Source organism: Ferruginibacter sp., assembly GCF_028288465.1.
In the GTDB taxonomy this organism is placed as follows: Bacteria; Bacteroidota; Bacteroidia; order Chitinophagales; family Chitinophagaceae; genus Ferruginibacter.
In genome coordinates, this window is the sequence record NZ_JAQBNR010000075.1 from 1 (window position 1) to 57,568 (window position 57,568).

Annotated in this window: 39 protein-coding genes and 1 pseudogene; 23 read left to right on the forward strand and 17 right to left on the reverse strand. The window is 41.9% G+C overall.

The genetic code is table 11. The features are described from left to right. From JWR61_RS27640 to JWR61_RS27670, 8 genes are all read left to right on the forward strand, one after another. Nucleotides 1-544, forward strand: a 544-nt coding sequence (locus tag JWR61_RS27640) for a CPBP family intramembrane glutamic endopeptidase (protein WP_301930872.1), incomplete at its 5' end; no start/stop codon positions are given. A gap of 22 nt (nt 545-566) precedes the next feature. Further along, the gene (locus JWR61_RS27645) at nt 567-953 is read left to right on the forward strand and encodes a hypothetical protein (protein ID WP_301930873.1); all 387 of its coding nucleotides are present in this window, start codon (nt 567-569) and stop codon (nt 951-953) included. Next, entirely contained in the window at nt 941-1,153 is a 213-nt protein-coding gene (locus JWR61_RS28360) for a hypothetical protein (protein ID WP_367881830.1), read from the forward strand. Before JWR61_RS27645 ends, JWR61_RS28360 begins: the two co-directional genes overlap by 13 nt. A 157-nt stretch (nt 1,154-1,310) precedes the next feature. After that, nucleotides 1,311-2,072, forward strand: a complete 762-nt coding sequence (locus JWR61_RS27650) for an IS66 family transposase (RefSeq protein WP_301930909.1) — start codon at nt 1,311-1,313, stop codon at nt 2,070-2,072. Between the two features lie 485 nt (nt 2,073-2,557). Beyond that, on the forward strand, nt 2,558-3,496 hold the full coding sequence (locus JWR61_RS27655; protein ID WP_301930874.1) for a T9SS type A sorting domain-containing protein: 939 nt from the start codon (nt 2,558-2,560) through the stop codon (nt 3,494-3,496). Between the two features lie 775 nt (nt 3,497-4,271). Continuing rightward, the gene (locus JWR61_RS27660) at nt 4,272-4,640 is read left to right on the forward strand and encodes a reverse transcriptase domain-containing protein (RefSeq protein WP_301930875.1); all 369 of its coding nucleotides are present in this window, start codon (nt 4,272-4,274) and stop codon (nt 4,638-4,640) included. Nucleotides 4,641-4,675: 35 nt separating this feature from the next. Then, nucleotides 4,676-4,855 (forward strand): hypothetical protein, encoded by a 180-nt coding sequence (locus JWR61_RS27665; RefSeq protein WP_301930876.1) that lies wholly within the window; start codon nt 4,676-4,678, stop codon nt 4,853-4,855. 172 nt (nt 4,856-5,027) lie between these two features. After that, a complete protein-coding gene (locus JWR61_RS27670) occupies nt 5,028-6,260 on the forward strand; it encodes an IS256 family transposase (protein ID WP_301930877.1) in 1,233 nt (410 codons plus the stop codon). 752 nt (nt 6,261-7,012) lie between these two features. Here the strand turns inward: JWR61_RS27670 and JWR61_RS27675 are convergent. The 14 genes from JWR61_RS27675 to JWR61_RS27740 form a co-directional block, all read right to left on the reverse strand. Further along, complete coding sequence (locus JWR61_RS27675) at nt 7,013-7,450, reverse strand: response regulator (RefSeq protein WP_301930878.1); 438 nt, start codon at nt 7,448-7,450, stop codon at nt 7,013-7,015. Between the two features lie 247 nt (nt 7,451-7,697). Then, a complete protein-coding gene (locus JWR61_RS27680; RefSeq protein WP_301930879.1) occupies nt 7,698-11,309 on the reverse strand; it encodes a PAS domain S-box protein in 3,612 nt (1,203 codons plus the stop codon). A gap of 42 nt (nt 11,310-11,351) precedes the next feature. Further along, entirely contained in the window at nt 11,352-11,552 is a 201-nt protein-coding gene (locus JWR61_RS27685; protein WP_301930880.1) for a hypothetical protein, read from the reverse strand. Between the two features lie 23 nt (nt 11,553-11,575). Next, nucleotides 11,576-12,826 carry a PAS domain-containing protein gene (locus JWR61_RS27690; protein ID WP_301930881.1) on the reverse strand — a complete coding sequence of 417 codons (1,251 nt, stop codon included), beginning with the start codon at nt 12,824-12,826 and terminating at the stop codon, nt 11,576-11,578. Then, entirely contained in the window at nt 12,826-13,263 is a 438-nt protein-coding gene (locus tag JWR61_RS27695) for a response regulator (protein WP_301930882.1), read from the reverse strand. The genes JWR61_RS27690 and JWR61_RS27695 overlap by 1 nt, the downstream gene beginning before the upstream one ends. A 4-nt stretch (nt 13,264-13,267) precedes the next feature. Next, nucleotides 13,268-14,857, reverse strand: coding sequence for a PAS domain S-box protein (locus JWR61_RS27700; protein ID WP_301930883.1), 1,590 nt, complete (start codon nt 14,855-14,857; stop codon nt 13,268-13,270). Nucleotides 14,858-17,363: 2,506 nt separating this feature from the next. Continuing rightward, nucleotides 17,364-19,604: a glycoside hydrolase family 20 zincin-like fold domain-containing protein gene (locus tag JWR61_RS27705; protein ID WP_301930884.1), complete on the reverse strand. Its 2,241-nt coding sequence runs from the start codon at nt 19,602-19,604 to the stop codon at nt 17,364-17,366. Between the two features lie 183 nt (nt 19,605-19,787). Beyond that, on the reverse strand, nt 19,788-22,082 hold the full coding sequence (locus JWR61_RS27710; RefSeq protein WP_301930885.1) for a beta-N-acetylhexosaminidase: 2,295 nt from the start codon (nt 22,080-22,082) through the stop codon (nt 19,788-19,790). A gap of 185 nt (nt 22,083-22,267) precedes the next feature. Beyond that, the gene (locus JWR61_RS27715; RefSeq protein WP_301930886.1) at nt 22,268-23,980 is read right to left on the reverse strand and encodes a GMC oxidoreductase; all 1,713 of its coding nucleotides are present in this window, start codon (nt 23,978-23,980) and stop codon (nt 22,268-22,270) included. 11 nt (nt 23,981-23,991) lie between these two features. After that, nucleotides 23,992-24,525 (reverse strand): gluconate 2-dehydrogenase subunit 3 family protein, encoded by a 534-nt coding sequence (locus JWR61_RS27720; RefSeq protein ID WP_301930887.1) that lies wholly within the window; start codon nt 24,523-24,525, stop codon nt 23,992-23,994. Nucleotides 24,526-24,532: 7 nt separating this feature from the next. Beyond that, complete coding sequence (locus tag JWR61_RS27725; protein WP_301930888.1) at nt 24,533-25,399, reverse strand: sugar phosphate isomerase/epimerase; 867 nt, start codon at nt 25,397-25,399, stop codon at nt 24,533-24,535. A 59-nt stretch (nt 25,400-25,458) separates the two neighbouring features. Continuing rightward, nucleotides 25,459-27,279, reverse strand: a complete 1,821-nt coding sequence (locus tag JWR61_RS27730) for a RagB/SusD family nutrient uptake outer membrane protein (RefSeq protein WP_301930889.1) — start codon at nt 27,277-27,279, stop codon at nt 25,459-25,461. Nucleotides 27,280-27,307: 28 nt separating this feature from the next. After that, the gene (locus tag JWR61_RS27735; RefSeq protein WP_301930890.1) at nt 27,308-30,466 is read right to left on the reverse strand and encodes a TonB-dependent receptor; all 3,159 of its coding nucleotides are present in this window, start codon (nt 30,464-30,466) and stop codon (nt 27,308-27,310) included. A 446-nt stretch (nt 30,467-30,912) separates the two neighbouring features. Then, the gene (locus JWR61_RS27740) at nt 30,913-32,199 is read right to left on the reverse strand and encodes an alpha/beta hydrolase family protein (protein WP_301930891.1); all 1,287 of its coding nucleotides are present in this window, start codon (nt 32,197-32,199) and stop codon (nt 30,913-30,915) included. 238 nt (nt 32,200-32,437) lie between these two features. On the opposite strand from JWR61_RS27740, the gene JWR61_RS27745 reads away from it, so the two are divergent. Continuing rightward, complete coding sequence (locus tag JWR61_RS27745; RefSeq protein WP_301930892.1) at nt 32,438-35,656, forward strand: DUF5107 domain-containing protein; 3,219 nt, start codon at nt 32,438-32,440, stop codon at nt 35,654-35,656. A 137-nt stretch (nt 35,657-35,793) separates the two neighbouring features. Here JWR61_RS27745 and agaR read toward each other — a convergent pair whose 3' ends face one another. Then, on the reverse strand, nt 35,794-36,573 hold the full coding sequence (gene agaR / locus JWR61_RS27750; RefSeq protein WP_301930893.1) for a transcriptional repressor AgaR: 780 nt from the start codon (nt 36,571-36,573) through the stop codon (nt 35,794-35,796). 312 nt (nt 36,574-36,885) lie between these two features. On the opposite strand from agaR, the gene JWR61_RS27755 reads away from it, so the two are divergent. From JWR61_RS27755 to JWR61_RS27815, 13 genes are all read left to right on the forward strand, one after another. Continuing rightward, a complete protein-coding gene (locus JWR61_RS27755; protein WP_301930894.1) occupies nt 36,886-40,152 on the forward strand; it encodes a TonB-dependent receptor in 3,267 nt (1,088 codons plus the stop codon). A gap of 35 nt (nt 40,153-40,187) precedes the next feature. Continuing rightward, nucleotides 40,188-41,672: a RagB/SusD family nutrient uptake outer membrane protein gene (locus tag JWR61_RS27760; RefSeq protein ID WP_301930895.1), complete on the forward strand. Its 1,485-nt coding sequence runs from the start codon at nt 40,188-40,190 to the stop codon at nt 41,670-41,672. Between the two features lie 131 nt (nt 41,673-41,803). Beyond that, the gene (locus tag JWR61_RS27765; RefSeq protein ID WP_301930896.1) at nt 41,804-43,027 is read left to right on the forward strand and encodes a hypothetical protein; all 1,224 of its coding nucleotides are present in this window, start codon (nt 41,804-41,806) and stop codon (nt 43,025-43,027) included. After that, the gene (locus JWR61_RS27770) at nt 43,024-44,235 is read left to right on the forward strand and encodes a hypothetical protein (RefSeq protein ID WP_301930897.1); all 1,212 of its coding nucleotides are present in this window, start codon (nt 43,024-43,026) and stop codon (nt 44,233-44,235) included. The genes JWR61_RS27765 and JWR61_RS27770 overlap by 4 nt, the downstream gene beginning before the upstream one ends. Nucleotides 44,236-44,430: 195 nt before the next feature. Next, nucleotides 44,431-46,317, forward strand: coding sequence for a glycoside hydrolase domain-containing protein (locus tag JWR61_RS27775; protein ID WP_301930898.1), 1,887 nt, complete (start codon nt 44,431-44,433; stop codon nt 46,315-46,317). Between the two features lie 2 nt (nt 46,318-46,319). After that, nucleotides 46,320-47,681, forward strand: coding sequence for a DUF4832 domain-containing protein (locus JWR61_RS27780; protein ID WP_301930899.1), 1,362 nt, complete (start codon nt 46,320-46,322; stop codon nt 47,679-47,681). Nucleotides 47,682-47,733: 52 nt separating this feature from the next. Then, nucleotides 47,734-49,728 carry a S9 family peptidase gene (locus tag JWR61_RS27785; RefSeq protein WP_301930900.1) on the forward strand — a complete coding sequence of 665 codons (1,995 nt, stop codon included), beginning with the start codon at nt 47,734-47,736 and terminating at the stop codon, nt 49,726-49,728. Between the two features lie 101 nt (nt 49,729-49,829). Then, nucleotides 49,830-50,768: a DMT family transporter gene (locus tag JWR61_RS27790; RefSeq protein ID WP_301930901.1), complete on the forward strand. Its 939-nt coding sequence runs from the start codon at nt 49,830-49,832 to the stop codon at nt 50,766-50,768. Between the two features lie 4 nt (nt 50,769-50,772). Then, on the forward strand, nt 50,773-51,960 hold the full coding sequence (locus tag JWR61_RS27795) for an SIS domain-containing protein (protein WP_301930902.1): 1,188 nt from the start codon (nt 50,773-50,775) through the stop codon (nt 51,958-51,960). Nucleotides 51,961-52,000: 40 nt separating this feature from the next. Next, nucleotides 52,001-52,942 (forward strand): carbohydrate kinase family protein, encoded by a 942-nt coding sequence (locus JWR61_RS27800; RefSeq protein ID WP_301930903.1) that lies wholly within the window; start codon nt 52,001-52,003, stop codon nt 52,940-52,942. A gap of 4 nt (nt 52,943-52,946) precedes the next feature. Then, nucleotides 52,947-53,771 (forward strand): class II fructose-bisphosphate aldolase, encoded by an 825-nt coding sequence (locus JWR61_RS27805; RefSeq protein WP_301930904.1) that lies wholly within the window; start codon nt 52,947-52,949, stop codon nt 53,769-53,771. Between the two features lie 32 nt (nt 53,772-53,803). Beyond that, nucleotides 53,804-54,313: an acetolactate synthase small subunit gene (gene ilvN / locus JWR61_RS27810; protein WP_301930905.1), complete on the forward strand. Its 510-nt coding sequence runs from the start codon at nt 53,804-53,806 to the stop codon at nt 54,311-54,313. A gap of 523 nt (nt 54,314-54,836) precedes the next feature. After that, a complete protein-coding gene (locus JWR61_RS27815; protein WP_301930906.1) occupies nt 54,837-56,021 on the forward strand; it encodes an ATP-binding protein in 1,185 nt (394 codons plus the stop codon). A gap of 1,003 nt (nt 56,022-57,024) precedes the next feature. Here JWR61_RS27815 and JWR61_RS27820 read toward each other — a convergent pair. Continuing rightward, nucleotides 57,025-57,231 (reverse strand): hypothetical protein, encoded by a 207-nt coding sequence (locus JWR61_RS27820; RefSeq protein WP_301930907.1) that lies wholly within the window; start codon nt 57,229-57,231, stop codon nt 57,025-57,027. A gap of 21 nt (nt 57,232-57,252) precedes the next feature. Then, nucleotides 57,253-57,309, reverse strand: a pseudogene (locus tag JWR61_RS28365) (hypothetical protein); the annotation flags it as partial. A gap of 22 nt (nt 57,310-57,331) precedes the next feature. On the opposite strand from JWR61_RS28365, the gene JWR61_RS27825 reads away from it, so the two are divergent. Then, the coding region (locus JWR61_RS27825; RefSeq protein WP_301930908.1) for a hypothetical protein at nt 57,332-57,568 on the forward strand (237 nt) is incomplete at its 3' end.

Here is a 57,568-nt window from a genome sequence, read left to right on the forward strand (position 1 = left end):
GGGATTTTCTATCGGGCTGCTCATGGCTGTTTTACAACCCTTACTATTGCTGTTAACTGGCCACATAAAGCTTGTGCCGATACCTGGTATTTCTTTTATGACAATCGGTACGTCGTTTACATTATACATCCTCATCGGTTTAAGGGAAGAAATAGCATTCCGGGGATTTCCTTTATTCAGCTTAAACAGAACCGCCGGGCCATGGCTGGCGATATTGGTTGTAGGAATTATTTTCATAGTTGAACATATTGCCGCCGGCATGAGTTGGTGGGCGGCGATTTTGGGAAGCGGTACTGGTTCCCTTGTCTTTGGATTTGCAGTCCTGAGATCAAAGGGGTTGGCATTATCAACAGGCCTGCACAGCGCCTGGAACTTTGGCCAGTGGACACTGGGTTTTAAAAATGAGACCGGCATATTCAAAACAGTTATCGGGCCCGGTTATGAAGGTAGCACTGAATTGATGGGCTGGGTTAGTTACCTGTCTGTGATGGGATTGGCAGCATTGATATTATATAGCTCGTGGAAAAAGAAGGGAACCCGGTAAGCGAACCATTTAAAAGATCATTATGAAGAAGGCTTTTCTTTATTCGCCGGTAATAAAAATCATGTTGTTATCTATCATTTTTGTGCTGACAACTTTTATTCTAGGAGGTTTTGTGCTGAACGGACTACTACGCATTCCGTCACAAATCGCCAATGTAATAGCTATCGTTGTTATATTGGTTACTACCCGGTCAGTGTATAGAAAAGAAGGTAAAGATCTTTCTGAGTTGGGGTTAAATATCACACTGCGAGATATTGGTTTTGGAATATCAGGAATTGTAATCGGCGGAATTTTTATTGTTCCGGTTATGTATACTATCACACTTGTCAGGGGCTATCCTATCGTATTCAATCCGTCCTTTAGTCTTTCTTATATTTTAAATGGTTATGGATTGTATTGCCCACAGTAATACTGGAAGAACTTGCTTTCAGGAGAATTTGCTATCAAAAAGCCGTTGAGTTATCAGGCGTTGCAAAAGCCAACCTAGTATTTGCAACGGTTTTTATAATGGGGCATAGGCTCAAAAAAAATACACAAACAATTTTCCAAAAAATGGCCTTTTTTTCGGCCACTATATGTTTAAAAAACCGTACAGATATCAAAGTGTGACACCATGTGCTAAAATTAGGGTGACACAATTCCGTTTTGGATGTTCGAAATATTTAATTTACTATTGTGCTATGCGCGACGCCTTAAAAAATCTAGTCAGCAACCAACTTATTTTAGAATATATAAGCGTCTTTTATTACACTGTACAACCTTATGAATTCTTAAATGCTTTGGGCAATATGATTACTACTTTTGGGTATACCACAGCAGTGTAGAAAAGCTGGTGTTCTTTGATTACCAACCCGGCCGCGGCAGAGAAGGCCCGCAGCAGGTACTGAAAGAATTTAAAGGTTATTTACAAACGGATGGCTACAGCGTATACGACTTCTTTAAAGAAAAAGAAGACATCACCGTATTGCATTGTATGGCCCATGCCCGGCGTATGTTTTACGAAGCCCAGGCTAACGATGCCCAACGTGCAGCCTATGCGCTGGAACAATTTGCAAGCCTGTATGCTATAGAACGTACTATTAAAGAACAACAGCTTACACCGGAACAATCACTGCAATTGCGGCAGCAACAGGCCGTACCTATATTGCAAAACTTTGGCCAGTGGATGAAGGAACAGTATGTACAAACACTGCCCAAAAGCACTATTGGCAAAGCATTGGGCTATAGCATAGAGCGCTGGAAGGAGCTGAGTATTTACGCTACCGACGCTAAGTTCAACATCGATAATAATCCGGTAGAAAACAGCATCCGCCCGGTAGCCATAGGCCGGAAAAATTATTTATTTGCAGGCTCGCACGAAGCAGCCCAGCGAAGCGCCATGCTGTACTCCTTACTTGGCACCTGCAAATTAAATGGTATCAATCCCTTTATATGGCTAAGAGAAACCTTGCGCCGTATCGCTACCCATCCTATCAATAAAATTGAAGAATTACTACCACAGAATTTTAAACTCAACAACAACCTGTAAAATTAAATACACTGGCTAAATGTGGCACGATATACTTGCCCGGAGGGATACGGCACAAAGGGAAAAAAGCGGCAGAGGATTGTTTCCCCACTTGGGTAATTAACCCTGACACCGGACATAATGTGCCCCTGCCGCTGATTAGTTTATCCACACAAAATTGTGGATTCTAAAAGAAAAAAAGAACAAAAAAAAGAAAACATAGTAATAGTAGTAGTCCATAATAAAGTAAAGAATACAAATCTAAAGGACACTGACCCAAGGAGTGGAAGGGTTACACCAAACACGGAAGGGACTTACTTTGCATTTTGACTACCCTTCTATAAGGCATATTCCAATTTCCGGAAACGTTTCTGTATTTAGGAAATTAGCGTAAAATAGATTGATGTAAATTCTTGATTAACAAGCACATAGTTTCTGGCATAGAATAAGATTGAACAGGATGTAATGCAAAAACTACTACCCTCAAAACCTCAAAAAGAAGAATCATGAAAAGTTTATCCATCATTGCAGTAATCATCCTTGCTTCCGTAACTGGTTACTCCCAATTCACTTGCGCCACTTCGTTTAAAGTAAACAATGGTAACGGAACCTGCGGGGCGGCAGGGGAGTTACGGCTTAATTTCCCCGGAGGATGTCCGGCCCTGTTACCGTTCATCGACTCTGTGTATGTAAATGGAGAAAAAGGTAAAGTAACTTTTTTTACGCCGGATGTTTCCAACTGCGGCGGCAAAAATGGTTATGTCAGCTATTGCGTCAGTTCTGGAAATATGCCACCTGCAAATGCCTGGAATATATTTTTTCACGATACTAATGGCCAATTCAACTGTACAGTTGTAAGCACATCAGGAGGTGTACTGGCGGTTAAATTCAATTCATTTAATGCTGCACTTGCCGGCAATGCCGTTACCTGTAACTGGACCACAGAATCAGAAATAAACACCAATCATTACGAGCTTGAGAGGTCATTTGACGGAAATAGCTTTGGCACTGCCGCCATCATTTTTACTGCGGAAAATACAACCGCCGCAAAAAACAACTACAGTTATAGAGATAACTCAACTCCGTTACAAAATAAAAGCATGGTCTTCTATCGTGTTAAGGAAGTAGACACTAATGGCGCAATCTCTTATAGCAAAATAATAAATATCAAGCTGGGAAATGGCTATAGCAACAGTGTAGAAACTTCACCGAATCCTTTTGCAGAAAGCATGTCTGTTAAATTTGATTCAAATAAAGCCGGAGTGGCTGAAATAAACATTCTTAGCTCAACGGGACAGCCGGTTGCCGTAAAAAATGGCATCGTTTTCAAAGGAAGCAATAGCCTGCAGGTTGGTAATTTAAGCGGTTTATCAAAAGGCATATATGTGGTGCAGGTATCAATAAACGGTGTAATTGCCGGCAACCAAAAGGTAATAAAAAACTGATCTTTATTCATACCTGATTCTTCGCCCGCTAACCAGTAAATTGATAACAGCCATGGCCATAGATAACAGAACGGATTTAATGTAAACAGGTGAAGAAGCTGCCATCCGTAAGTATGGCAGTTTTTATCTGCGACAAACCTCATCATTTTACATAAAATTTCTAAAACGCCTTTGTTGCTCCTGTTTGCCAGTAATCGAATTTATGGACAATAATCCCCATTTACTGCAAGGTGTGCCGTGAATTGAGTACTGTTAGATATGTCAGTACAAGAATGTTGTATAAAAGATGGTAGTAGGCGCCTACCACAGTCGCTGTGCAATTGGGGGCTGTAAACCGCCTCCCGGCGCTGGTTTAGTAATAAACTGGTGTTGAACAGAAAGAGGAAAAGGCTGCTAAAAATCAGTCAGGTACGAATAAGAGAGATGAATGCAAATGAACCACCGATGAAGTGATGAGATAGTATTACTTATTGTCAAAAGCTACTGTTCCTGCGTGGTAGTGAAAGGTTACAGCGGATACTTGCATACTGGCTGTAAGGCAATCGTCATATAGGTGGCATGACTCTTATTCAGGCTTTTGTACAGAACACGGGAAGTCCTTACCAGATGTGAAGAGAAAAGCATAAGTGGAAAATATCCATGAGGCTGAATACCAAAGCTGGTAAGGATGGCGGATGATGCTGTAGTAGCGAAGAAACCTTTGTAATGAAGGCGGAGCCAAGAGCATCAATCATATCGTTGAAAATATTTTAACAACTTTAAAAGAGGATGATAAATGTTTGAGACAAGAACAAGCACTGTACCGATAACGAAAGAAATGGTAAAGGCAGCTTACCGGAAAGTTAAAGCCAATCAGGGCGCAGCAGGAGTAGATAAAGAAAACCTGGAAATGTACCAGGAAGATTTGTTGAAGAACCTGTATGTACTTTGGAACCGCTTAAGTTCCGGAAGTTATTTTCCAAAAACATTGGCTTCGGTGTCGATACCCAAAAGCAACGGGAAGCAGCGAACGTTAGGCATTCCAACAGTAAGCGACCGCATAGCCCAACAGGTTATCAAGAGTTACTTAGAGCGCCGGCTGGAAGGACAGTTCCATAAGAACTCTTACGGTTATCGTCCATTGAAGAGCCTCATCAGGCAATAGCAGCCGTACAGGAAAAAATACGTCAATATGCATGGGTGGTTGATTTGGACATCAAAAGTTATTTTAAAGAAGTAGACCATGAGTTGCTGCTGAAAGCGGTAGACCGCCATGTAGAAGAGAAGTGGGTAAAGATGTACCTGCTGCGCTTGTTGGAAACACCCGTACAGTTTTCGATTCAGTTAGAAATTTATATGAAATTTTTATTAAATTTGTAGTGAGGTTTTTGATCTTATTTCAGGAGGGTGGATATTCGGTTACCCTTACAACCATTTGCAGCTGAAAGTATTAATGGTATTGGATTGTGGAACATTTACTTGTTCCCATGAGACTGTAATTTAAACTGTGTCAAAGTTCTTATATAATACGAACTTTAAAAACACAGTAATTATGAAACAAACAAAACAGTCTTTTGAATTTGATTATGAAAGCGTAAAGAATAAAGCTCTTGCGCAACTCAAATCCGGTAAGCCTCTGCTGGGCAAAGAAGGTGCCTTAGGGCCTTTATTTAAGTCATTCCTTGAAGCAGCCCTGGAAGCTGAATTAGAAAATCATTTACAGGAAAATAAGGAAGAAGACTCCAATCGCCGCAATGGCTATGGGAGCAAGCAATTACGAACAAGCGAAGGCACTATGGAGTTAACTACTCCCCGTGACCGCAGTGGCAGCTTTGAGCCGGAGATCGTAAAGAAACGCCAAACGATTTTAGCAGACAGCCTGGAAACCAAAATCCTGGGGCTGTATGATTTGGGTATGAGTCTTCGGGATATAGCAGCCCACATCAAAGAGATGTATGATACCGATATCAGCCATACCGTGCTATCTGAAATAACAGACCGTATTATTCCTGCCATTCGTTTATGGCAGGCTCATGAATTGGAAGATGTATATACGATAGTATGGCTGGATGCAATGTATTACAAGGTAAAAGATCAGAGCGGGCATGTGGTAACGAGATGCCTGTACAATGTTCTGGGCATCAACCCGGAAGGCCGCAAACACTTGCTGGGTATGTATATATCTGAAAGTGAAGGATCAAAATTCTGGTTGAGTGTGCTAACAGATCTGCAGCAAAGAGGCGTAAAGGATATCCTGATTGCCTGCATTGATAACCTGGGCGGCTTTGAAGAAGCTATAGGCAGCATTTACCCTAAAACGGAAGTACAGAGTTGTATCGTTCACCAGGTAAGGAACACTTTAAAATATGTGGCCAGCAAAGATAGCAAAGCGATCATGGTGGACATAAAGCAAATTTATAGAGCAAGCAATAAGGAATTAGCAGAAGACCATCTGGATGCGCTGGAAAAGAAATGGGGAGCCAGGTATCCGATTGTAATAAAATCCTGGCGCAATAACTGGCATAAGCTGAGCACCTTCTTTAAATATGCAGCCGATATCCGCAGGGTGATTTACACTACCAATACGATCGAAGGTTTTCACCGGCAGATCAGGAAAGTGACCAAAACAAAAGGTGCCTTCACCAATGATATGGCCCTGCTAAAACTGGTATACCTGGCCTCAGAACGCATTGCCGAAAAGTGGACCATGCCTTTGCAAAACTGGGCGCTCACCATGCAGCAACCAAGCATTATATTTGAGGGGAGGATACCGGGGATTTTTTAAAAAATTTCCTGCCTGTTCTCCCGGCCCGCGGGCCGGGAGAACAGGCAGGAAGAAACCTTGACACAGTTCACTTTACACTCCCGTTCCCATCCATTTCGCAAATAGCCTCAGTATTTCAATGTGTAAATAACCCTGATATATTTCACTGTGCATCATCCTTTATTCCCATTCGTAGACCGAAATTTAATTGCCCATACCAGTTTTAAAATCTTGAGCACATATTTATCATGGAGGCCGTGGTAATCCAGAATTTGTTGCGCAGCACAGTTGGATATCTTGATATTTTAAATGTCAAATCAAATACAAGGAGCCACAGTCGAATCGAATTACTAATGAAGATAACAACAAAAGCTGATGCAATTCCGTCGGCTGAATATAGGATGATAGCGATGTGAAGGTGAGAAAATATTCGTCTGCCAGCATAGCAGCAACCCCATGTAAGGAGCCTGTGCTTCACATAATTTGTAGTATTTTGCCCGACAGAATTCTGGGGCAGTTCCTAAACGCTTTTTTTACCTCATTTTCCAAACCATTCTGCACTTCAACCGAACCAATAGCTACAAACATACTTTTATTTAAAAGGGGGGAAATAAAACGTATTTTCTTTTTTTAATCCGGCCCTGTACAATATTAAGATGCTTTCCAGGTGTGACCCCCGGAAAGGTCTTTTATTTGACCGGATCATTAATCCGGTGGCTGGTGCTATGCATGATATAATGTTTTTAAGAATAGTTATTTGCTATAGCCTGAAATCATACCGAACTTTCATTTGGAAGCCGGACGATGCCGAACCAGAAAGTTTCAATTATTCTCATCATTATAAAGAAGTCTGTAAGTTCAGAGGGTTTAGTAATAAAACAATTAGCATGGTTATTATATGCAGTTATAATATCTGCGTCATTGGATGAAGTGCTTAGTATAATTACAGGGATTCTTTTGAGATGATCATTTATTTTGATAAATTTCAGTACTTCATGACCGTTCATTCTGGGTAAATTAATATCCAATAAAATTAAATCTGGCAAATCTTTATCCGCTGCAACTATACCCATCTGAAGAAAGTCTACTGCTTCTAACCCGTCCCTTGCTATGCTGAGTTTATTAACTATTTTCCTTTCTTCCAGGGCTTCTTTTAAAAGAAAGATATCCCCTTCATTATCCTCTACAAGTAAAATATGATTCGGTTTCATTGATTGCATTATATTTTTTGCCAGTGAAGAAAAATTTACCTGCTTTCCCGTGCTCGCCTCTCCACATATTTTACCACTGTGCTATTCCTTTCTTTTGTCAAACGCCATGCCTTTATAATAATATAATACAGGCCGAAAAATAAAGAGCTTAGGCGAAAGACAACACGCAGATAATGTTAAGGGCAAAAAGATTGTTGCGCCAATAAGTGGGTCCTTTTCCGCTCTTGACGAACTTGCGCAATGTAGCTTAAACCTTTTGGTATAGATTTTCCACTTTTTCAAGTCTCCCCGCTTTTAAGATGGTAAAATAAAAAGTACTGCCAATACCCGGCTCCGATTGCACCCAAATTTCTCCTCCCCGGCTTTCAATTATTTTTTTAACTATTGTCAGCCCCATGCCCGTTCCGCTATATTTATCTTTATTATGCAATCGCTGGAAAATGATGAATATTTTATCGAAAAATTGTGGGTGAATGCCAATACCATTATCGCTAATGGCAAATTGCCAGTGATCTTCGGATTCGGTTGCCGTAATATCAATACATACAGGTATATTCTCCTTTGAATACTTTAAGGCATTGCTTACCAGATTTTGAAATACCTGCAGAAGCGACGACTTTTGCGTGTAAAGCAGCGGCAGATTTTGAAAACGGATACTGGCATTTTTTTCATCCATTTGTTTTCGCAGCATCAACTCCACCACTTTTACCAGTGCATTTAAATCAACATTTTCTATATTGCCATTCAATCTACCCACTCTCGAAAACTCGAGCAGGTCCTGTATAATTGTTCGCATTCTCCTGGCACCATCCACCGCAAAACCAATGAACTTTTTGCCTTTTTCATCAATAATACAGCTATACTTATCCTCTAGCAAGGTAAGAAAATTGATCACCATCCTCAAAGGTTCCTGCAGGTCATGCGAAGCAACATAAGCGAATTGTTCCAATTCTAAATTAGACAGGGTAAGTTGAGCAGCCTGATCTTTCAACTTTTCTTCTGTTTTTTTTATTTTTTCTATATCGGTGCAGGTGCCATACCATTTTAGAATTTCACCGTTATCATCTATTTTCGGCACACCCCTTATCAACCACCAATGGTAGCTGCCATCATAGCATTTTAAACGACATTCAATATTATATTCAGCCAGGTTTTCGACTGCATTTTTCCATGCATCCCGGGCTAGAATTTTATCATCCGGATGGAACGGATTGGTCCAACCAGCACCATAACTGTCTTCCAGGGCAAGCCCTGTGTAATCTACCCATTGCTGATTGAAATAAATGTTTTCACCCTGCGCATTAGTAACCCAAACTATCTGCGGCATTGATTCAGCCATGGATCGAATCTCCTTCTCACTTTCTTCAATTTTTTTACGTGATAATACCTGTTCGCTAACATCAATTGCAAAGAAAAAAATGCCGTCAATTTGATTTTGATTATTCCGGTGGGCCTGGTACATTAAATTTAAATATGTATTAACCAGTATGCCGGTACCGTAGAGATCGAATCGGAACAACATTTCATTTCCTGAAAAGGTTTTCCCGGTTTTATACACGTCATCTAATATTTCAAAAATACCCTGGGCTTCCAGTTCTGGTAATGCTTCCCCAACAGTTTTACCAATAATATCCGTTTTCCCAATTAGTTGCAGGCAAGGGGGGTTGGCCGTTTCGAAAATATGATTGGGGCCTTTTAATATTCCCATGATGGTGGGCGACTGAGCATACAAACCGGCGAATCTTTGTTGCTCTGCTTTCAAAGTATTTTCCAGCTTTTTCCTGTCGGAAATATCCCTAACAATCATTGAAGTTCTTTCATTACCAAATGAATCGGTAAATACAGCTGAAGTCAGTTCAGCCTCGAATTTGCTGCCATCTTTTCGAACCAGTCTAAGTTCTCCTTTTACCCTGCCGGTACGCTGGCGTTCTTCTACCAGCTTATATACTCTTCTGTCCGAAATATCAACAATGCCAAATCTTCCGGCAGTACAAATTTCTTCCTCCGTCATTTTAAATATTTCGCAGGCAGCAGGGTTAGCTGCAAGAATATCTCCATCAGTAACTGTTAGCAGTATCCCGTCCATACTGCTCTCAAAAAAAGAACGGAATTTTGCTTCACTCTGGCTAATCAGTTGTTCAGCTTTTTTTCGTTCAGTAATATCATACACAGTGCCTACCAATTGAATACATTTTCCTGCCTCATTATAAATGGGTGAAATACTTACAATGCCTGTTTTTATTCCTGTAGCATATTCGGAAGTCTCTTCCCAATGAACGGTTTTCTTTGTGTCGATTGCTTCTTTATACTTTCCCAGTACTAAGTGAAGCGAAGACCTGGGAATAATATCTTTTACATGCTTATTCTGTAACTGCTTCAAGGTAATCCCCATTGCCTGCAGCCCTGTTTCATTCATTGAAATAAAACTAAACTCCTTTTCATCCTGCACACCTATAAGAAACAGTACGTCGTTGGTAGAATTATAAATTAATTTAAGCTCTTGCTGATTTACTTTAATTTTTTCTTCTGCTTTCTTATGTTTTTCTGCTCTTTCAAAATTTTGTAAAGCAAACGAAATATCATTGGTTGCTTCCTGCAGCAGCGCTATTTCTGATACATCAAAGAAATGGGGTGTATCTGAATTAAAAGAAAATACACCTGCTACCTTTCCTGCTTTTTTTATCGGGAAAACGATGTTTGACCTTATGCCTGAACTCAATAGTACCCCTGTTAAAAACTGCATATCAGGGTCAACTAATACATCATTGCTCGCCGCATATACACCCGTCTGTAAGACCTTGCCTACAGGCGTGTTTCGATAAATACTATCCTGAACATCGATACCGGAAGGTTTCTTTGCTACCTGGATTACGTCACCCTCTCCAGCAACATTCATTACCTCAAGTTTCCCACTTTCATTTAACAGCCCTATCCAGGCCAACTTAAAGTTTCCTATTTCAATGGCTATAGAACAGGCTTTTTTTATAAGTTCATCTGCGGTATTGGTATAAACGATGCTTTGATTAATGGCACTGATAAACGCATAAAGCCTGTTGAACTTAATTATTTCTAATTCTGCTTTTTTGCGTTCGGTAATATCCTGCATAGTTCCGTACAGGCCCACAGCTTTTCCAGGTTCATCAAACTCAAATTTGCTTTCAGAATAAATATGCTTTACGGTACCATCTTTAAGTACGATACGGTGATGATAAGCAGTATCCTGCAAAGAATTCCTGGATTGCTGTATTGTTTGTAAAACTTCATCAATATCATCGGGGTGAACCAATGAAGACCATGTTTCAAACGATAACCTGTTTTGTTCAATAGGAAACCCGAAGATTCTTGCACCCTCTACAGATAACCTCAGTTCATTATCATCAAAATTCAATTCCCAGCTACCAAGTTTGGCAAGCTGTTGCGCCCTGGCAAGCTTGCTTTCGCTAAGTGCCAGTTCCTTTTTTGTTCTGTCTTTTTCTTTTTGCTTACTTACGTCTTTTAGTGCACGCAGCAGTTTTGTATTTAACGTGAATATTTTGTCTTTCAGTACAAAATCAGTTACGCCGTTTTTGATCAGTTCAATAGAATTCTCTTCGCCTATAGTTCCGGACACCAGGATAAAAGGAGTTTCCGGGGCTACCGCTTCCCTGATTTTAAAAGCTACGGGTCCGTCAAATGATGGAAACGTATAATCACACAATATTACATCAGGGATAAAATTTTCAAGTGCCTTCCGGTAGTTGGATTCACTCTGCACAATTTCGCTTACAAAATTGATACCGCCCCTTTTCAATTCGCTATCAATCATCTCCAGGTCATGTTTATCATGCTCTGCTATTAATATCTTTATTTTTGTAGGCATAAGTATTGTTTATTGATGGTAATGTTCCGCATCTTCTGTCGTTCATCCGGCTAGAGGTAAGTAGTCCACTATCTGGTGGTCATTTAAACACAAAGCAACTTTCAATTTGTATCCCCTGCCGGGTTTGGAGATGATGGTAACTGTTCCGTTAAACAGGCCGGCCGTGCTCTTGATGTTTTTAATTCCCACCCCGTTTAAGTCCTTTAGGATATCACTTCCTGTGCCGTTATCTGAAATAAGCAAGATTACTTTATTACCAACATGGCTTAACCTGATACATGCAGTGGTGGCAGCAGCATGTTGAAAATGTTATTTACCTGTTCCTGCACTATGCGGAAAATAGCCAGTTGCAGCTTTTCATCCAGGTATGCTTCATTAATTCCGTTGGGAGTAAATTGAATTTTTGTTGGAGACGCCATACCCACATCACCCAATAATTTATTTATACTGTGAAACAAGCCAAACTGCGTTCCCGGGCTTGCAAGGGTGCTTGAAATTTTCCTGATCCCCGTAATAACATTTACTATATAATCGGATGATTTTTTTAGACACATTTCCCTCTGAACTTCATCGGTTTTTGCCAGGTCGATATAAAGTTTGGCAACACTAAGAATCTGGTTTAAATTTTCATGCAGTTCATTTCCAATAGCGGCCCGTTCCTTTTCCTGTGCAGTGAGCAGGGCAGCAGTAATTTCACTTTGCTTTGTTTGTCTTTCCTGCAATAATTTATTTTCCAGCAAGACTTTTTGGGTCACATCGTGAACTATGCCATACATACCTGTGGATTGGCCTTTTGAATCCAGCTCATGTTTGCCTTCTGAATAAATATGCCTGATGGATCCGTTGGCATGTGCGATACGATAGTGAATGGAAAGATCACAAAGTAGATCCCGGGATTCTTGTATTTTCTTATTTACAAACACAGCATCTTCTGGATGAACAAATGCTGATCTGCTTTCCTGCGATTGCACATTTTGACCAGGCGGTAGCCCGAATATTCTGCATAGTTCCTCTGAGCAACGAATCATATTGCTGGCAAAATCCAGTTCCCAGTTTCCCACGTGTGCTAATTCCTGTGCCCTGGCAAGCCGTGCTTCACTTAGAACGAGTTGTTGGGTTGCGGCTTTTTTTTGATGCAGGTCTTCTGCTTCTTTTAATGCCCGCAGAACTTTAGGATTAAGGGTGAACAATTTGTCTTTCAGTACATAATCGGTAACTCCCATCTTAATGAGTTCAATAGATTTTTCTTCACCGATAGTTCCGGAAACAAAAATAAAAGGAGTGCCCGGAGCCTGCTTTTCACGTATTTTAAATGCTGTTGGGCCATCAAATGAAGGGAAGGTATAATCCGCCAGGATGATGTCGGGAATAAAACTCTTAAGAGCCTTTCGGTAGTTGGATTCATTTTGAACTATTTGGCTTACAAAATCGATATCGCCTTTTTTCAATTCGGTATCGACCATTTCCAGGTCACTTTTATCATGCTCTGCAATCAATATCTTTATTACAGTTTTCATTATTTAGGTTGTTGATTCACGATCATCCAGTATAATCCTAATGCAGTAATAGCTTTTTGAAATTCTTCAAACTCCACCGGCTTTACCACGTAGCTGTTTACGCCCAGCTCATAACAGGTTTTAATATCAGGGTCTTCTTTTGAAGAAGTGAGCATTACCACCGGAATATTTTTAGTGCGGTCATCGTTCCTTATTTTATGCAGTACTTCAATACCATTTACCCTTGGCATTTTCACGTCCAGCAGGATAATTTTTGGCCTGTTCTCTATATTCCTGCCAACATATTCTCCCTCTGCGAAAATGAAATCCAATGCGGCTGCGCCATCTTTAACATGCTTGAGTTTGTTGGCTAAGCCATTGCTTTTTAATGCGTCAATGGTCATTTCTGCATCACTGGCATTATCTTCTACCAATAGTATATCCACTTCGGTTATCATAGGGTTAAGGTTTATTAAGTGAAAAATAAAATGTTGCTCCTTCGTTTACTTTTGCTTCGGCCCAGGTATGCCCACCGTGTTTCGATATGAGGCGATGCACCAGCGCCAGGCCAACGCCGGTTCCATCAAACTCTTCGTCTGAATGCAGGCGTTGAAATACGCCAAATAATTTATTGGCGTACCGCATATCAAAGCCGGCACCATTGTCTTTTATGAAGTAGGTCACGGCTTCTCCATTCTCTTCCGAACCAATTTCAATGATTGCAGTATCTTTTAAACTGGTGTACTTGATCGCATTGGACACCAGGTTTAACCATACCTGCTTAATGGCCATGTTATCAGCCAGCGCAGGCGGGAGGTTGCCAATCCGGAACTCTATATTCCGATCGGGAACCTCTGCTTTCAATTCACAGCAAATCTCCTGGACCAGGGAGTGCATCCGGATATTTATTTTAACCATTTCCCTCCGGCCAACCCTTGAAAAAGTGAGGAGGTCATCAATAAGCATCCCCATTTTTTTTGCGTTTTGAACAATATTGTTCATCAGGCGATTGGCTTCAGGGTCCAACTGAGTTTCAAAATTGGTTTTTAGCTTGTTTGTATATCCATTAATAGCACGCAGGGGAGCACGCAGATCATGAGATACGGAGTAGGAAAATGATTCCAGTTCTTTATTTACTTCAATAATTTGCCCTTCTGCTATTTTAAGATCGTTGATGGCAATGATTAATTCTGCTGCACGTTTTTCCTTTTCGTTATTTTGAAAAATTAATTCTTTATTGGCAATGGCTAATTCCGCAGCCCTGTTTTCCTTCTCTTCATTCTGAAAGGCAAGTTCTTTGTTGGCAATTATCAGCTCTTCTGCTCGTTTTTCTTTTTCGCCATTTTGAAAAGCCAGCTCTTTGTTGGCAACGAGTAATTCTGCTGCACGCTTTTCCTTTTCTTCGTTCTGAAAAATGAGTTCTTTATTAGCGATGATCAACTCTGCCGCCCGTTTTTCTTTTTCTTGGTTTTGAAAACGTAGCTCTATATTGGCAGTGATCAGCTCCGCAGCTCTTTTTTCTTTCTCGTCGTTTTGAAAGGCGAGTTCTTTGTTAATATTTAAAAAGTCCGTTTCTGATTTTTTCCGGGAAGTAATATCTCTTGCAATCTTGGAAACGCCTATAATCGTCCCCTTTTTATCTTTCAATGGAGATACAGTGAGTGAAACATTTAGTGGTTCGCCATTCTGCCTGATCCGCACTGTTTCAAAATGATCAATAACCTCGTTATTGCATATTCTTTCAAGAATGCTTTTTTCCTCATTGAAAAAATCCGGAGGTATTAACATAGTAATTGGCTTGCCCAAAACCTGCTTTGCCGTGTATCCAAACATTCTTTCACTTCCCTTGTTCCAGCTTAATATTATTCCGTCCAATGATTTACTGATAATGGCATCATCAGATGATTCGACTATAGCAGCAAGAAGAGACATATTTGCCGCATCTTTTTCGGGTTCAGCATTTAAACTATCGGGAAGTATGCTCAATATGGCAGCGGCTTCTTCCTGCTTCTGAAAAGCAAGTTCGTTTTTAACAGGGTTGAAAGGGTTCATAATTTTGAATATAATAAGCGTGTTTCACAAATAAATGTGTTACAAATTGCTTTGTTAAATGGCCAGGAACTGAATTAAAGGAGTACAGGCAATTTTCAGTATAATATCTGAAATAGCCAGACAATTAATTCCCCTAAAAAATGTTTATTTGCTTGTACAAAGAAAAATTTACCAAAGTAGAAATGATAATTCTTACGAATAATTATCGATCAGCCCGGGTAATGCAGAAGGCCCGATATTAAATAAAGATTAGGTATTGCCTAAGAGCAATTAAAGGTAGTGGTATTATACAACTCTGCCGGGTTTATTTGCAATTTTATCGGGCTGTAGTAAATCATCTAGATGCAGTGTAGTCAACGGTCTACAAGCTTATTTATTTCACCCAACCCTTGTTCCTGTTCTGTCCAATGCTATCGAATTAATAATGTAATTATTATTGAATCTATCTATGTTTATATTTGCTACATGCAAATATATCCCATCATGGCTTTGAATATAAGCAAACAAAAAAAGACACATATTTGAATGCGTCGAAAGCGCTGACATAACAAGCAGTTTAGGTATATGCACGTAGGTCGCAGCATTAATTTGATTCAGCAACTTTGGGCCAACGGGACGGAATAGAGTTGCTTCCGTGGTTGACATCTTCCATTACAAAAAAACCTTTCTTCCCGTGGTCCGGTGTACTTACCAATCCCGTCTTCCTTTAGAATACGCCACCAAAACGCAGCGAAGGAAGGCTACCAAAATTTCCACCACTGTTTTTTGTCAGCCTCATAATTGTTGGTCGTTATTTTTTTGTGTAAGTCTTCAAAGTTTTCTGCAAGTTTTAAGAAATTGTCACCCAACCACTTGAAGAGAAATTTCCTGATAGGTTGACGTCGGTGCAAATTCCATTTCTAATTTGCCAACGTAGCAAAGTCGCAAAATTTAATTTTTTCAATTGCTTGGTTTAAGTCAACTAAAAATTTCTCTGCATTGGCATAGCCTGCCCAAATTATGTCGGTTTCAAGTGGGAAGTGACGAAATAATATTTGAGTTATGTTCACGAATTTTTGTCTTAGCAGGGTCTAACCAAAAATTCATTTCTCCAATTCATTATTACTTTAAATCCCTACAAATGCCTGTGGTGTCTTACAAAAGGCAACCATACATAGGGACCGGAGCTTGAAGATAAAAAGGAAAAATATTCCGCTGCGTGTTGCAATGATTGTATCGGCCTGGGTAACAATGCCGAACTGCAACAAATACAATCATACAACCCACAGCGTTCTAAAATTATGTAGTATCGTTTATAAACATATCGAACCACTCACACCGCTTTACCTACGAACTACATTTTAGCTGCATACCCTTTTGACGCTTAGTTTTTTTTTTCTATTTAATATAGTCTTAAAATTCCAGTTCTCCAACCTGTGGTGCAATTGTGTCCTCTTGCATTACAGCCGTGAAAAATGCAAACTTGTCGTACATATTTCTTTTGAACACCTTTAGTATGGGTAACAAAAATTTGAAAAGCCATAATTGGGATATTCTTTGTCCTTTTTGTCGAACAAACTTCATTTTGGATTATTTCGTTTATTGTCGCCTTGTGTAAACTTGTCTTACCGCCAATTTTTTTTGTAACATTTTCATCTTTTATAGAGTCAACACATTCGTTAGCTAATGAACCTCATTATGTTTTGCTACAACATTATGCGGACCAAAAATATACTCGGCTTTGAAAGGATGCTGCAGACAATCAAAAATTGGAAACCAGATTATACCAAAATAATCTGTCTTTTAAAAAACACCTTTATAAAACCGATTTACAGACAAAATGAGCCTTCGTTTCTTTGAAAAATTATTCCCTGGAATTTTTGAAGGTTGCTTAAATCAACTGCTATTGGCCGGTAGTGAAAACTTAGCGGGCTATTTTTTGACGGCTTGTAGTTTTTTCACAGTCTGACGTGCACGGCTTGCTGTGGGCTGGTATTTGAAAAAGTCCCGCCCGGCTGCTGAACTTGTTTACCTGGAATTGCTTTCGACGATTTAAATTGCATTAACAGAAACGCATAAATTAGCAGGGGAAATGTTTTAAGAAATGGCGCGTTAATTGGACATGGCGGCAGCAAAACGAAGTAGATTTGATAGGGGGAAGCCTTTACTAAAAAACGTCACCTTTTGTACTTTAAAGAATATAGCAACATCAAGTTTACACTTAAATCCAATTTTTATTTTTGTGTGGATTTGCAGTATAGACATGTTGCTTATTTGGCGCCTTATTGATAGATCTAACTTTGCTGCTATTCTTTAAGAATATTTTCTGGGCAGGATGATCCGTCGACACCTGCTGAACAAATCCAAATTCGCCGGCACGGCTAATCCTGATTTGTTTTTTAATCATTTCAATATCATCTCTTTCATTAATAAGCAACCCTCAAAAAGTCGATTGTGGTTTTAGGGGCATAAAAATTAGTAAGCTTAGGCCACAAAACACCGGGATATTTGCTTTCATCTTGCCAGATCATAATTCAAGACCTTCCCAATTGAAAGTTTCGTTTCTGGCAGGCAAATTATTTTTGGTGGCAAATTGATTTCTTGCTTCAAGCACTTGTTTTGCCCACTTGCCCAGTGGCATTTTCAATTCACGGTAAATAAGATAGCTCATATCCACGGTCCTGGCAGGTTCGTGATCTTTCACGTCATCCACCAGGTCTAAAAACTTCCGGCCATTCGCTTCCTGCACCCGTGGAAACCATTCCTGGTACCAGATTGCCGTTACCGATTGTAATACTTCATTTCTCTCCGCACGAATATTTTTCACTTCACTTAAACCCTGATCGATCAGCGAAATAGCCATCGCTGGATTGGCAGTGGTAGCATCAGCAGCAAGTTTCATGAAATGATTGATCTTTTGCAGGTTAAGCAGCATAGTTAAATTCTGGCGGCACAACCGGGCAACGCTCCGAAGTACCTGTAAATTGTAATGCTGATAATCTGCCTCAACCAGGTTGTCATTTAACCGGTTCAACAATTCATCGTTCTCTTTAAGAAACTTTTCAGCGGCTGCAAGCAGAACCTGGTTTTCAGTATTCCAGTTTTTATTCAAAGACAAATCCGAGCCAGAAGGCACCGGTAAAGCGGGTAGAAACTGGTCTTTAGCCAATTTAGGTGTATCATACACACCTGAAGAATAACCGAAAATGGGTGTGCGGTTTTTGGCTGGCTCCCATTCCCAGCTTTTGTCCCAAAATTCTGCCTGGGTGCTTAACAATTTATATACCTTGTCTATATTAACCGTATTGCTGCCATAAAAAGAATTATAGAAGCGGGTTGTAAGATTTTCTGCCGTAACATCATTGCTATTCCATCCGGTAGCGGCGCCGGCAGCGTAGCCCAGCCAAAAGGTTTCAGGATTTAAACCGGCATCTGCCCAGCCGGCTACAACCATTCCCATAAAGTTAGATTTACCGCCACCCTTGGCTGCAATGACATCTTTCAAAACTTCACTTACACGGCCCTTCGGCAATGTTCCCTCCGGTTCCGCATCATCTACGGCAGAGGAACTTTTTGCAGAAAATACTTCCTTCGGCAACCTGTGATAATTAGGGAAAAGCGGCTCCTCGCCCTGCATCGATGTATAAATAAGCTGCCTCATTCCATGCTCTTTGAATTTAGACGCTGTTTGCGGATCATACACACCATTTATTATGTGGGATGGAATGAAGCTGATATCTTCAGGCCTGAGCGGATATTCTCCCCATATGATTGCTTTCCTACCTTTTTCATGCAGTTTGTTTCCGATCCTTGTAATATACTCCGCAAACAATCTTCCATTGCCTCCCAACTCATCCGCCCGCTTTTTTTCACGCTCCGACATGCCAACATAATAAGCTTCATCCGTAGAGAATAAAAAATACCTGCTGCCCTTATTCGCTTCTATCAGGTCGTTCATCATCCCCAGTATTAATTTATCTGCTTCGGGATCAAGCACATTCAACTGGTAATTTGAATTTGGAAAAGCCCGCAGGCTTTTATACGCCGGATGTTTCAGGATAAAAGCTATGTGCGCAGGCGCATCCAGGAAAGGTACCAGTTCAACATAGTGTTGATGGGCGTAATCCGTAAGCTCCTGCAATTCCGCGGGTGTATAAGCGTAGGGTTCTACCAGCGCACTTGCGGATGGAAACTGAAAGTGGCCTTCCAGCTTCAGGGAAAAGGCATTGATCTTATAATAGCTGGCTTGCCGGATAATACGCTTCATGGCATCCAGTCGCTCCAGGTGATGCGCATCGTCCCAATAAATCATTCTCATATCCAGGTCGGGCCAGTCTGTAATTTCACCTGCGGCAAAATAGGTTTTACCATTTTCTTTACGCAGCAATTGTATAAAACTTTGAACGCCATAAAACAATCCCTGCGCTGCATTGGCGGTTATGGTTATGTGTTCTTTATCCAGTTTTAAGTAATAAGCCTGCTGCAAAAGGGCGTTACGGTTGGTATCGGTAGTCTTTCCTATTTTAACGGATCCAGCTTTCACAATTAAACGGACAACAGGTAACTTGCTGCTACGGTTTGCAACTGATTTCAACTTGATGGTGAGACCAAAACGTTCTTTTAACTCCGCCGTTAAACTTTGTACAGCAGGATCTGCTTTCAATATATTCGTTCCCGTAACTATCAGCCAATTATTTTCCAGCAAATATTCCTGATCTGAAAGGGAAACACTTTGAGGCACAGGAAGCAGCCCTGATCCGGGCTTCACTTGTACGGAGTTTTGTGAATGACTATCCAATGAAATAAGAAGCAGGCAACAAAAACATACAAGTAAATAACAATGAAGTTTTATAAATCCCGGCACACAACTTTTATGTAACTGTATTTTAAAAAACTGCGCTTTGTAATTAAGAATCATTTTAATTAATTTTTTGATGATAGACAGAAATTTTTACTCCCCCGTATTTTCTCCGGTATAAATGCCTTTGTCCAAAATATGCCTGATAGGCGTGATGTCCAGCTTATTTTTTGAAGCATATTTCAGGGTTATTTCTTTAAGATTAGCAATCCAACTATCTATTCCAATAGTTTCCTCCTGATCAAAATAACGACGCTCCAGCGTAAGATAGCCAGGTACTCTTGTTTCAGCAAAAACCGCCTTCATGTCAGTTACTGTTTCTTCACGTTCATAAATATTATTTTTGCCAATCCCATTAGCAAACAACAAAGCTTCCACCGCGCCGTTCGCATCCCCTGTAGCAGCTTTGTTTTCAGCTACCTGTAATTTTTTTTCAAGTTGATCTATACTTAGGAATAATCTTGCATGGTGCCTTAGGTAGCGGGTCAGTGTTAACAATACCCGTAGGTTGTATTCGTTGTGTTCTGCCTTTTGCTGATTTTCTTTCAACCTGTAAATCACGGAAGTGGCCAACTGCTCCATTAGTTCCGCCTTCGTAACCAACCCGGCATATTTGCCATTGGCGTAAACGGGCCTTACGTTCAACCCTTCGGTAAATGGAATGGCAGGGGAGGGCAGCCTGTAAGAGTTTATCGGATGGGGGAAGGGATATTTTCCATCGGAATTGCCGTAGCTTTCACGGGTTGATCCCGTGCCCGGCACCTGGGTAACGACCTTATCCCAGGATTGGTTCCAAAAATCAGACAATGTATTCATATCCCGGTATATATCCACCATTCGACGAACCTGCGGACCATAAAAATCTTCCATGAAGCTGGCTACAAAACGTTCAATGTTTTTTGGTGAAGCATTATTCCAGCTAAGTGCCGATACTGCGGTCCACCCGAGCCAGTAAAGTTCACTATGCGGACCAAGGTCGTCCCATCCTGCACCGAAGGAGCCAATGGGATTACCACGTTTTGCCTTTATGGTAAACCACCTGTAAAGGTTCTCCATGCTTTGCCCCCTGCCTCCACCGGTAAAATTTACCGGTGCCAGGCTTGCCGTTTGGGCGGTATAAATCAGTTGACGTATTCCCCTTTCATTTTCCTCTGTGATATAGCTTTCTTCAGTTATAGGCTCAATCCTGCCAACGAAATAGGATGATCCTAAAACGCCCTCAATGATATCTGCTGGCAACAATTTTATGTGTTCCGGTGCCAGTGGCCATTCCCCCCAAAAAATCATCCGGCGCTTTTGCTTTGCCAGGTAATCGTGCGCTTTCTTTACGAAATCCACAAAGGCCAGGCTCCTGTTTTCTGGGTTATAAGGCGCACATTTTTTACAGACGCCTGCATAATACACTTCATCAGTAGAAGCATGAAAGTAATCCACACCCTTTGTAGCATTAATAATGTCCTGGTATAAAGAGAAGATCAATTTGTAAGTTTCCGGGTCGCACATACAGGCCTGGTAATCGCTTCCATCTGCCCTCAGGTGCGCATACTGCGATCGGTTCAGCACCCATTGCATATGCGCCGGAGCCTGGATGTTGGGCACTATCTGAATGTGCCTTTCCAGCCCGTAATTAACAAGATCCTGAAGCTGGGAGGGGGTAAATCCATCTATGGCTGCTATATCGGGATCAGTTGGAAATTTAAATTTATCCCAGATCTCAAACGAGATAATATTGATCTTGATGCGGGCCAGCCGGTCAATATATTCTTTAAGAGAGGCGATACGATCCAGGTGGTTTTTGGTGTCCCAGTGAATCATTCTTAACTGAAGATTTGGCCAGTCGCGAATTTGTCCCAGCGGTAGCATCAACTGCTCCGGGCCAGCCTTTTTTAATAATTGCAGGAGGCTTTGAACACCATAAAAAAGTCCTGCCTTGCTGTTTCCTGTTACCTGTACTTCCTGCGGGGAAATCTTTAGCAGGTAGCCCTGTTTGTTTAGTTCCGGATCGGTAGTTCCTTTTACGATGCCCGGTTCTATGTTCAATAGAATTTGTTTAGAACCGTTTCCATTAAATTTCAGATGGTGAAACTTTCCCGCATATTGAATCAGCGCTGTCACCGAAATATCATCTCCCACCTTTGAAACGATTTTCCAAGATGCGTCCAGCAGTACATTGTCCGCAGTTAAATCGGCCTGCTGGGGTGTTGGAATAATTGAATAACCCAGTTTATGAAGAAGGGAATCCGGATCTTTGGCCGCGTTGGCGTTTGCCGTTACAATTATAAAAATAAGGAAACAGCCCAATATTTTATTAAGCTTGTTTGTACAATACAACTGAATGTTTCTGTTGTTTATAAGCAAAATATCTTCTGAACTTTTGATTTTTCTCATGATTTTATATTGAAAGGAGCGTTAAGCATTTCAGGTAAGATGGATGACAATTTAAGTTGCAGGTAAATGATTATACCATTTTTTATCATGGAGATAAATGACTTCAATAGCCGCCTTTGAAGCTCAAGTGAAAAATAAATGATTCCGGTAACCGATAGTTGAACTAAACTGCATGGGTGATATTTTTATAAATCACCTTTCTTCAAAGCTGTTACCGCATGATCAACTGCCCTAGCTGTTAACGCCATAAAAGTAAGGGAAGGGTTTTGTGTAGACGTCGACGTCATACAGGCACCGTCCGTTACATACACATTCTTACAGGTATGCAGCTGGTTCCATTTGTTTAACAGGGAGGTTCTTGGATCGTTCCCCATTCTTATGCCACCCATTTCATGGATGTCTACTCCCGGATTTTGAGTTGAATTGTGCGTTTGAATATCTGTAAAGCCGGCAGTTGTAAACATCTCCGTAAACTGTTCAAAATAGTCTTTTTTCATCTTCTCATCATTACCATCATACACCACCGATATTTTTAATAAAGGAATGCCCCAATCATCTTTTTGTGAAGTATCGAGACTTACAAAATTGGTCTCTTTGGGAATAGTTTCACCCATCATATGAGATCCTACACGCCAAGGGCCAATACCGGGATGCTGAAGATGTTCCTTGAACTTGACACCCAAACTTGCTGGTTCGCTGGCCGAACTCCGGTAGGCGGAAAAGCCGGCTGCATAGCCACGCAAAAAGTTAGTTTCCTGCCTGAATAAATTTCTGAACCGGGGCATATAACCGCCGCCCGCAGGGTTTCTCCCAATGGTAGTGAATTCCTTTAAGCCATCGTATTGTGCACTTATACGGGCACTGTAATTATGAAAAGCCACAAACTTTCCCATTAAACCATTTTCGTTCCCAAGGCCATTCGGGAAACGACGCGAAGTGGAGTTAAGCAATAATAAATTACTGTTTAAAGCACCGGCATTTACAAAAATTACCTTTGCGTAATATTCAATTGATTCTTTTGTGTTGGTATCTATTACCAATACGCCGGTTGCCTTATTTTTTTGTTCATCATAGATCACAGAATGAACTACGGAAAATGGCCGCAATGTTAAATGCCCGGTTTTCTCCGCCCATGGAATTGTAGATGAATTACTGGAAAAATAACCTCCTAACGGGCATCCCCTGGTACAGAGTTCACGACTTAAGCATTGGCTCCTGCCCTGCTCCAGGTGCACCGGGTTGGGCTTTGATAAGTGCGCAATCCGCTCACTGATCACATGGCGGTGTTCATATTTATCCTGCATCTTTTTTTTGAAGTATTCTTCTACGGCGTTCAATGGAAAAGCTGGTAGAAATTCGCCATCAGGCAATTGAGCCAATCCATCCCGGTTGCCTGCAATTCCTGCAAACTTTTCTACATGACTGTACCAGGGCGACATGTCCTTGTACCGTATCGGCCAGTCAACTGCAAAACCATCTCTTGCAGGGCCCTCATAATCAAAATCGCTCCAGCGTTGCGTGGCCCTTGCCCACATCAACGACTTACCGCCCACCTGGTAACCACGTATCCAGTCGAAAGGCTTTTCCTGTACATAAGGGTGCTCCTTGTCTTTTACAAAAAAATGTGCCGTATCTTCTCCGTAAGCGTAGCAACGGTTTATAATAGGGTTCGCCTTTTTTTCAGTAAGGGGCATCTCGCCCAAATGTTCAAATTCGTAGGGGTACATGCTGGCCGTGGGATAATCTTTAATGTGCTTTACATCCCTGCCCCGCTCCAGCACCAGCGTTTTAAGGCCTTTTTCTGTAAACTCCTTGGCGGCCCATCCACCGCTTATTCCGGAACCGATTACGATGGCATCGTAAGTGCGTTCTTTAACCGTGCTATTCATGTCACCCATTTCAATAAAATTTACAGGTTCATTACAGGATAAAATCCGTTGTATTGGCGTGATGGAATAAATTCATATTTTATCACGTTTGTCATCACGTATTTAGAGTTTAAATATCCTTCAATAGTTCTTTGTCTCATGATTGCATAAAAATCAAACACCTCTTTATCATATTCTTTTTTACTTTCAATATCCAGCAGTACTTGTTCTTTTTGAGCCGCGTCAGCATCCAGGAAAGATTTATTAAACTTTTTCTTTGCCGCGTTTTCGAGCTGGCTGAGCCCCGTAAAAAAATTTTGCTGCACTTCTTTTTCATACATATCGTCCAGCATTTTTAATGCAAATAAATGAGCCCCTACTTCCTTTGCACCGGGTATTGTTGTTGCCGGAATAATCGTGGAAGCTATTTCAGCCAACAGCATTTCCTGATCTGCATTAACCGTAATGTTCTTAAAGTTCAGGCTTGCTTTGCAAGGTGTGCTTTTACAGGATTGCAAAAAAATAAACCCACCTGTAATAATGGCTAAATTCCGTATGGCTGATCGTCTCTCCATCTGATTTTTATTTTATTGCATTTCTGAAATATTTTATACTTGCCAGCACATCGGGTGTATTATTTTCCCAGTGGCGCTCATACTCGGCAGAGATCATTCCTTTAAAACTTTGCCTTTTCAATTCATCAATTACACCAGCCGTATTTGCAACTCCCGTGCCCCAATGTACGTCGCGGTTTTCCTCACCCGTATCCTTTCCTGCTATTGCCTCAAGATCTTTCATGTGCACGTGCAACACATGGCCCTGCAACTTTTTGAGGCAGGCTACCGGATCAAGATCGGAACGTACCCAGTGGCCGATATCAGCGCAGGCACCTATGCGGCTGCTTCTTCCCTGTATAGCGGCAAGCAGGGAATCCGGGTTCCAGTAATGCCTGGGGTACGGATGGTTGTGAATGGCAAGATTGATTTCATATTCATCGCAAAGCCCTGATAAAAAAGCCAAATCCTTTTCGTCGGGCTCTGAAGTAAAGGTTTGTATTCCCATTGATTTACCGAAATTAAACAGTTTGCGCCATTCAGCGTTGCTGTTAGGTGTGATTACGCCATATGCAATAAGCTTTATGCCCTTTTCTTTTAGCTTTTTTAGAATCTTCTTTTGTGTAGCATCATCCATGTGATAATCCATCGTTCCTGCACTACCTTTCTCAATCACCTGGTCAGGGTAACATTCTACATATTTCAAATTACAGCTATCAATTTTATCCAGCGATTCTAAAAATGTAAACCGGTTGAATGTATAAGTTCCGGCCCCTAACTTCCATCCCAATTTTGTTTCAGGATAATCTTTTGAAGTAAGGTTGTCTTTTCTGACACTGTTACATCCGGTGAACGCAAGAAGGCTCAATGTTAGAACCAAGCATAGTTTTTTCATTAATGATTGTATTTTATAAACTTATTCCGGGGAGCTGCTTAAAAGGAAAGCAAGCAATCTTAGTAGCCCGGGTTTTGCTCCAACTGTGGCGCTTTTCTCAATTCACTTGTTTCAATAGGGATCCAATACATTTTAGGCAAAGCCTTTCTTTGTTCTACCTGAATTTGTTTCCATACTGTTGATGAATTGCCATTGATAACAGTTTCAGTTATATCCACACCTTTTGCATCCGTCAAAGCTTTATCCAGTATTTTCCATCTTCTTATATCGTACCACCGGTTATTTTCAAAAACCAGTTCTATTTGCCTTTCGTACCGGAGTGCTTTAGTGATGTCACCGGTAAAATCCGGCATGGCGGCACGGCTTCTTATCATGTTGATGTAACTGCTGGCTTCCACTGTCTGACCTAATTCTAAAGCCGCTTCCGCATAATTTAATAAAACTTCTGCATACCTGAATTCTATCCATACATTCTCATTGGACTGGGTTTGTGCATCAATTGTATTATCCAGCATCTTCTTCATTACATACCCCGTAAAACTGCCGTTAAACGGAGAGACTGAACTTTGCCGGGTATCCAATCCAAAAGTTGTAGATGTACTTCCTCCGGTAGTAGTAATGATTGTACGCCTTGAATACACTCCGATGGGGTCTATACTCTGAAGACCCGAAGGGCGGGGCATCCAAACGGCACTGTCGTATAAAATGGATCCATAAAATCTTGGGTCCCTGTTGTAATAAGGATTTTTGTTGTGGAATTGCGCAGATACATTTTGATAATTACCATTCACATCCAGCGTAAAGTGCTGCGAAAAATCCGAACCATCTTCCATTTCGTATGCATCAACCAGGTTTTGCGTAGGTGCATTGCCTGCCCACAAATTCCATCCGTTTCCGCCATTCCATTGATTCACCTGATTTTTATCGCCGCTTGACCTTGAATACATTTTACCCCAGATTATTTCATTATCCGCCAGGGTTTTTGCTTTAAAAAAATCATAATAATTTTTTGCCACCGCTGCCTTATCCGGCGCTCCAAAATTGGCAAGCTGGTAAGTACCCAAATCAATCACTGCTTTGGCGGCATCTCTTGCAGCAGTCCAAAGTGCTATCCTGTCAGGGCTCTCATAGCCCACGTACTTGCTTGCAGCGGTACCGTCTGCAGTAAGGCTGCTTGCTGCAAACAGCAGCACCCTGCTTTTTAGTGCCAGTGCTGCACCTGTGGTCGCTTTTCCTAACTGCATCTCAGCCTTGCTTTTAAGCAATGCGAATGCTGCGTCGCAATCATCTGAAATAAATTTGACAGATTCTGCGAAAGTTGACCTGTTGATAGCACTGAAATCTTCACCCAACTTAAGCGCATCTTTAAGGAGTGGAACCCCACCGTAAGTGAGTACCAGCCTGGAATAACAAAATGCCCGGAGAAACAAAGCCTCGCCTTTCATTATAGACGCTTTTGCCTGTATAGAAGCCTTTTGCGATGCAGGGTAGGTATTGGCAACGCCATCTATTTTTGATAAAAAGATATTGACCTTTTGAATGTTGGAGAAGTAGGTATCCCAGTAGGGAAGGTTGGTTTCGCCGCCATTCCATGGCGCATTATTATCAGGAGAAATATTGCCCTGCGTATACACTTCCGCGCCGTGGTCAAAGGTGGAATGTGCTTCGTCTGTTACCGAAGAAAGCATGGTTTGTGTATAGCCCATAGCTGCACCGTGGTATGCATCCAACAAATAAGCATCGGCTAAATTAATGTCAGACCACAGCACTGCGTCAGAATATTGGTTCTGCGGAGCCTGGTCAAGTATAGAAGTTTTTTTACAAGCTGAAAACAGCACCAGTATCGCTATTATGCTTAAGCTTATTTTATATTTTATCATTATTTTAAATTTAGAAGCCAGTAATGTTTTAAAAAGAAATTCTTGCACCCACAGAAACAACTTTCATGATTAAATAATTATCTCTTGTACCACTGAATTCAGGATCCCAAATGCGGTTTTTGGATGCATATAGCAGGAATAAATTTTGCCCTGAAACATACACCTGGGCATCTTTGATAAAGTTTACTTTAAAATTTTTCATTGGCACCGTATAACTCAGTTGCAGATTTTTAAGCCTTGCATAAGTCTGGTTCTGGTATTCTAAATCAGTAGGGAAATTTCCTCTCCAATAAGTGCTGGAGCCATCATACGCTCTTGGCTTGCTGGCATTAATATTATCAGGCGTCCATCTGCCATCTGCATCGTATTGGTAATAATCGCCGGCAGCTCCCTGCTGCGATCCGAGCCTTCTTACCCATGAAGTACCCGCTCCATTGATAAGAGCGCTTAACTCAAAATTTTTGTAACGAAAGTTTAAAGAAAGGCCAAATGTAATTTGCGGATCCGTTGTTTTATCAAACAAAATCTGGTCATCGGAATCAATGATACCATCACCATTTTCGTCTTTAATAATAACGTCTCCGGGGATTGCTCCGGAAACATGCGGTGTCTTATTTATCTGATCCACATCCCTGAAAATACCTGCCGACTTATATAACAGTGTGGCGCCTATAGGATGGCCGGTAAGTGTTTGCCAGGCTACATTGTTAGCTGGTTCATCAAAGTAAACAACTTTATTTTTTGCATAGGCAAAGTTGCCATTTACTGAATAAGAAAAATCTTTACCTGTTTTGCCTGTATACCCCAATTGCAATTCCAAACCCCTGTTGTCAACTACGCCAAAATTTTCATCTGGTAATGAGATGCCGGTGAAGCCGGGGACGGATGCATTCCTTTTTATAAGAATATTGCTTCTTCTCTGGTAGAAAAAATCTGCGTTAAAGGAAACACTGTTGTTAAAGAGCCTGGATTCAAAACCTGCATTGTACATATTAGCAACCTCCCATGTTATGTATGAGTTTGGCGCATTTGATTGGTACAGGCTGGAATAATAAGTATTACCGGATCCATATACACCGCCGGTACCGAACGCATAGGAGGCTAAATATTGGAAAGGTGGCACAAGATCGTTGCCTAATTTACCCCAGGACGCTTTAAGCTTTAAAAAATTTACCGCCTTTACATTGTCTTTCCAAAAGTTTTCATTGGAAACGATCCAGCCCGCAAGTGCGCTTGGGAAATTGCCCCACCTGCCGTTCTCTTTTGAAAACCTTAAAGAACCATCCCTGCGCATTGCAAATTGCAACAGGTATGTGCCTTTATAATTATAACTTATTCTTCCAAAATAGTTAATGCGGGAATCCAGTGTAATATATTCTGAATTGTCCTTCTGGTCGTTGCCACCGGCAAATAAATACGGAAGCTGCGAACTGATAAAATTTCTCCGGTAAGCGCTTATACCGGTGCCATTGGATTCTGAGGTTTCGTAGGCGACAAACGCATTAAAATTATGGATGGAATTAAAAGACTTATCATAATTCAACTTCAGATTGAATGTTTTGGCCGTTGTGTTATTGTAAAAATTTGTTAACTGCGGGTCGTACCCGTCTGAAGCGGGAACCAGAAAAGCCGATCCATCTTCGGCCCCGGTGTTACCGGCCGCCAGGTAAGCACCTTTATCAAGCTCGTAGCCTGTAACGGGGTGGTCAAAATATTTTCTTTTGCCGAAGAAAACATCGTAGGCATAATAACTGGTGACCGTGGCACCTTCAATACCTGGAATTTTTAAAGTAGCATTAATTTTATTGTTGGCCCGATAGCGTTTATCATCATCAAACCCGCCGTCTAAAGTAGTTCTCAGCACCGGCTGATATGAGGCTCCAAATGCACCGGTACCGGCAGCTCCATTCGGGTATACTGCAAATGTGGTAGGCTTGTTTTGATTGATAACATTGAACACTGTTTGCGCATCAAGCGATGGACCAAGCCGGTTTTCCTGTGAGCCATCCACATCTATCCCTACGTTTAAATATTTATTGACCTGCACATCTACATTGGCTCTCAGGTTATACCGGTTAAACTTTTTTGCATCGGCAGTTTTATACAAGCCATCGGCATATTGTGTGCCAAAGGATACAAAATAATTTACCGTTTTACTGCCGCCATTTACAGAAAAATTATGATGCTGGGTTAAGCTGGAGCTTCTTAACGAGGCATCGAACCAACTGGTATTGGGATGTGTCCACGGAAATTTTCCGTACTTGAATTTTTCTACATCTTCCTGAGTAAACGTCATGTTGGATGGTGCGACTCCTTTATAGGTTTCCATCTCCCGCAACATTTGGGCGTAGGTTGCTGCATCGGCCATTTTAGGCACTTCCGTAGGAGAGAGCCATCCTGTATAAAACGAATAATTGAAATTGGGCGGAGCATCGGTTTTGCCACGTTTGGTGGTAACGAGTATAACTCCATTGGCAGCTCTTGCACCATAGATTGCTGCTGATGCATCCTTTAAAACGCTTATACTTTCAATATCTTCCGGGTTGATAGAATTCAGGTCCCGCCCTGCACTTCCATCTATTGTTTGTGTTCCGTAATCATTTGATAGCTGGTTGGTATTTACATCACGTCCCGGTATTCCGTCTATCACAACCAAGGGACCGGAATTGCCAAGCGTGCTTATGCCCCTGATCAGGATAGATGCCGCATCGCTGCCTGGCTCGCCCGACCTTTGCTGAACAACGGCACCCGGTAGCCGGCCCGCCAGGGCATTGGACACACTTGAAACGGGGGAGGAGGTAATTTCTTTACTTGACACGGTAGCAATCGAGCCGATTACATTCACCTTTTTCTCCTTGCCATATCCTACTACAACTACTTCATTTAAAGCCGTGTTACCCGCACTGATAGCGCTGTTGATAACAGAACGGTTATTTACAGGTATTTCTACAGCTACATATCCCACAGAAGAAATTACAAGAGTGCCTTTCGCAGGAGCGGTGAGAGTGAACCTTCCGTCAGGGCCGGTTGATATCCCGGCTGACCCACCTTTTACACTTATGGAAACACCTGGCAAGGGCTGGCTGGTTTGCTGATCTGTGATTTGACCCTTTATAGCAATGCTTTGGGCATTAGCGCCAAAATGAAAAATGAAAGAAGAAAAAATTAGTAGTGCGATACTTTTCATAAACTTCTGTTTTGGTATTATTTATTGTTCCGGTTAATTATACGATAGATAACAGCTACGTAATAATAGTTAAATATAGAAAAACTATTTCATTTCGAAAATAGAATTCTTTGAAACCTTTCTTTTTTTGAACATTATTTTATTGATATATCGATAAAATTGAAGTATAGATTTCATTACCTTGTGAATTGTTGAACCTTATTGGTAAAGATTCTCAAAAAGGCCGTCATCCTATTGTTGATATAGTGCATAGCGGGTTGTTGAAAGGTAGAATAAGTACAATAAGCAAACCTAATATAATATGAAACCTGGCGTTTTCTTTAAGATCAGCAATCCGGAACTTATGGCTGGCGCACAGGCAACGCAGGAGAAATTAAGATGTTGTTTATGCAGCAGATAGTGCTAAGCCCTCTAAGGGTACAAGGGTGCATTATCATTGAAATGGTTCAAGCCTTCAGCCAGCGGTCAAACCAAGTGAAAGCTTCTGTTTGCATAGGTCCGTCAAACTTGTGCAGGCCGGGATAATAGGAGCACTTGAAACGGTCTGCTGCACCTGCTTTGGTAAATACTTCCCTTAAGATGTTTTCAGCTTTTTGCATTTCAGACAGGGTGTACAACTGGTCTTCGCTGTCATTTAAAACAAGGGTTGCCAGCGGCACACGCAAACCCATGATTTCCGGAAAATCCAACTCGTTGGGGAGCATGGGTACATAAATCATCCAGGTGTGTGTGAAGGACTTATTCAACACAAAGTCGCTCCACGTGGTGGTAAAGCCAACATTTACAGCGCATTTTATCCTTGCGTCCAACCCTGCCATGAAGGCCGTTCTTAAGCCGCCGCCCGAAAGCCCCCCGCAACCGATCCTGGTTGCATCCACATCAGGGCGGGCGCAAAGTATGTCCAAGGCTTTTTTATCTTCCGCAAAAAAAACGCCCGGCCATGTGGTACCCGCGCTGAATAAGGATTTGGCCATTATAGCTTCGTGGTCACTCGCCCAGTTGTTGTAAGTGGCAATGCTTTCGTTATCAGTAGCACTTCCATCGCTTACACCATTCCTGATACGGGCGGGCACATCCTGCAGCATCACCCGTCTGCTGCCAAAAGCGAATGCATCCGGAACCATTACTACATAACCACGTTTGGCGATTTCGTTGGCCCATGCAAGACCCGTATAATAATGCTCCTGGTGATATTTCATCAATGGGTGCTGGTCGTCCGATATTTTGGTGATCTTATGGCAACCAAAATATTTGTTGCCCCCATGGTCGTGAAAAGCTAGAATGGCGGGTAGTTTACCGGCTGCATTTACTGGCTTAAGTACGATGGCTTCTGTTGCCCTGCCGTAGGGGAGTTGCCAGGTAATTTCTTCTATTTGCAATCCATCGTAAGTGTGTTGTTTGTGTATGGTCACCTCAGGCAACCCACCGATTTCTGGAATAGCAAGGCGCTCAATCAGCCGTTGCTTTGCAGCTTTGCGCCAGGACTCAACTTTGGTAAATTCCAGCCTTCGGAATGAAAAAGCCGGGAGCTTATTTTTATTAAGTGAATTAGCCCAGTGCCCGTAAAGGCCGATGACGCTCAGATCTGTTTCGTCTTCCGTTTCCTTATCAAGGTTGTCAGGTACATTTTTATGTTGACTATTAGCGAATGCCCTTAAAGGCAATAAATTGCTCCCTGCTAGGGCAAGACTGCCAAGACCGGCTGATTTTAGAAAATCTCTGCGTTTGGTCATGATGCGTTTTTAAATGCTTAAATAGGCTTTTATTGGTTGGCTAATTGCAATTAACAACTTTTATTTTATTTCTTTTTGCTTTATTAAAATTTCGAATTGTTTTTTTTAATGTATAAATTCTTTCGTAACATTGTAATTACCAGATCATATCGGATAAATGTCTGTTTACGCACCTGTTGCAAAAAGATTACTTTGATTCGGCTGACTAAAAATATTGCATTATTAAATAATAAACTGGATGTATAAATACGTGCTTTGTTTATTGCTGCTGCTTCAAGGGCGTTTTTTTTTATCACCGGTAAACGCTCAAACAGCGTCCGTCATAGAAAGAAAGGAATCCTTTACCACATATCCTTTTTCTGATCCCAACCCCATTCCGGTACTGGGCATTAATAAAAAAGTGGCGCCATTTTACCCATACTTTTTGTTTGATGGATATACCGATAAAGGCGCCAGCAAAGATTGGAAGGTGGTTACACTGGAAAATCCTTTCATTACGGTGACCGTATTGCCGGAAGTAGGTGGCAAAGTATTGGGTGCGGTGGAAAAAGCTACCAGCAACGAGTTTGTTTATTATAATCATGTAATGAAATTTCGGGCCATCGGTATTCGCGGGCCGTGGACGAGTGGGGGAATTGAACACAATTTTGGCCTTGACCTTGGCCATGCGCCATGGGCCGCCGCCGCGGTTGATTATGTACTAAGGAATAACGATGATGGAAGTGTAAGCTGTATCGTTGGCGGCCTCGATCTTGCTTCACGATCAGAGTGGCGGGTGGACATACAGTTGCCAAAAGACAAAGCTTATTTTGAAACCAATGCGTTTTGGTATAATCCCACACCTTTGCACCACTCGTATTTATCGTGGGAGAACGCTGCCTTCAAAGCTGCGGACGACCTGCAGCTTTATTTTCCTGGGAATAACCACATCGGTCACGATGGGCTTGCTTCGGCATGGCCTGTTGATGATAAAGGGCGCAATCTCTCGATCTATAAAAACAATAATTTCGGCGATAGCAAGTCCTATCATGTTATGGGTAACTACCGCAATTGGTTTGGCGGCTATTGGCACGATAAAAACTTTGGCTTTGGGCATTGGGCGCCATATACCGATGCTCCCGGAAAAAAATTATGGATATGGTCTTTGTCACGTGAAGGTGCGATATGGGAAAACCTGCTGACCGATAAGGATGGCCAGTATATTGAAGCACAATCCGGCGTAACGCTCAACCAGGCTGCCGAACGCAGCGGCTACCATAGCCCCTTCACCCAGCTTTCATTGCGGCCAATGTACGCTGAAACTAAAAAAGAATATTGGTTCCCGGTAAAAAATACCGGGGGCATGGCTGATGCATCTCCATTCGGCACACTCAATGTAGCAGCGGCTGGCGATAGTTTAAAATTTGCCATCAGTCCCAATGTGTTTATTGCTGACAGTTTAGCGGTAACCTATCATAATAAATCTGTTTACAGAGGTTACGTGCGGTTGCAGCCAATGCAGGTATACCAGCAAAGAATTGTATTGCCAGGCTTACACTTAAAAGATGTCAGGATAAGTTTTGGAAAAGATAAATTGCTTTTTGCGGATAAGGAATCAGACATCAGCAGGCCGGTGGTGGCATCTTCAACAGACCAGGTGTACAGTTCTGCCCAGCGGTTTTTCAGAATGGGCGAAGAGCAAAATTCTATGCGGAATTATACGCAGGCGCTGGATCATTATAGAAAGTGCTTAGCTTTAGAACCAACGTATAATGAAGCCCTTTGTCGTGTAGCGGAATATTATTTTAGGAGTGCTCAATATGAGCAGGGTATTGGCTATGCCCGCAAAGTACTGGAATATAATAGTTACGATGCGGGGGCTAATTTTATTTATGGCAACTTACTGCTAAGGCAGGGAAAGTTAATTGAAGCGGAAGAAGCTTTTAGTATGGCTGCCCGTACTTTGGAGTACCGGTCTGCCACTTATGCACATATTGCCGGCATCAAATTACAGCAAGGCAACTTTGAAGAAGTGGCAGAATATTCAAAGCGATCCATACAATTCAACAGTAATAACCTGCTGGCTTACCAACGCCTTGCTACTGCTTATAGAAAACTCAACGCTATCAGCAGTGCCGATAGTGTGCTGAACCTTTTATTGAACATTGACCCTTTGTGTCATTATGCCCATTTTGAACAATACCTTCTACATCCAAACAAGACTTCTCTTAATAATTTTACCGGAGCCATCAGAAATGAGCTCCCTCACGAGACGTACCTGGAACTTGCCATTACTTACGCCAACCAGGGATTGGATGAAGAAGCGATAAATGTATTAGAACAAGCGCCTTCTTACCCAACTGTTTATTATTGGCTTGCCTGGCTCAAAAGACACAATGCTCCCGGTGAAAGTCTTGCGTATTTGAAAAAGGCTGAGGCTTTATCGGCTGCCTTTGTATTTCCATTCAGGATAGAAACGATACCAGTGCTTACCTGGGCGCAACAGCAGTTGCCTTCATGGAAAGCAACCTATTACCTGGGGCTTGTTTACTGGAACAATTTACAGCCGGATAAAGCAAAGCAATTGTTGGAGCAATGTGGCGGCACGCCTGACTTCGCGGCTTTCTATATAGCAAGGGGCACACTGTTCCGGGGCGACCCTGCTAAAAATAATTACGCAGGAAAGGACTTTGAAAAGGCCTTACAATTGGAGCCAGCCGAATGGCGCACCTGGCATTATCGCACCGATTATTTGTTGGATAATGGCTTGTTTGAGCAGGGATACACTTCTTCTGCGCAGGCATACAAAAAGTTTAAAAGCAATGCCATCATCTCTATGGATTATGCAACGTCGCTATTAAATACAAAACGTTTGAGTGAGTGCGTAAATGTGCTCAACAAAACATTGGTACTGCCACAGGAAGGCGCACAGGAAGGCCATCAAATATACGAAATGGCCAATCTTTCCCTTGCCTTGAATATGGTGGAGCAAAAGAAATACCAGCAGGCGATCAGGTATGTGGACGATGCAAGGAAATGGCCTGAAAACCTGGGTTCCGGTAGCCCTTATAATCCTGATACCCGCCTGCACGATTTTATTGCAGCCTTTTGCCAAAAGAAATTGGGGAATACAAAAGAAGCAGAAAGCTATATTCAAAAAATTACCGCCTTCTCGCTGGATAGTGAAACCTGGATGAGGGGAAGAAATTCAGCTGATAACTACATTTCCATATTGGTACTTAACCAGCAGGGAAAGCAGCCCGAACTAGGACGGTTGATAGCAGGTTGGAAAGCAGAACAGGATTCTGTACATAACTGGAGCATTTCACAAGGTTCTGCGGGAACTGCATTTAAATGGGTACTTGCCAACTACGATAACGACAGGGGAGGTACGGAGAAGCTGGAGAAAGAATTGTCGTCTTCCGCCATGGTTAACCGGTTTAAATTATTAGTGAAAGCTTTAGAAGTTTGTAAATGATTTTAGTGATGCGACAAATATGCATTTATAAATATCCAGCAAACAGCACAAACCTGCGATGCAGGGTGGGAAAAGGAATCTAAACACATCCTAAAAAATTCCGGACGTTTTGGATGCTACTTTGCATTCAGTAATAACTACGCAATAATCACTTTTATGCCTGCGCCTTCAAGGCGTTTTTTATCTTCTTCCGGGATACCGGCATCCGTAACGACAATATCTACCGCCGTGATGGGTGCTATAAAAGCAAAACTTCTTTTATGGAACTTGCTGGAATCTGTAACTACAATCACTTGTTTGGCGATTGAGATCATAATACGGTTTAAATGTGCCTCTTCAACATTGGGGGTAGATAACCCGAAAGTGGTATTAAAGCCATCGACCGCAAGAAACAATTTGTCACAAAAATAATTCTTAAAACTTTCCTCGGCTGTGGTGCCAACAAGCGACAGAGAGTTCTTTCGTAAAAAACCTCCGGGAACTATAACATTTACACGATCCTGCTCAACCAGTTTATTGGCAATGTTAAGTGCATTGGTTATAACGGTCAAAGATTCAATATTTGAAAGATTATTATTGATCTCCATAGTAGTTGTACCAGAGTCCAGAATGATAGTGTCGCCGCTTTCTATCAACGCCGCTGCAGCTTTGCCAATTTTAATTTTTTCCTGGTAATGGAGCTTATTTTTTTCAGAGAGGCTTATTTCCGCACCAACGTGTTCTGCCCTCATAGCCCCGCCCCGTGCACGGACAAGCTTATTTTTTTGGTCTAGCCAATTGAGGTCATTACGAATTGTTACTTCACTTACCCCTAAGTCTTTGCTGAGGGAAGTTACATCCAACCGCCCTTCAGCCTCTAATTTTTCCATTATCAGCGTGCGGCGTTCAACAGTTTTAATCCTTTTTATAACCTCCATTTTAATTTTATTTAAGTAATAAATTCTATAAAAGTAATTAAATGAAAACGATTTTGTCAAGTTATGACTGATAAACTTTCATTACATAAAAAATACATGCTTTAGTATTACCAAATTGTAAAAAAAGAACTGTTTGAAATTTTACTAACTATTAAGATGTCATTATTTAATTAAAACTTTTATAATCTTTCGAAATGAGAAAATAAACTTCGAAAACTTACGAATATATTTTTTTTATTTTGCGGTTTAATATATCTTTGAAACGAGCCTTTTTCGAAACGACTGCATTCAAAACCAACCAAAACTATAAATATGAGTAAAAAACTAATCTTCCCAGGATTCATAAGATGCGAAACGGATGGTAAGGGCCACGGAAATCAATTATTCTTTTTCATTTTGTTTACATTTCTTTTGGCTACCCAGCTGGCTACAGCCCAGACCGGAGCTAGCGGAACAACCCGGGTTAAGGGAGTAATTACAGAAAAGGAATCGGGGCAAGAGCTGGAGGGTGTAAATATAAAGGTTAAGGGAGGACAGGCAGGTACTGCTACCGACAACAAAGGGACCTTTTCTGTAGACGTTCCGTCGAACGGCCGTCTGGTATTTTCTTATGTTGGTTTTCTTGACCAGGAAGTAGCAGTAAAAAACCAGGCAACTATTAATGTGGTAATGGAAAAAGGTATTTCTTCCCTTAATGAAGTAGTAGTTGTGGGGTATGGCACACAATCGAAGAAAGATGTTATCGGGTCAATAGCTTCCGTTGGGTCAAGGCAAATACAGGATAAAGCTGTAGTATCTTTCGGCGAAGCGATCGCTGGCCAGGTGGCCGGTGTGCAGGTGCAACAGGCCTCTTCCGCACCAGGCGCTGGGTTAAGTATCAAAATAAGGGGTGTTGGCTCTATCAGTGCCGATAATACACCTTTATATGTTATAGATGGTGTGCCGCTCGATAATACAACCAACGGCTACGCTGCACAGGGTGCCAGTGGCGCCAACGTTCCAACAAATCCCCTTGCATCTATCAATCCCGGCGACATACAATCAATCGACATTTTAAAGGATGCATCAGCCACGGCGATTTATGGCTCGAGGGGTTCCAATGGTGTGGTGATTATTACTACCAAGCAGGGAGTAAAAGGCAAGACTCAGGTTAACCTGGCTGCCAGCACCGGGTGGCAAAATGTAGACCATAAGATTCCCACGCTTACTACAGAGGAATGGGTTCAGAGGCAAACGGACATCAGGAATTATAACTATACTTACCTCAACGGGGTGCCAATTCCCGGAAGAAGCGCTACCGATCCCAATTCTGTACGCGGTACCAATGCTAATTTAAAAATCCCCAACGAATACAGGGATCCTTCTTCGCTTCCAAACACTAACTGGCAGGATGTAGTTTACCAGACTGCACCAATGAACAACTACCAGGTGTCTGCCTCCGGTGGATCTGATAACACCCGTTTCTATATCTCCGGTAATTATATCAACCAGGAAGCTATTACAAAAGGGCAGGGATTTAAAAAATATTCGCTTCGGGGAAATATAGATGCTAATATTACGGACCGCATCAAGGTAGGGTTCAGGATCGCTCCTTCTTACAGCATCAACAAAATACCAACCGCGGGCGGGCTTTCCTACTATGGTGGTGTTACAGCTGCGGTGGTTACATCGGCGCCTATCTTTTCTGTTTATAAGGCAGATGGCTCCTACAACAATACGCAGACGGTGACCTATGATGATGGCACGCCCCCGCAATCACTTTTCTTTTCGAATGGCCTGGGTCTTAGCAAAGACTATGAAAATACCATGAGGATGTTTAACACCGTGGGTACCTTGTTCGCAACGGTTGATCTAACAAAACACCTTACGGCAAGGTCGAGTATCAATGCAGATATCACCAACATCAATACGGATGCGTTTGTTCCGTCTACCATTTCGGTGAACGGCTACAATTTATATGGCAGTACGTATACTGGCAACAATTTAAGCTGGAGCAACGAAAACACCGTTACTTATAACAACACATTCCTGGGAAAGCATCACCTGAATGTACTGGCTGGGTTTTCTGAGCAAATGGCGGTGTTCACTTCTTCAGGCATTTCTGCGGAGCAATATCCTAACAACCTTGTACATACAGTAAATGCAGGTATCACCACCGCTACCAGGGCCAGCAAATCGCAATGGAGCATGGCCTCTGTGATCAGCAGGATAAAATATGATTTTAATGAAAAATATTTTGTAACGGCCACCTTCAGAAGAGATGGATCATCACGGTTCGGTGCAAATACTAAATGGGGAAACTTCCCTTCGGCAGCAATAGGCTGGCGTGTTTCGCAGGAATCATTTATGAAGGGCGTTAAAGCCATCAGCGATCTTAAGCTAAGGGCCAGTTACGGTATTGTGGGTAACGACCAGATTGGTAATTATGGCGCTATCGGCCAGGTTGGGCCAAGGTATGCGGTGCTTGGTTCGGGCGATGGAAGAAGGGTTAACGGCTTGTCGCAGGATAACCTTGGTAACCCGCTTCTTACATGGGAACAATCAAAGTCAGTTGATATAGGGTTCGATGCAGGATTCTTTAATAACAGGCTGACGGTTACAGCAGATTATTATAATAAGGTATCGTCTGGTATGTTGTTTGGCGTGCCCGTTCCATCTTTTACCGGGTTTGGATCAACGCTGAGGAACCTTGGCAAACTTAGAAATAAAGGGATTGAACTGAATATTGAAACAAGAAATATTGATAGTAAGAGCCTTGTATGGACCACCAATTTCAATATCTCTTCCAACAAAAATAAAGTAGAAGCACTCAATGAAAATAACGACGATATCTATAGTGTCAACTACGGCGTAGTAAATTCCATCACCCATAGAACGAGGGTGGGTGAAGCAATGGCGAGTTACTATGGCTTTATCTACGATGGTGTTTACCGCAATAGCAAGGAACTGGCAGACGGGCCAAAACTGGCCTCGGGAATTACAGCCGTAGGAAACCCAAGGTTAAAAGATATTTCGGGCCCTGGTGGAAAACCTGATGGATTGATCGACGATTTCGACAAGACAACTCTCGGAAATAACCTGCCTGATTTCACCTTTGGCATTACCAACTCGGTTACGTACAAAAACTTTGATTTTACTATTTTGATACAAGGTGTACATGGTGTAGAAGCGCTGAACCTGTTAAAAACTTCTGGCAACTACAAAGCCGTAAGCGGCCTTTTTAAAAATTACTGGAAATCTGAAGCTGAGCCTGGTGACGGCCAAACCTTTCGCCCTACTTATGGTGCATACCAGGGCAATAATCCGGTAATTACCAGCTGGCTGGTGGAAGATGCCTCTTTTGTAAGGATCAAAAACCTTACGCTTGGATACCGTATCCCGAAATTCTTCGGAGGGAAAGTTATCAAAAACGCAAGGGCATACATGAACGTTCAGAACCTGCACACTTTTACAAAGTATAAAGGGTACAACCCTGAAGTAAATACGGTAGAAGGAACTGATAACCTTACACCGGGTATGGACTTTGGAACATTTCCGCTTACACGTACCCTTACACTGGGATTAAACCTGACATTTTAAACCGCCGGTTGTTAACCACCTTAAAATATTAAACAATGAAACGCAATTATATAAAAACCTGTACAGGAATATTCCTTATGGCCGTAATGATCTTCGCCACTTCCTGCAAAAAATTTCTGGAAACAAAGCAGTATGACCGTTCGAATGAAGTAGCTTTTTATAAAACCGCCTCAGATTTTGAACAGGCAGTATTGGGGGCATATTCCTCATTCGATAACCTTTATCATTCAGGAAATTTTTATTTTTTATTAACCGATATACGATCTGATAACACTTCGGTGTATGTTCCCGGAGGTTCTGCAGGGCCGTTGTCAAAGTCAGAATATGATGATTTCACGCTCACTGCAAACAATGAACATTTGCAGGGGTACTGGGATGTAAGCTACTCGCTGATTCAAAAGACAAATGATATTATTACCTATCTGGCCGCAGCCGATATTGATCCTGCAAAGAAAAATCAATACAAGGGAGAAGCCGAAGTATTAAGGGCACTGACTTATTTTAACCTCGTCCGTTTGTACGGAGGAGTTCCCCTGGTATTAAACAGGTTTACAAATATCAATGATAGTTATTCAAAAGGAAGGAACACCGTAGATGAGGTGTATGCACAGGTGATCGCAGACCTTACCAATGCACAAACACTGCTGGTTACAAACCGCAATACAGGAGATAATTCAGGCCGTGCAGACAGGGGCATTGCCACCAGCCTGCTTGGTACTGCATACCTTACGCAAAAAAAATATACCGAGGCGGCAACTGAATTTAAAAAAGTGATCGACATGGGTGAGTACAGCCTGTTGCCCAACTATACTGATCTGTTTAAAACAGGCCAGCAGGGCAACAGCGAAACCATCTGGCAGGCTTATTACGTAGCGGGCGTTTCAGGGTCAGGATCCAGCTTTCCCAATTATAGTGCACCGTTAAACAGCGAAGATGTTTTGCTGCAAACCGGGCTTGCATTTGGCTGGAACCAGCCCACTTCTGATATTCAAAACGCTTATGACCTGAACGATACAAGAAGAACTGCGATCAGTGACGGCTTTACAAAAGATGGCAACTACTATCCTTATAAATACATCAATACCTACGTGGATATAGCTGCGGGTACAGGTGATGGTAACTCCGGCAAAGACTGGTATGTATTACGGTACGCCGACCTGTTATTGATGTACGCTGAAGCGGTAAATGAAACCCAGGGTCCTGCAGGTGCATTTAGCAGCGTAGACATGGTACGTGTCCGTGCCGGGCTTGCTCCTCTTTCATCAAGCTTAACCAAAGATCAGTTCAGGGAAGCGGTATACCTCGAAGAGCGCCGTGAGTCACCGTTTGAAGGCCATCGCTGGTTCGACCTTGTTCGCACGGGAAGAGCAGTAGCGGTAATGAACGCCAAGGTAAAACCTTTGAGTAACGCTGATAATGTCGGGCTCGCAGCTCCAATAGATGAACACAATTTATTGCTTCCAATCCCGTCGATTGTAAGAGCGACCGCTCCGCAAGTGACTCAAAACCCGGGATATTAATTTACCGGCCATTGTTGGATAATACATGCTTTAAAGTTGAAGCTTCTTACATATGCTTACGATCTGAATGAGATAGATTTATCCATTCAAACCCAGATGCTCTAAACGATTTAATTTAAACTATTCCTATAATGAAGATAAAGGATTTTAAGTTTTTGTTTGCCGGAATGGTGTGCTGTTGTTTACAGGTTGTAAACACATTCGGGCAGGCATCAATAACGAAGGCAAATATTGCGTTTATTGATTACCCGGACTTTCCCGAAGGCGAGTCTACATGGGATGATATTGGTTACAGCACAAAATTTAATAAAGTGGTTGCAGGCGTAACGAACCATAAAGATAAAGTGGCGCTGTTCGATTATGATGTGGCGACTGGTAAAATGACCAACAACGGCTTGATGCAAACGCTCGGTAATTTGCGGGAGTTTCAATGGCAGGCCAAGATACATTCCAAGATCAAGGAAGGGCCGGATGGCTATATGTACTTCGCTACAGACGGAGGCGAATCAAGAGAAGAATATTTAATGGATCACCCGGCAGGTTATGCAGGCGGTTTTTTCATGAAGTGGCATCCTCAAACTAAAAAACTTGTAAACCTTGGTATGGGGCTGCAGTACGAAAGCATCAAGGATATTGATATAGATCCGGAATCCGGTAAGCTGTATGACATTTCTTATCCGCAGGTGCACTTTACCGTATATGACCCCGCAAAAAATACGTTTAAAGACATGGGCAGGCTTGGAAGCGCACATGTGCCAAGGGTTATGTTTACAGATTGGTGGGGCGATTGTTATTATGTTGACTGGCGCCAGCGTTTGGTAAAGTATCAAAAGAGCAATGACAGTTTAGTATTTGCACGAAACAGCGTGCCTGCGTTTGAAGGCACACCCGGCGGTAAGATAATAACTGGTATTACGGCCTATGCGAAAGATCAAAAAAACGGCGTGATTTATTTTGTTACCTACGGTGCAAAAATAGTAGCTTTTTACCCGCGAAAAGACGGTATAGGAAAAATGGTTGACCTTGGCGGCGTTGCCGACAGCGCCAAAAATATAGATGCCTGGGGCCCTTATGTACCGAATCTGAATATTGGTAATAACGGAAAGTTATACTACATCGTCGGCGGGCATGGCAATTTCATCATTGAAAACAAAACCGTGCTAATGGAGTTTGATCCTGCAACAAAAAAGCACACGCTCATCTATCAATACCCGGTAGAAGAGTTAAGCGAGGCAACCGGTTCAGACACAAAAGATAAGGACGGCAATTTATATTTCGCAGGAAGAAAAGATCTTTCCAGTCGTTCAATCCCATTCCTCATAAAATTTAATCCAGGTAAAAACGTAAAAAAATGAGGTTTCCATTTATAAAAAATTTCTCCTTCGCCGCACTTGTTTTTACAGCGGCGCCTGCTTTTTCGCAGTACACTTATTTTAAGCCCAAAGAAGGCTTTGGTATTGAAATATCCCTCTCCAACACCGAACTTAAAAGGATGCCGATGTACCGCAATTCCATCGCATCGCTTACCGTAACAGGAGATAATATTATTGGTGGCACAAGTGCCAATGAGAAGATGGCGCCTTATATTTTTGTAGCATCTCTCAGCAAAAGAGAATTGGTGCAACTGAAAGACGTGAATGATGTATTTCCGGGTCAGCGAAGCGTACAAAGCGGTTTTTTCAAAACAAAGGACAATACTTTATATGCCGGTACCATTGCCAATAAAATAAATGATACTACCAATGGCAACGGGCATTTGCTACAGATAAATGTAGATGCAGCCGGAACTATTAAGGTTGCCGATCTTGGTATTCCGGTAAATGGCGAAGGCGTATTTACGATCACCGGCAATATCAATACCAATACCATTTATGGTATTACTTACCCATCGGGTTTATTCTTTACTTATAGTATTAAATCAAAGATTTTTAAAAGCTACAGGAATGTAATGCCTGATGCGGGTGATTTAAATTCTGTAAAGGGCGAGTTTCATCAGCAACCGGAAACCTATTTATGCAATGCATTGATAGTGGATGATAAAGGGCTGGTGTATGGCAGCAAAGCGATCAATAAACTTTTCTACTTTGACCCAGCCAATGATAGTTTTCACATACTGGCAGACCTGCCGGAAGAATGGGGCCGCCGTTCGCTTGGCCGTGTTGAATCCTGGGTTAAGTCGGCTGATGGCACCCTCTATGGTGGCAATGGCGGCGATGGGCAATTATTCCAGGTAGACCCTGCAACAAAGCAGGTGAAAAACCTGGGGAAACCTATTATGATGAACCGCCTGCGTGGAATGTGCTTTGGTGCAGATGGAAAATTGTACGGCCTTGCCGGTGCTGTGCCCGGGTACGCACACCTGTTTAGTTACGATGCAAAACAGGAAGGGTTCACAGACATGGGCAACCCGCAGTTTATTTTAAAGGCGCCTGGTATAGAAGACGGAATAGAGTGGCGTGGCTTTCAACTAAGAAGCATCGCTGCATCTGAAGACGGAAAATATATTGTGATGGGCGAAGATGAAGCACTGAGCCAGTTACTGATTTTTCCCGTAGGCAAGTAATATGCAGCATTAAAAGAGATTAGGTTTTGGTAAAATGTCCGAATGCCGTTAGGTTAACAAAACATCAGGTTGCGGGTGAGATACCCGCAACAGATGGTCGCCAGGGTTGGTGTGCTACCAACCCTTAACTTAACGGCAATGTGTAATGAGCTATAAATTTTTTATTGACATATGATAAAGCCGGTGATATTTTTAATGCTGTTCATAATAACGGGCAAACTTTGGGCAACAGACAGTATTCCACGTTGGCACATAACTATTTTGCCTTCCTCTATGCGCATAGATCCATCTACCAACCGTATTTTTGATAAGCCCTACAATGATAATAGCAGCGATGAGTTGTTATTAAAATACAACTGGGTGTACAACGGAAAAGTGGCATCGTTAAAAGCCGCCAGGGGCGAATACGTTTCCTTTCAACTGGTGCTGACCAATGAAACTGAAAAACCTTTAAAGGGCATTGATGTGTTCATGAAGCCATTTAAAAACAACAGCACCGCTTTTGAAATTCTTCCCGAGTTATTTTTAGAATGGGCAGTGGAAGTAAAATCGAAAAGTACCGGTTATCCCAAAGCTGCGCTCGGTACAGGCTGGTACCCGGATGCTTTGATACCCTTTAAATATATCCAGCAGGGTACTAAACCGCTCAAAGTAAATGCATGGGTATATCCATTGCAACTGCCGGATTTTAATAACCGTATCAATCACCAAAAATCACAGATCATCTGGGTTGATCAATACATTCCTTTTGAAAAAACAGCTGCTGCAACTGGTTTATATTCCACCAGTATATCGGTTACCATTGAAGGTGTTACCCAATCAATACAGGTTGAATTGAAGGTGTGGGATTTTGCGATACCGAATGAAAATTTATTAAAGGCAAGCTTACAACATGAAGGCTTTGTTAGCCACATGGATGAAAAGCAGGAACTGGAAATTTACCAGTTGATGAAGCGCAACAGGATCGGTGGGATGGACCCGACTTATAAACCCGAAATGAAAAAGGTTGGAAACAACGTTACAATCGATTGGGGCAAGTTTGACAACCGGCTGAAAAAATATTTAACCGGCGAAGCATTTACCAAAGCGAATGGGTACGATTATGGCCCGGGATATGGAACTCCCTTTGAAACATTTTTACTGCCATTTGATGTGTATGGAAAACATGACACCCCTGGCTGGCCGGATGTAGGTAAGCCTGATGTAGAAAAAAATGCGGCAAATAAAGCAGCCTACATTAATGTTATCCATAGTGTAAGAAACCATTTGAAGAGTATGGTGGATCCTAAAAAAACAGGCCTGACCGTGTATTTAAACGGGCTTGACGAATCCTATTTTCCGGAGGCCTGGGAAAGGATGGCCTACTATGGTAATTTATTTAAAACAGCATATCCCGAAGCTGAATTTAGGGTTGATGGCGGGTACAATGATACTGCCATGCAGGTGATTGAAAACGCCATTACTTCATGGGCAGTGCACACGATAGAGTTTAATAATGACAGGTTTAATAAGTATGCGAAAATGGGTATCAAGCAATGGTTGTACGGCCCTATGATATACGAGAGCAAAGTAAACAGCTGGGTGGGCAGCTCCACATTTACTGACTTGCCCCTGGTGAACGACCGTGCCATCAGTTGGAGCGCCTGGAAGTACAACGCCTATTCCTGGATAAGCTGGGGCATAGGTGCCGGCTGGAAAGCAGGGTGGTATGACGCAGAAACATGGAAAAGCGCCAACGATGGAGGAAACGCTGATGGCTATGACGAAAAGAAAATGAATGGAAACGGTATGGTGCTGTATAGTGGAGGTATTGTTCCAAATGTAAAAGGGCCTTGCCCCTCCATCAGGCTAAAAACAATGCGTGATGGCGTACAGGAATATGAGTACATGAAAATGCTTGCAGCAATCGACAAAAATAAAGACCGTGTGAGCAATATCGTTAATAAAATAATCGACCGGCCTTTTGGTGATCAGGCGGTAGGCAATGTAAATGTGTGGAGCTACGATCCGCAAAAGTGGGATGCGGGTAGAAATGAATTAGGAGAACTTATAAATGAAGCTACAAAAAACGGAGGCAAATAATTATGCTACAAATACCGGTCTTTAAAAAATTACTATCAGCAGTTCAGGCCCTTCTTATTTCAGGCGCACTGTTTACTTCTTGCGGTACGCATAGTGATACTGTTGTTGTTAAGCCTGTTGAAATCGACAGCACACTGCTAAATCCGGGCCGTGGGTTCACTTCTACGGGCAGGTCGTTAAATGAAAATCTTGGTGACCGTATTCATCCGCTTTGCGGCGTTTATCAGCAAAGAATTTTTTGGGATGTGCTGGAGCCGGAAGAAGGAGAGATCAATTATGCACTGATAGATAGTGCCATGGCAAGGGCCGTACGCAATGGGCAAATGCTTAACTTTCGCGTAATGTGCCAGGATGTCGACATGAAAGTACCAAAATGGGCATTGAGTGCCGGCGTTAAATCACCCTTTTATGATAATGCTGTTTTTATTGAAAAGCAGATTAACTTAATAAAAGCTTTGGGTGCCCGTTATGATGGAAACCCCGATGTTTGTTTTGTTGATATGGGAACTATAGGCCAGTGGGGCGAATGGCATGTTGACCCTGATGCAAAAGACCCCGCTAAAATTGTTTTTCCTTCAGATGAAAATGCCCGGAAAATAATTGATGCCTACTTTGCTAAATTTAAGAAAACGCCATTGGTAGCTTTAATAGCTTTTAAACAAAAATATGGGTTTCAATATGGAACGTCGAAAGGTTCGGGCTGGCGTGCAGACTGCTGGGGCGATATGGATTCGCTTGGCTGGAACCACATGAAGGGCGTATACCCGCAAGCCCTGGATGGCGCAAAAGCACATGAGGCCTGGAAGAACGGCCCTGTTGCATTGGAAACCTGCTGGACGATGGAGGAATGGTTTAAACGGGGCTGGGATATTGATTACACTTTGAACAAGGCGCTTGAATGGCATGCCACGGGTGTAAACAATGGCACGGAATCCATACCAAAAGAATGGTACGCCAAAGTGGTGGAATTTGAAAAGAAATTGGGTTACCGCCTTGTGTTAAGTGAACTTACTTTTCCTTCCAAAGCAGCAAAAGGAAAAGCGATAACCTGTACCATGAAATGGCAAAACAAAGGTGTAGCCCCTGTATATAATATGTATGAATTAGCGATACAGTTGGTATCGAAAAAAAATGCGGCCAGTAAATTTATTATTGCATCGGATGTAGATTTGAAAAAGCTTTTCCCTGGCAGTACGGATGTAAAATCATCTATCACTATTCCTGCTCAGATAGAAGCTGGTGAATATGAAGTTCAATTGGCCATTGTTGCTCCCGCTACAAAAAAGCCTGCAATAAAATTAGCCATTGCCGGTAAAACACAGGATGGATGGTATAGCATGGGAACAATAGCAATCGCTGACTAAGCAGTGGCTGGTACGTTGTAAAGAATTTAATTTTTAAGATAATCTTTGTTTGATGAGTGAAGTGCAGAACATAGTAAAACATACCCTTACCATAGACGACTTGCAGCATTTACGCATGGTAAGCGGAGCATCTTTATCTGCCGATGGTAAGTTGCTGGCGTATGTAACTACCAAAGTAGTTATGGAAGAAAATGCGCACAAAGATTTTATTACCATTATAGAGTTATCTACTAAGAAAGAGATAAATGTATGGGAAGGCTCTGCTCCTCAATGGTCGCCGGTAGCAAACGAAGTAGCTTACCTGGCAGATCATAATGGTGTCAATTATATCTGGATTTATTCTGCAGACAAAGCTATAAGCAAGCCTTTAGCGCCGGTATATGAATCTCATTATTTTATGGGGCATTTGGCGATTAAGAATTTTGCATGGTCACCCAATGGACAGCACATTGCCTATGTTAGTGCTGATGCAGCTTCGATCGTGGAAACAGCAGATGATAACGTGAAAGTAATTGACAGGCTATTGTACAAAACCAAGGGAGGAAGGGGAAGGCCATTAATTACGGACGAGGCACTTTCGCACCTTTGGGTAGCAGATGTAAATGCCGGTGAAACCCGGTTGATTACCGCAGGTGAGTATAACGAGCATTCTATAAGCTGGTCGCCCGACAGCACGCAAATAGCTTTTGTAAGCAACAGGTCTGAAAACCCCGATAACAATCAGTTACATGACTTGTGGAGTGCCGATCTTCCGTCAGGAAACATTACCCGGCATACAAATAATTTTGGTACAGTTTACCAACCTGCCTGGTCGCCGGATGGAAGGTATATCGCCTTTCTTGCAACACTCAACAAAGTGTCTACCAACGACAGCCCCGCCGAAGATACCCGGTTGTATATTATTGCCTGCCGCGATGGGTCGGTGCGTTGCTTGACACATTCGCCCGGCCATATATTTGACCGCAGAATTGAACAGATAAGCTGGCACCCAAAAGCTGATGAAATTTATTTTACTGCAGGCAGCGAAGGTACTACCGCAATTTATAAAGCAGGTATCAATGCAGGCGATGCAGAACATGTGGAGGGAAAAGATTGTCACATTCTTGAATATGCAATCAGCCAGGCGGGTGATACCATGTGTTTTATCAGCACAGATACCACTCATCTAACAGAAATATTTTTACATAATTCAGGTACAAAGACCAGCCGGCAGGTAACTAATAACAGTAATAGCCTTTTGCAGCAATGTCATATACAGGAAGCAAAAACTTTTTGGTTTAAAAGTTTTGACGACAAGCATATACAAGGCTGGGTAATAAAGCCAGCTAATTTTAATGCAGCCGAAAAATATCCGCTGGTGCTTGTTATTCATGGTGGCCCGCACAACATGTTCGGTTACGAATTTGAAGAGCGCATGCAGTTGTTATCTGCCAATGGTTATGGCGTTTTATTTATTAACCCCAGGGGAAGCAGTGGTTACGGACAGGCTTTCTCCAATGGCTGTGTGTTGAACTGGGGCGGTGGAGATTATAAAGATTTGATGGCTGGTGTAGATACGGCCATTGAAAACAATGCCTGGATAAATGCTGATCTATTGGGAGTAACAGGCCAAAGCTATGGCGGTTTCATGACCAACTGGATCATCACACAAACTAATCGTTTTAAGGCAGCTCTGGTCGATGGAGGCATTAGTAACCTCGTAAGTTTTGCCGGCACTTCCTTGTACCACTCTCTCATGGAAGCCGAGTTCAACGGCAGCGCTTATGATAATTTTTCGCTGCTATGGCAATGGTCGCCTTTGCGGAATGTAAAAAATGTTACCACCCCAACCCTGATTGTACACGGGCAGGCTGATAACGAAGTGCCGCTTTCGCAGGCCGAAGAAATGTACGTCGCACTCAAAAAAATGGGTGTTGAAAGTACCATGGTACAGTACACAGGCGAAGGCCACGGATGGCGGCCTGATCTTACACCGCATAACCGGTACGATCTGCTGCAGCGTACCATTAATTGGTTCGGTAAATATTTAGTGAAAACTCAGTTATAGTCGCAATGAGTTTATTAAACCAAACAGCATCTCATTAAAAAAGACGCTGTTGGCAATACAAAATGATAAAGAAAACAAGTTTACTATTTTAAGCAAATAATATGCAAAAAACGCGGACATGGATGAGCTTTGTAATGATACATGTTGTATTCATGGGAGCATGGGGTGCACTGATTGAGTTGCCTGAAAAAAATGGGTTTCCTGCTACGTTGGGATATGTTGTGTGGGCACTTACAATGATCCCCGCAACCATCGTAGCCCTTATCATTAACAAAGGCAAACTTGACTTCGACAAAAAGTCTGTTTTGTTTGGATGTTTAGCTGGTTTTTTGGGAGCTATCGGCCAGCTTGTTTTATTTTTTACATTAAGGATCGCACCTGCATACATTGTTTTTCCTGTACTGTCTTTAACACCCGTTGTTACCATCCTGCTGGCGGTATTGTTTCTGAAAGAACGCACTGGCTTAACCGGATGGCTGGGAATAGGCATTGCCGTTGTAGCAATATTCCTCTTATCTTATATTCCTCCGGGAAACGCTGGTACATCAGGCTATTTATGGATACTGCTTACCGTTATACCCCTGGTGGCATGGGGCGCACAAGGTTTTGTTATGCGCTTTGCCAACAGTTCCATGAAAGCGGAAAGTATTTTCTTTTACATGGCCATTAGTTCAGTCGCACTTATTCCTATAGCCATATGGATGACAGATTTTTCAAAGCCGATAAATTATGGTTTTAACGGGCCCTACCTGGCTGCCGCAATACAAATTTTAAATGCATTTGGCGCTTTATGCCTGGTGTATGCTTTTCGTTATGGCAAAGCCATTATTATAGCTCCCATGACAACGGCTTTATCTCCTGTACTCACCGTAATTCTTTCCCTTATTATTTATAAGGTTATGCCTCATCCTTTAATAACAGGAGGCATCCTGCTGGCTATTGTATCAGCATTATTAATGGGCAATGCCGAAAGTAAAATGGAGAAGAAAAATGACGCTTTAGCAGATAGTCCTGCTTTGATCAATGAAATAGAATCCTAACATTATGCCATCATATTTACAGTTTACAAAAGAAGAAATAGAACGAAAGGGAGGGCTGCACACTGCACTCGAAATTGAAGGGCAGCCTGTTCTCTGGCAGCAGGTATATGACCTCATCCTTTCGCAAAAAAAGTCACTTCTCAGGTTTATGTCGCCCTTGCTTGCGGATACCGGGCTAAGGATTATTTTAGCCGGTGCCGGATCATCTGCATTTATTGGTGAAGCGGCACAAGGTATCGTTCAGGCAAATACAAAAAGGATAACACAGGCCATCGCCACCACCGACCTTTTAACCCATCCGCAATTGCATTTTATAAAAGAAATGCCCACGTTGATGGTGTCATTCGCAAGGTCCGGCAACAGCCCTGAAAGCCTTGCTGCCGTTCAGCTGGCCAATAAATATTGCGATACTGTTTTTCACCTCATCATAACCTGTAACCCGGATGGTGAACTGCTGAAAAATGATTTGCTTAATACGTATGAACTCGTGTTGCCGGAAGTTGCCAACGATAAAAGCCTGGCAATGACGGGAAGCTTTACAGGGATGTTATTGTCTATCATCCTCATCTCAAAGATCGGTCTGCTCGAAACGTTTTTGCCCTCTTTACAGGTACTCATCAATGAAGCAACTGAGTTGACAGGAAAGCACCTGGCAAGGATAAAAGCCATAGCAGAACAGCCTTATGAAAGAGTTATTTTTTTAGGATCAGGTCCGATGTTAGCCATTGCAAGGGAATGCCATCTAAAGCTGCAGGAGTTAACAGATGGGCAGGTTATTTGCAAGCATGATTCCTTTCTGGGCTTCAGGCACGGGCCACGGGCAGTTGTAAACCAGGGCACACTCATCGTGTACCTGTTATGCAGTGATGAACAGGTGCTTTTATACGAGCGGGACCTGTGTTTGTCTATAGATGCCGATGCAAGAAATACTCCTACGATAAGTTATAATCATTGCATAAAAAGTCTGAAAAATTCGGTTTTGGCGATCACTTTTTCTGAGCCTGCGGATCCATTAAACGAACTCGCATTTATCAGTGCTGCTTTAATAGGCCAGCTAATGGGTTTTTATCATTCTCTTTACCGGGGGCTCCGGCCCGATAGCCCTTCAAAGTCTGGCACCATCAGCCGCGTTGTACAGGGAGTTACCATTTATCCGGATCACTTGCTTTTAAAAAGCACCCCGGGTTTTTAATCATTGGAAATCGGTTATTGGGAACAGCAAATTAAATTTTATGCAGAAAGAGGTATTGGTGATAGGTGAACTAAACGTAGATATTTTGTTAGACAAAATAAAAGGCTTGCCTGTAATCGGACAGGAAATTTTAGCCGATGAAATGACCTTTACGTTGGGTAGTTCTTCCGCCATTTTTGCCGCCAACCTGGCTTCTTTAGGGGTGGGGACTTCTTTTTGCGGAATGGTAGGTATGGATGATTTTGGAAAATACATTATCACAGAACTCAACACTAAAAAGGTCTGCACACAATTAATTTCAGAGGTACCCCAATATCAAACAGGCGTTACTATCATTCTTAATTACGGGCAGGACCGTGCCAATGTTACCCACTGCGGCGCTATGGAACATTTTAAAATAACTGATATAGATACCAATCAATTTTCGCAGTACAGGCATTTACATTTATCCTCTTATTTTTTACAAAAGGGCCTGCAAAAAGATATTGTGCACTTGTTTAAAACAGCCCAGGAGCAAGACCTCACTACTTCCCTTGATATACAATGGGACCCTGCCAATGAATGGCAATTTCCTTATAAAGAATGCTTGCCGTACGTTGATCTTTTTATGCCAAACGAAGCAGAGTTATTAGCGTTGACTAGAACAGTGAAACTGGCTGATGCATTGAAAGTACTGGATACCTGCAGCAACACTATTGTGGTAAAACGTGGTATGGACGGGGCATTGGCATATAACAAAGGCGTTTACACGGAGGCCGCACCTTACCTGCATACGCAGTTTGCAGATGCAATTGGTGCAGGCGACAGTTTTAACGCCGGCTTCATCAGCAGTTATCTGCAGGGCCAATCTTTGCACGATTGCCTGCTGTTTGGCAATCTTGCCGGCGCAATAAATACAACAGCGCCGGGCGGCACAGGTGCCTTTTCTGACCGCTCATCTTTCGCCGCCACAGCCAAAAAACTTTTCAACACAGAAATTTAAGCATATGATGTTAAAGCAAAAAATGCGGTTGCTAACCGAACAGAAGAAGGGCTTGCTTGCCACCAACTTTTACAACCTTGAAACTTTGCAGGGTGTATTAAAAGCAGCAAGCGAACTACGGCAGCCACTGATTTTACAATTAACCAATAGTTCTATATCCTACATGGGATTGAATACCGCAGTTTGTATGGCAAGAACAGGTTTGAAGGAATATGGAGTGGAAGGCTGGCTGCACCTAGACCATGGTAATTCCGTAGAGCTGGCACAGGCTTGCCTCGACGCCGGTTTTGATTCGGTAATGATAGATGGAAGCGAGTTGCGATTGGATGAGAATATTAAGATCACCAAAGAAGTGGTAAAAAGGGCCGCGGCCTATAACGTAAATGTAGAAGCCGAACTGGGCTACGTTGCAAAGCTTGGGCAGGCGCACGCAAAAATGAATGGCTTTACGCAGGTTGCAGAAGCAGTAATTTTTGTTGAAGAAACCGGCATAGATGCATTGGCGGTAGCGATCGGTACTGCTCATGGTTTTTACAAAGAAGAACCAAATCTTCAGTTTGATTTACTCACCGATATCCATGCGCAGGTCGGCACTATACTTGTATTGCACGGAGGATCCGGCGTGCCTGCAAACCAGTTGCAACAAGCCATCAGCCTGGGTATATGTAAAGTAAACCTGGCGACAGAAATAAAAAATATCTTTATGAAAACCCTGCAGTCCATCCTTCGTAATAATGAGGAAATTGATTTAAGAAAAGTTTTTCCCGTGGCTACTCATAGTGTGACCCAACTGGTAAAAGAAAAATTACAAATCGTTCAAAACAATTAACCGGCGCACTGGATTAAGCATTATTATCAAAATTGAAAAAGACTTTTGTTATAATCATCTACTCTGAAAACACCAGTGGCTTGCTGCTGAAAATAACCACCATGTTTTTGCGGCGCCGCATAAACATTGAAAGCCTTAACGTAGCTGCCTCGGAAGTAGAAGGGATACACCGGTTTACAATAGTTTTTAATGAAACCGCGGAGGCAACAAAAAAGATCTCAATGCAAATCGATAAACAGGTAGGTGTGTTTAAAACTTTTTTTCAGGCTGATGAAGAAATTGTAGCGCAGGAGCATGTGCTGTACAAGGTAAGCAGCACAATGGAAGCAATGGAAAAAGAGTTACAGTTTATGGATGTCAGGTGCATATGTGTTCAGGATAACTACACGATTTTAGAGACAACTTGTTCTGCAGAAATAAATAAAACAGTCAATGCGGCGCTGGTGCCATTTGGTATAGTAGAAATAACTAAAAGCGGGCTGATTGCTGTTATGCATGCCAACCTTCCAATTCATCAGCGATTGAAGCAGATAGAGCCATAGCAGTCTATCTGAGGTTGTTGAAAACGAAAATCAATACACCTCGCAACAGTGGCAGGTACTGAATTTGCACTTAAGTGGAGCGGCTGGAAAAGGGTGCTTTACTCAAACTTTGTTGTAGTTATGCGCAACATAACAACCATACACTAAAAAGGCTTAAAGAACTATCATCAAAAAAGCTAACATAACACACGTGCTGTCTCTAAACACAGAATTACAGCAGGGAAATAGCTAGTATCGACTGTTGAATTAACGGAAGCTGTACAATCCATAACTTACACCTTGCAGTAGGATCTAACTCTCTCTCATCTTCATTTCTCAAAAACCCTCTGTTGGTAGCCCACTCTCCTTCGTCAAACATAAATATTCTTGTTGGTGTCAAGGGGAATTGTATTAAGTACGCACAAGTAGCAGACAAGTCCTTGCTCAATTACGTTGTTTAACAACTGTAAAGAATCTCGTGAATTTAATTATTTACTCATAATTTTTAGTAATTTTACTCATTATATTGAGTAAAATGTAAAATATGTTCGAACGTAATCAATTACAGATTCTTATAAAGAGGATGCAGGAGCAGAGAAGGTTCATGCAGGTAATTATGGGACCCCGTCAGGTGGGCAAAACAACTTTAGTTACACAATTGACAGCCCGGGTAAAAATTGATTTCCATTTTGTTTCTGCGGACTCAGTAGCTGCCGGCAATGCGATCTGGCTGGAACAGCAATGGGAGGCTGCCCGCATAAAACTGGCACTGAGTGAAACAAAAGAATTTTTATTGGTGATTGATGAAATACAGAAAATTGATAACTGGAGTGAAACTGTAAAGCTGCTGTGGGATACTGACACCCGAAACAATTTAAACTTGAAAGTAATCATGCTGGGATCCTCCAGGTTATTATTGCAACAGGGTCTTACCGAATCTTTGGCAGGCAGGTTTGAAAGCACTTATATGGGACATTGGTCTTTTGATGAAATGCAGCAGGCCTTTGGATGGAATACAAATCAATATGTCTGGTTTGGTGGTTATCCCGGCTCAGCAAGTTTGATTGATGATGAAGAGCGATGGAAAACATATGTAACAGAATCACTCATTGAGACGAGTATTTCAAAAGATATACTTATGCTGACCCGGGTAGATAAGCCTGCATTAATGAAGCGACTTTTTGAATTAGGCTGTTTGTATTCAGGGCAGATACTTTCCTATACAAAAGTACTTGGCCAACTACAGGATGCCGGAAATACTACCACCTTGTCTCATTATTTAGAATTACTGGATACGGCCGGTTTACTGGCAGGTATCGAGAAATATGCACCGGATGTCATCCGTCAACGATCATCCAGCCCTAAATTTCAAGTGCACAATACCGCTTTAATAAGCGCTCAGAAAAATGATCTGTTTAAAGATACACTTGCCAAACCTGATGAATGGGGCCGCATGGTTGAATCTGCCATTGGTGCACATTTGATCAATCATTCACTTACCGAAAAATTCAACTTGCATTATTGGAGAGAGCGAAATGAGGAAGTAGATTTTGTTATTGAACGAAAGGGAAAAGTGATTGGCCTGGAAGTAAAAAGCGGTGCCACCGGTTCCACTTCAGAAATGACTGCTTTTAAAAATAAATTTACCCCTGATAAAGTTTTACTTATTGGAAATGCAGGATTGTCCTGGCATGATTTCCTTAAACTAAACCCAGTCAATCTGTTTTAAAAATAGACGGCAATCTTGAAAGATTTCATTGTCAGGAGTTAAACTTAAATCTGTTTCAATAAAACCAACATGGGACTGGAGAGTAGTTTAGTCTAAACATTTTCGGTTCAGTTAGAATTTGGTTGGATTTTATTAAATTTGTAGAAGGGTTATTTGATATTATTTTATCAGGGTGAAATTTCGGTTACCCGAACAACCATTTGGAGCTAAAAGTATTAATGGTATTGGATTTTCGAACATTTAGTTGTCCCCGTCCATTCCGCATAGTTTGGTAAAGCTTTCTTATTCAATATTTTACATAGCTTTTATCTTATGATATTGTATAGGCTAAACAGTTAGATCTTAAATTTTGTTATAAGGCAGAGTTATCTTTTTTATATCACCCGACTTCCTTTAATGCGAATATCCAAATGGAAAGGCGACCTCCTTCAATTCACAAAATTATAGCGCTCAAAAACCTTGTTGAAATTGACCTGTGAAGTGTAATTTATAAGGACCTTTTGCTGTAGAATCAAACCATCCCGTAGGTAGTTACGCAATAACCCTCATTTATTGCACTATTCATCAACTAATCCTTTATTCCCTTTCATAGACAGAAATTTAATTGCCCATACCAGTTAAAAATCGTGAACACAAATTTATTATGCAGGCCATGGTAATCCAGAATTTGTTGCGCGACACAATTGGATATCTTGATATTCTCAAATGTCAAATCAATCCAAGGGTGTTTGGTTCAACAAATTCGCATTTTTTCCTGAGAATTCTTATAGGTGAAGTAGATTTACTTTACAAAGTTCAAATCTTGTAAGGACGACATTTTTTTACAAATGCTAAAACCCGCTCTCAGAACGGGTTTTTAAGTTCGAAGAGTTACATGACAATTTATCTGACTCCTTTAAAGTAATGGTTTTGAATAACTTAAGTAGTTCGAATACAAACAAGCAAATAATTTTTGTTACTGGCGAATGAAGAAAATTTTTCGCAAAGCTTTTTTTTAATTGGCTTACAGTGTCCGGTTCTTTTTCCATGAGCTATATAATAGCCATGCTGCCAGCCCCATTAAACACAGGTAACTAACCCAGCCCAGCAATTGCGTTCTGCCTTCATAACCATGCTCAATAACTGTTTTAAATATACCTGGCTCATTTTTAAAACCCAGTGTCCATTGGTCAAAGTTCCAGGCGGTGTGCAGGCCGGTTGATAATGCCAACCCCTTTGATCTTAGGGCTGCAAATCCAAAGACAAGGGAACCAGTACCGCTTCCCAAAATCGCAGCCCACCAACTCATGCCGGCAGCAATATGTTCAACTATGAAAATAATTCCTACTATTAGTATCGCCAGTCATGGCCCGCCGGTTTTGTTTATGCTGAATAAAGGAAATCCCCGGAATGCTATTTCTTCCCTTAAACCAATCAGGAGGTATAATGTAAACGACGTACCGATTGTCATAAAAGAAATACCAGGTATCGGCACAAGCTTTATGTGGCCAGTTAACAGCAATAGTAAGGGTTGTAAAACAGCCATGAGCAGCCCGATAGAAAATCCC

Coding starts and splice junctions, on each gene's coding strand:
- JWR61_RS27645 (WP_301930873.1), top strand. CDS start 567: ATGAAGAAGGCTTTTCTTTATTCGCCGGTAATAAAAATCATGTTGTTA.
- JWR61_RS27655 (WP_301930874.1), top strand. CDS start 2,558: ATGAAAAGTTTATCCATCATTGCAGTAATCATCCTTGCTTCCGTAACT.
- JWR61_RS27660 (WP_301930875.1), top strand. CDS start 4,272: ATGTTTGAGACAAGAACAAGCACTGTACCGATAACGAAAGAAATGGTA.
- JWR61_RS27670 (WP_301930877.1), top strand. CDS start 5,028: ATGAAACAAACAAAACAGTCTTTTGAATTTGATTATGAAAGCGTAAAG.
- JWR61_RS27675 (WP_301930878.1), bottom strand. CDS start 7,450: ATGAAACCGAATCATATTTTACTTGTAGAGGATAATGAAGGGGATATC.
- JWR61_RS27680 (WP_301930879.1), bottom strand. CDS start 11,309: ATGCCTACAAAAATAAAGATATTAATAGCAGAGCATGATAAACATGAC.
- JWR61_RS27690 (WP_301930881.1), bottom strand. CDS start 12,826: ATGAAAACTGTAATAAAGATATTGATTGCAGAGCATGATAAAAGTGAC.
- JWR61_RS27695 (WP_301930882.1), bottom strand. CDS start 13,263: ATGATAACCGAAGTGGATATACTATTGGTAGAAGATAATGCCAGTGAT.
- JWR61_RS27700 (WP_301930883.1), bottom strand. CDS start 14,857: ATGAACCCTTTCAACCCTGTTAAAAACGAACTTGCTTTTCAGAAGCAG.
- JWR61_RS27710 (WP_301930885.1), bottom strand. CDS start 22,082: ATGAGAAAAATCAAAAGTTCAGAAGATATTTTGCTTATAAACAACAGA.
- JWR61_RS27715 (WP_301930886.1), bottom strand. CDS start 23,980: ATGGGTGACATGAATAGCACGGTTAAAGAACGCACTTACGATGCCATC.
- JWR61_RS27720 (WP_301930887.1), bottom strand. CDS start 24,525: ATGGAGAGACGATCAGCCATACGGAATTTAGCCATTATTACAGGTGGG.
- JWR61_RS27725 (WP_301930888.1), bottom strand. CDS start 25,399: ATGAAAAAACTATGCTTGGTTCTAACATTGAGCCTTCTTGCGTTCACC.
- JWR61_RS27730 (WP_301930889.1), bottom strand. CDS start 27,279: ATGATAAAATATAAAATAAGCTTAAGCATAATAGCGATACTGGTGCTG.
- JWR61_RS27735 (WP_301930890.1), bottom strand. CDS start 30,466: ATGAAAAGTATCGCACTACTAATTTTTTCTTCTTTCATTTTTCATTTT.
- JWR61_RS27740 (WP_301930891.1), bottom strand. CDS start 32,199: ATGACCAAACGCAGAGATTTTCTAAAATCAGCCGGTCTTGGCAGTCTT.
- JWR61_RS27745 (WP_301930892.1), top strand. CDS start 32,438: ATGTATAAATACGTGCTTTGTTTATTGCTGCTGCTTCAAGGGCGTTTT.
- agaR (WP_301930893.1), bottom strand. CDS start 36,573: ATGGAGGTTATAAAAAGGATTAAAACTGTTGAACGCCGCACGCTGATA.
- JWR61_RS27755 (WP_301930894.1), top strand. CDS start 36,886: ATGAGTAAAAAACTAATCTTCCCAGGATTCATAAGATGCGAAACGGAT.
- JWR61_RS27760 (WP_301930895.1), top strand. CDS start 40,188: ATGAAACGCAATTATATAAAAACCTGTACAGGAATATTCCTTATGGCC.
- JWR61_RS27765 (WP_301930896.1), top strand. CDS start 41,804: ATGAAGATAAAGGATTTTAAGTTTTTGTTTGCCGGAATGGTGTGCTGT.
- JWR61_RS27770 (WP_301930897.1), top strand. CDS start 43,024: ATGAGGTTTCCATTTATAAAAAATTTCTCCTTCGCCGCACTTGTTTTT.
- JWR61_RS27775 (WP_301930898.1), top strand. CDS start 44,431: ATGCTGTTCATAATAACGGGCAAACTTTGGGCAACAGACAGTATTCCA.
- JWR61_RS27780 (WP_301930899.1), top strand. CDS start 46,320: ATGCTACAAATACCGGTCTTTAAAAAATTACTATCAGCAGTTCAGGCC.
- JWR61_RS27785 (WP_301930900.1), top strand. CDS start 47,734: ATGAGTGAAGTGCAGAACATAGTAAAACATACCCTTACCATAGACGAC.
- JWR61_RS27790 (WP_301930901.1), top strand. CDS start 49,830: ATGCAAAAAACGCGGACATGGATGAGCTTTGTAATGATACATGTTGTA.
- JWR61_RS27795 (WP_301930902.1), top strand. CDS start 50,773: ATGCCATCATATTTACAGTTTACAAAAGAAGAAATAGAACGAAAGGGA.
- JWR61_RS27800 (WP_301930903.1), top strand. CDS start 52,001: ATGCAGAAAGAGGTATTGGTGATAGGTGAACTAAACGTAGATATTTTG.
- JWR61_RS27805 (WP_301930904.1), top strand. CDS start 52,947: ATGATGTTAAAGCAAAAAATGCGGTTGCTAACCGAACAGAAGAAGGGC.
- JWR61_RS27815 (WP_301930906.1), top strand. CDS start 54,837: ATGTTCGAACGTAATCAATTACAGATTCTTATAAAGAGGATGCAGGAG.